Origin of the sequence: Paenibacillus larvae subsp. larvae, from assembly GCF_002003265.1 — a bacterium.
Taxonomy (GTDB): domain Bacteria; phylum Bacillota; class Bacilli; order Paenibacillales; family NBRC-103111; genus Paenibacillus_H; species Paenibacillus_H larvae.
In genome coordinates this window covers 572,005-625,412 of sequence record NZ_CP019687.1, presented here as the reverse complement: position 1 = coordinate 625,412, position 53,408 = coordinate 572,005, and the positions used below count along the sequence as shown (strand labels likewise).

General features: G+C 41.2%; 78 protein-coding genes and 2 pseudogenes (2 of these 80 only partly in view). 8 read left to right on the top strand and 72 right to left on the bottom strand.

Annotated elements, in window-relative coordinates:
- The 14 genes from fliE to BXP28_RS03450 all read right to left on the bottom strand — a co-directional run.
- Window positions 1-154, bottom strand: the start of a protein-coding gene (gene fliE, locus BXP28_RS03515) for a flagellar hook-basal body complex protein FliE (protein ID WP_024094287.1). The gene continues 161 nt to the left of window position 1, outside the view; only the first 154 of its 315 coding nucleotides appear in the window; the start codon lies at window positions 152-154; its stop codon lies off the left edge, out of view.
- A 21-nt stretch (window positions 155-175) separates the two neighbouring features.
- A complete protein-coding gene (gene flgC, locus BXP28_RS03510) occupies window positions 176-625 on the bottom strand; it encodes a flagellar basal body rod protein FlgC (protein WP_024094288.1) in 450 nt (149 codons plus the stop codon).
- A 3-nt stretch (window positions 626-628) separates the two neighbouring features.
- Window positions 629-1,039 carry a flagellar basal body rod protein FlgB gene (flgB, locus tag BXP28_RS03505; protein WP_036653997.1) on the bottom strand — a complete coding sequence of 137 codons (411 nt, stop codon included), beginning with the start codon at window positions 1,037-1,039 and terminating at the stop codon, window positions 629-631.
- 243 nt (window positions 1,040-1,282) lie between these two features.
- Window positions 1,283-2,068 (bottom strand): GTP-sensing pleiotropic transcriptional regulator CodY, encoded by a 786-nt coding sequence (codY, locus tag BXP28_RS03500; protein ID WP_024094289.1) that lies wholly within the window; start codon window positions 2,066-2,068, stop codon window positions 1,283-1,285.
- A gap of 34 nt (window positions 2,069-2,102) precedes the next feature.
- Complete coding sequence (hslU, locus tag BXP28_RS03495; protein ID WP_036653995.1) at window positions 2,103-3,497, bottom strand: ATP-dependent protease ATPase subunit HslU; 1,395 nt, start codon at window positions 3,495-3,497, stop codon at window positions 2,103-2,105.
- A 169-nt stretch (window positions 3,498-3,666) separates the two neighbouring features.
- Window positions 3,667-4,209 (bottom strand): ATP-dependent protease subunit HslV, encoded by a 543-nt coding sequence (gene hslV, locus BXP28_RS03490; protein ID WP_036653992.1) that lies wholly within the window; start codon window positions 4,207-4,209, stop codon window positions 3,667-3,669.
- Window positions 4,210-4,387: 178 nt separating this feature from the next.
- Window positions 4,388-5,716, bottom strand: a complete 1,329-nt coding sequence (gene trmFO, locus BXP28_RS03485; protein ID WP_023484648.1) for an FADH(2)-oxidizing methylenetetrahydrofolate--tRNA-(uracil(54)-C(5))-methyltransferase TrmFO — start codon at window positions 5,714-5,716, stop codon at window positions 4,388-4,390.
- Between the two features lie 12 nt (window positions 5,717-5,728).
- The gene (gene topA / locus BXP28_RS03480; protein ID WP_023484649.1) at window positions 5,729-7,819 is read right to left on the bottom strand and encodes a type I DNA topoisomerase; all 2,091 of its coding nucleotides are present in this window, start codon (window positions 7,817-7,819) and stop codon (window positions 5,729-5,731) included.
- Between the two features lie 147 nt (window positions 7,820-7,966).
- The gene (locus BXP28_RS23815; protein WP_235430644.1) at window positions 7,967-8,140 is read right to left on the bottom strand and encodes a DprA-like winged helix domain-containing protein; all 174 of its coding nucleotides are present in this window, start codon (window positions 8,138-8,140) and stop codon (window positions 7,967-7,969) included.
- 63 nt (window positions 8,141-8,203) lie between these two features.
- The gene (dprA, locus tag BXP28_RS03475) at window positions 8,204-8,998 is read right to left on the bottom strand and encodes a DNA-processing protein DprA (protein WP_257125664.1); all 795 of its coding nucleotides are present in this window, start codon (window positions 8,996-8,998) and stop codon (window positions 8,204-8,206) included.
- A gap of 180 nt (window positions 8,999-9,178) precedes the next feature.
- Complete coding sequence (gene sucD / locus BXP28_RS03470; protein WP_023484651.1) at window positions 9,179-10,114, bottom strand: succinate--CoA ligase subunit alpha; 936 nt, start codon at window positions 10,112-10,114, stop codon at window positions 9,179-9,181.
- 56 nt (window positions 10,115-10,170) lie between these two features.
- Entirely contained in the window at window positions 10,171-11,331 is a 1,161-nt protein-coding gene (gene sucC / locus BXP28_RS03465; protein WP_023484652.1) for an ADP-forming succinate--CoA ligase subunit beta, read from the bottom strand.
- A 386-nt stretch (window positions 11,332-11,717) separates the two neighbouring features.
- Window positions 11,718-11,978, bottom strand: coding sequence for a hypothetical protein (locus BXP28_RS03455; protein WP_024094298.1), 261 nt, complete (start codon window positions 11,976-11,978; stop codon window positions 11,718-11,720).
- 31 nt (window positions 11,979-12,009) lie between these two features.
- Window positions 12,010-12,405 (bottom strand): hypothetical protein, encoded by a 396-nt coding sequence (locus BXP28_RS03450; protein WP_024094299.1) that lies wholly within the window; start codon window positions 12,403-12,405, stop codon window positions 12,010-12,012.
- Between the two features lie 133 nt (window positions 12,406-12,538).
- Here BXP28_RS03450 and BXP28_RS03445 point away from each other — a divergent pair.
- Window positions 12,539-13,585, top strand: a pseudogene (locus tag BXP28_RS03445) (YifB family Mg chelatase-like AAA ATPase); the annotation flags it as partial.
- 124 nt (window positions 13,586-13,709) lie between these two features.
- A complete protein-coding gene (locus tag BXP28_RS03440; RefSeq protein ID WP_036653988.1) occupies window positions 13,710-14,045 on the top strand; it encodes a helix-turn-helix domain-containing protein in 336 nt (111 codons plus the stop codon).
- A gap of 39 nt (window positions 14,046-14,084) precedes the next feature.
- On the opposite strand, the gene BXP28_RS03435 is transcribed toward BXP28_RS03440, so the two are convergent.
- From BXP28_RS03435 to BXP28_RS03420, 5 genes are all read right to left on the bottom strand, one after another.
- Entirely contained in the window at window positions 14,085-14,372 is a 288-nt protein-coding gene (locus tag BXP28_RS03435) for a hypothetical protein (RefSeq protein ID WP_152532805.1), read from the bottom strand.
- A 235-nt stretch (window positions 14,373-14,607) separates the two neighbouring features.
- Entirely contained in the window at window positions 14,608-14,964 is a 357-nt protein-coding gene (locus BXP28_RS03430; protein WP_036653981.1) for a LytTR family transcriptional regulator DNA-binding domain-containing protein, read from the bottom strand.
- A 6-nt stretch (window positions 14,965-14,970) separates the two neighbouring features.
- A complete protein-coding gene (locus tag BXP28_RS23810) occupies window positions 14,971-15,099 on the bottom strand; it encodes a hypothetical protein (RefSeq protein ID WP_257125663.1) in 129 nt (42 codons plus the stop codon).
- Window positions 15,096-15,611, bottom strand: a complete 516-nt coding sequence (locus tag BXP28_RS03425; protein ID WP_036653979.1) for an accessory gene regulator B family protein — start codon at window positions 15,609-15,611, stop codon at window positions 15,096-15,098. Before BXP28_RS03425 ends, BXP28_RS23810 begins: the two co-directional genes overlap by 4 nt.
- Window positions 15,604-16,272 carry a hypothetical protein gene (locus tag BXP28_RS03420; protein WP_036653977.1) on the bottom strand — a complete coding sequence of 223 codons (669 nt, stop codon included), beginning with the start codon at window positions 16,270-16,272 and terminating at the stop codon, window positions 15,604-15,606. Before BXP28_RS03420 ends, BXP28_RS03425 begins: the two co-directional genes overlap by 8 nt.
- Before the next feature lie 223 nt (window positions 16,273-16,495).
- On the opposite strand from BXP28_RS03420, the gene BXP28_RS03415 reads away from it, so the two are divergent.
- Window positions 16,496-17,047: a DUF4352 domain-containing protein gene (locus BXP28_RS03415; protein ID WP_036653975.1), complete on the top strand. Its 552-nt coding sequence runs from the start codon at window positions 16,496-16,498 to the stop codon at window positions 17,045-17,047.
- A gap of 210 nt (window positions 17,048-17,257) precedes the next feature.
- Here the strand turns inward: BXP28_RS03415 and BXP28_RS23805 are convergent, their stop codons facing one another.
- Window positions 17,258-17,317: a putative holin-like toxin gene (locus BXP28_RS23805; protein WP_230460812.1), complete on the bottom strand. Its 60-nt coding sequence runs from the start codon at window positions 17,315-17,317 to the stop codon at window positions 17,258-17,260.
- Window positions 17,318-17,516: 199 nt separating this feature from the next.
- Window positions 17,517-17,744 carry a helix-turn-helix domain-containing protein gene (locus BXP28_RS03405; protein WP_036653973.1) on the bottom strand — a complete coding sequence of 76 codons (228 nt, stop codon included), beginning with the start codon at window positions 17,742-17,744 and terminating at the stop codon, window positions 17,517-17,519.
- 468 nt (window positions 17,745-18,212) lie between these two features.
- On the opposite strand from BXP28_RS03405, the gene BXP28_RS03400 reads away from it, so the two are divergent.
- Window positions 18,213-18,398, top strand: coding sequence for a hypothetical protein (locus BXP28_RS03400; protein ID WP_036653970.1), 186 nt, complete (start codon window positions 18,213-18,215; stop codon window positions 18,396-18,398).
- 85 nt (window positions 18,399-18,483) lie between these two features.
- Entirely contained in the window at window positions 18,484-18,747 is a 264-nt protein-coding gene (locus BXP28_RS03395; RefSeq protein ID WP_036653966.1) for a hypothetical protein, read from the top strand.
- A gap of 311 nt (window positions 18,748-19,058) precedes the next feature.
- Here BXP28_RS03395 and BXP28_RS03390 read toward each other — a convergent pair whose 3' ends face one another.
- The 27 genes and pseudogenes from BXP28_RS03390 to BXP28_RS03260 form a co-directional block, all read right to left on the bottom strand.
- Window positions 19,059-21,986, bottom strand: coding sequence for a scabin-related ADP-ribosyltransferase (locus tag BXP28_RS03390; protein ID WP_023484754.1), 2,928 nt, complete (start codon window positions 21,984-21,986; stop codon window positions 19,059-19,061).
- Window positions 21,987-22,838: 852 nt separating this feature from the next.
- Entirely contained in the window at window positions 22,839-23,282 is a 444-nt protein-coding gene (locus BXP28_RS03385) for a hypothetical protein (protein WP_036658895.1), read from the bottom strand.
- Window positions 23,266-23,619 carry a hypothetical protein gene (locus BXP28_RS03380; protein WP_036658891.1) on the bottom strand — a complete coding sequence of 118 codons (354 nt, stop codon included), beginning with the start codon at window positions 23,617-23,619 and terminating at the stop codon, window positions 23,266-23,268. Before BXP28_RS03380 ends, BXP28_RS03385 begins: the two co-directional genes overlap by 17 nt.
- Window positions 23,620-23,638: 19 nt before the next feature.
- Window positions 23,639-24,607: a hypothetical protein gene (locus BXP28_RS03375; protein ID WP_077584890.1), complete on the bottom strand. Its 969-nt coding sequence runs from the start codon at window positions 24,605-24,607 to the stop codon at window positions 23,639-23,641.
- 186 nt (window positions 24,608-24,793) lie between these two features.
- Window positions 24,794-25,048, bottom strand: coding sequence for a hypothetical protein (locus BXP28_RS03370; RefSeq protein WP_051428122.1), 255 nt, complete (start codon window positions 25,046-25,048; stop codon window positions 24,794-24,796).
- Between the two features lie 461 nt (window positions 25,049-25,509).
- Window positions 25,510-26,007: pseudogene (locus BXP28_RS03360) on the bottom strand (peptidoglycan recognition protein family protein); the annotation flags it as partial.
- A complete protein-coding gene (locus BXP28_RS03355; RefSeq protein ID WP_024094415.1) occupies window positions 26,007-26,246 on the bottom strand; it encodes a BhlA/UviB family holin-like peptide in 240 nt (79 codons plus the stop codon). The gene BXP28_RS03355 and the pseudogene BXP28_RS03360, both read right to left, overlap by 1 nt.
- Window positions 26,227-26,388: a hypothetical protein gene (locus tag BXP28_RS23160; RefSeq protein ID WP_167552488.1), complete on the bottom strand. Its 162-nt coding sequence runs from the start codon at window positions 26,386-26,388 to the stop codon at window positions 26,227-26,229. Before BXP28_RS23160 ends, BXP28_RS03355 begins: the two co-directional genes overlap by 20 nt.
- Complete coding sequence (locus tag BXP28_RS03350; protein ID WP_036656307.1) at window positions 26,385-26,726, bottom strand: YomQ N-terminal domain-containing protein; 342 nt, start codon at window positions 26,724-26,726, stop codon at window positions 26,385-26,387. Before BXP28_RS03350 ends, BXP28_RS23160 begins: the two co-directional genes overlap by 4 nt.
- 9 nt (window positions 26,727-26,735) lie before the next feature.
- Window positions 26,736-27,809 carry a hypothetical protein gene (locus tag BXP28_RS03345; RefSeq protein WP_051428011.1) on the bottom strand — a complete coding sequence of 358 codons (1,074 nt, stop codon included), beginning with the start codon at window positions 27,807-27,809 and terminating at the stop codon, window positions 26,736-26,738.
- A gap of 5 nt (window positions 27,810-27,814) precedes the next feature.
- Entirely contained in the window at window positions 27,815-28,933 is a 1,119-nt protein-coding gene (locus BXP28_RS03340) for a siphovirus ReqiPepy6 Gp37-like family protein (RefSeq protein ID WP_023484575.1), read from the bottom strand.
- 2 nt (window positions 28,934-28,935) lie between these two features.
- Window positions 28,936-29,802: a phage tail family protein gene (locus BXP28_RS03335; protein WP_023484576.1), complete on the bottom strand. Its 867-nt coding sequence runs from the start codon at window positions 29,800-29,802 to the stop codon at window positions 28,936-28,938.
- Entirely contained in the window at window positions 29,803-33,129 is a 3,327-nt protein-coding gene (locus tag BXP28_RS03330; protein WP_077584889.1) for a phage tail tape measure protein, read from the bottom strand. It abuts the gene before it with no gap.
- Complete coding sequence (locus BXP28_RS03325; protein WP_077584888.1) at window positions 33,075-33,506, bottom strand: hypothetical protein; 432 nt, start codon at window positions 33,504-33,506, stop codon at window positions 33,075-33,077. Before BXP28_RS03325 ends, BXP28_RS03330 begins: the two co-directional genes overlap by 55 nt.
- A 233-nt stretch (window positions 33,507-33,739) precedes the next feature.
- Window positions 33,740-34,111: a hypothetical protein gene (locus BXP28_RS03320; protein ID WP_023484578.1), complete on the bottom strand. Its 372-nt coding sequence runs from the start codon at window positions 34,109-34,111 to the stop codon at window positions 33,740-33,742.
- A gap of 71 nt (window positions 34,112-34,182) precedes the next feature.
- Window positions 34,183-34,779 carry a major tail protein gene (locus BXP28_RS03315; protein WP_046655268.1) on the bottom strand — a complete coding sequence of 199 codons (597 nt, stop codon included), beginning with the start codon at window positions 34,777-34,779 and terminating at the stop codon, window positions 34,183-34,185.
- Window positions 34,780-34,814: 35 nt separating this feature from the next.
- Window positions 34,815-35,144, bottom strand: coding sequence for a hypothetical protein (locus tag BXP28_RS03310; protein ID WP_036656304.1), 330 nt, complete (start codon window positions 35,142-35,144; stop codon window positions 34,815-34,817).
- A complete protein-coding gene (locus tag BXP28_RS03305; protein WP_036656302.1) occupies window positions 35,141-35,533 on the bottom strand; it encodes an HK97-gp10 family putative phage morphogenesis protein in 393 nt (130 codons plus the stop codon). Before BXP28_RS03305 ends, BXP28_RS03310 begins: the two co-directional genes overlap by 4 nt.
- Window positions 35,530-35,850, bottom strand: a complete 321-nt coding sequence (locus tag BXP28_RS03300) for a phage head closure protein (protein ID WP_023484581.1) — start codon at window positions 35,848-35,850, stop codon at window positions 35,530-35,532. Before BXP28_RS03300 ends, BXP28_RS03305 begins: the two co-directional genes overlap by 4 nt.
- Window positions 35,847-36,110: a head-tail connector protein gene (locus BXP28_RS03295; protein WP_036656301.1), complete on the bottom strand. Its 264-nt coding sequence runs from the start codon at window positions 36,108-36,110 to the stop codon at window positions 35,847-35,849. The genes BXP28_RS03300 and BXP28_RS03295 overlap by 4 nt, the downstream gene beginning before the upstream one ends.
- A gap of 125 nt (window positions 36,111-36,235) precedes the next feature.
- Window positions 36,236-37,378 (bottom strand): phage major capsid protein, encoded by a 1,143-nt coding sequence (locus BXP28_RS03290; protein WP_023484582.1) that lies wholly within the window; start codon window positions 37,376-37,378, stop codon window positions 36,236-36,238.
- On the bottom strand, window positions 37,375-38,130 hold the full coding sequence (locus BXP28_RS03285) for a head maturation protease, ClpP-related (RefSeq protein ID WP_036656299.1): 756 nt from the start codon (window positions 38,128-38,130) through the stop codon (window positions 37,375-37,377). The genes BXP28_RS03290 and BXP28_RS03285 overlap by 4 nt, the downstream gene beginning before the upstream one ends.
- Entirely contained in the window at window positions 38,081-39,298 is a 1,218-nt protein-coding gene (locus BXP28_RS03280) for a phage portal protein (RefSeq protein WP_394804618.1), read from the bottom strand. Before BXP28_RS03280 ends, BXP28_RS03285 begins: the two co-directional genes overlap by 50 nt.
- Before the next feature lie 32 nt (window positions 39,299-39,330).
- Window positions 39,331-41,058 (bottom strand): terminase large subunit, encoded by a 1,728-nt coding sequence (locus tag BXP28_RS03275; RefSeq protein WP_036656295.1) that lies wholly within the window; start codon window positions 41,056-41,058, stop codon window positions 39,331-39,333.
- Window positions 41,036-41,350 (bottom strand): P27 family phage terminase small subunit, encoded by a 315-nt coding sequence (locus BXP28_RS03270; RefSeq protein WP_023484127.1) that lies wholly within the window; start codon window positions 41,348-41,350, stop codon window positions 41,036-41,038. Before BXP28_RS03270 ends, BXP28_RS03275 begins: the two co-directional genes overlap by 23 nt.
- A 103-nt stretch (window positions 41,351-41,453) precedes the next feature.
- Window positions 41,454-41,624 carry an HNH endonuclease gene (locus BXP28_RS23800; RefSeq protein WP_235430734.1) on the bottom strand — a complete coding sequence of 57 codons (171 nt, stop codon included), beginning with the start codon at window positions 41,622-41,624 and terminating at the stop codon, window positions 41,454-41,456.
- A gap of 160 nt (window positions 41,625-41,784) precedes the next feature.
- Window positions 41,785-42,099, bottom strand: coding sequence for a hypothetical protein (locus tag BXP28_RS03260; protein ID WP_023484126.1), 315 nt, complete (start codon window positions 42,097-42,099; stop codon window positions 41,785-41,787).
- A 179-nt stretch (window positions 42,100-42,278) separates the two neighbouring features.
- Here BXP28_RS03260 and BXP28_RS03255 point away from each other — a divergent pair, with 179 nt between their 5' ends.
- Together BXP28_RS03255 and BXP28_RS03250 are read left to right on the top strand one after the other, a co-directional pair.
- Window positions 42,279-42,482 carry a type II toxin-antitoxin system HicA family toxin gene (locus BXP28_RS03255; protein WP_036658634.1) on the top strand — a complete coding sequence of 68 codons (204 nt, stop codon included), beginning with the start codon at window positions 42,279-42,281 and terminating at the stop codon, window positions 42,480-42,482.
- Between the two features lie 30 nt (window positions 42,483-42,512).
- Window positions 42,513-42,929 carry a type II toxin-antitoxin system HicB family antitoxin gene (locus tag BXP28_RS03250; protein ID WP_023484796.1) on the top strand — a complete coding sequence of 139 codons (417 nt, stop codon included), beginning with the start codon at window positions 42,513-42,515 and terminating at the stop codon, window positions 42,927-42,929.
- A gap of 54 nt (window positions 42,930-42,983) precedes the next feature.
- On the opposite strand, the gene BXP28_RS03245 is transcribed toward BXP28_RS03250, so the two are convergent.
- From BXP28_RS03245 to BXP28_RS03160, 21 genes are all read right to left on the bottom strand, one after another.
- A complete protein-coding gene (locus BXP28_RS03245) occupies window positions 42,984-43,328 on the bottom strand; it encodes a YxeA family protein (RefSeq protein WP_036658635.1) in 345 nt (114 codons plus the stop codon).
- Window positions 43,329-43,533: 205 nt separating this feature from the next.
- Window positions 43,534-43,974, bottom strand: coding sequence for an ArpU family phage packaging/lysis transcriptional regulator (locus tag BXP28_RS03240; protein WP_036658716.1), 441 nt, complete (start codon window positions 43,972-43,974; stop codon window positions 43,534-43,536).
- Between the two features lie 125 nt (window positions 43,975-44,099).
- Window positions 44,100-44,243 carry a hypothetical protein gene (locus BXP28_RS22435; protein WP_155116353.1) on the bottom strand — a complete coding sequence of 48 codons (144 nt, stop codon included), beginning with the start codon at window positions 44,241-44,243 and terminating at the stop codon, window positions 44,100-44,102.
- Window positions 44,240-44,485: a hypothetical protein gene (locus BXP28_RS03235; RefSeq protein ID WP_036658638.1), complete on the bottom strand. Its 246-nt coding sequence runs from the start codon at window positions 44,483-44,485 to the stop codon at window positions 44,240-44,242. The genes BXP28_RS22435 and BXP28_RS03235 overlap by 4 nt, the downstream gene beginning before the upstream one ends.
- Window positions 44,478-44,711, bottom strand: a complete 234-nt coding sequence (locus BXP28_RS03230; protein ID WP_036658640.1) for a hypothetical protein — start codon at window positions 44,709-44,711, stop codon at window positions 44,478-44,480. Before BXP28_RS03230 ends, BXP28_RS03235 begins: the two co-directional genes overlap by 8 nt.
- Before the next feature lie 51 nt (window positions 44,712-44,762).
- Window positions 44,763-44,945 carry a DUF7167 family protein gene (locus BXP28_RS03225; RefSeq protein WP_036658642.1) on the bottom strand — a complete coding sequence of 61 codons (183 nt, stop codon included), beginning with the start codon at window positions 44,943-44,945 and terminating at the stop codon, window positions 44,763-44,765.
- Window positions 44,929-45,711: a DNA cytosine methyltransferase gene (locus BXP28_RS03220; RefSeq protein WP_023483250.1), complete on the bottom strand. Its 783-nt coding sequence runs from the start codon at window positions 45,709-45,711 to the stop codon at window positions 44,929-44,931. The genes BXP28_RS03225 and BXP28_RS03220 overlap by 17 nt, the downstream gene beginning before the upstream one ends.
- Window positions 45,712-45,727: 16 nt before the next feature.
- Window positions 45,728-46,093, bottom strand: coding sequence for a hypothetical protein (locus tag BXP28_RS03215; protein WP_036658643.1), 366 nt, complete (start codon window positions 46,091-46,093; stop codon window positions 45,728-45,730).
- Between the two features lie 12 nt (window positions 46,094-46,105).
- On the bottom strand, window positions 46,106-46,282 hold the full coding sequence (locus tag BXP28_RS25730; RefSeq protein WP_496543683.1) for a DUF8096 family protein: 177 nt from the start codon (window positions 46,280-46,282) through the stop codon (window positions 46,106-46,108).
- On the bottom strand, window positions 46,275-46,649 hold the full coding sequence (locus BXP28_RS03210) for a RusA family crossover junction endodeoxyribonuclease (RefSeq protein ID WP_036658646.1): 375 nt from the start codon (window positions 46,647-46,649) through the stop codon (window positions 46,275-46,277). Before BXP28_RS03210 ends, BXP28_RS25730 begins: the two co-directional genes overlap by 8 nt.
- Window positions 46,642-46,860 (bottom strand): hypothetical protein, encoded by a 219-nt coding sequence (locus BXP28_RS03205; RefSeq protein WP_036658649.1) that lies wholly within the window; start codon window positions 46,858-46,860, stop codon window positions 46,642-46,644. The genes BXP28_RS03210 and BXP28_RS03205 overlap by 8 nt, the downstream gene beginning before the upstream one ends.
- A 118-nt stretch (window positions 46,861-46,978) precedes the next feature.
- Complete coding sequence (locus BXP28_RS03200) at window positions 46,979-47,800, bottom strand: ATP-binding protein (RefSeq protein ID WP_077584884.1); 822 nt, start codon at window positions 47,798-47,800, stop codon at window positions 46,979-46,981.
- Window positions 47,691-48,473: a DnaD domain-containing protein gene (locus BXP28_RS03195; protein ID WP_023483153.1), complete on the bottom strand. Its 783-nt coding sequence runs from the start codon at window positions 48,471-48,473 to the stop codon at window positions 47,691-47,693. The genes BXP28_RS03200 and BXP28_RS03195 overlap by 110 nt, the downstream gene beginning before the upstream one ends.
- Window positions 48,474-48,552: 79 nt before the next feature.
- Window positions 48,553-48,885, bottom strand: coding sequence for a hypothetical protein (locus tag BXP28_RS03190; RefSeq protein ID WP_036658651.1), 333 nt, complete (start codon window positions 48,883-48,885; stop codon window positions 48,553-48,555).
- A complete protein-coding gene (locus tag BXP28_RS03185; RefSeq protein WP_036658652.1) occupies window positions 48,882-49,271 on the bottom strand; it encodes a hypothetical protein in 390 nt (129 codons plus the stop codon). The genes BXP28_RS03190 and BXP28_RS03185 overlap by 4 nt, the downstream gene beginning before the upstream one ends.
- An 8-nt stretch (window positions 49,272-49,279) precedes the next feature.
- Window positions 49,280-49,684 (bottom strand): single-stranded DNA-binding protein, encoded by a 405-nt coding sequence (ssb, locus tag BXP28_RS03180; RefSeq protein ID WP_036658655.1) that lies wholly within the window; start codon window positions 49,682-49,684, stop codon window positions 49,280-49,282.
- Complete coding sequence (locus tag BXP28_RS03175; protein WP_023485215.1) at window positions 49,674-50,312, bottom strand: ERF family protein; 639 nt, start codon at window positions 50,310-50,312, stop codon at window positions 49,674-49,676. Before BXP28_RS03175 ends, ssb begins: the two co-directional genes overlap by 11 nt.
- Window positions 50,313-50,314: 2 nt before the next feature.
- Window positions 50,315-50,863 (bottom strand): host-nuclease inhibitor Gam family protein, encoded by a 549-nt coding sequence (locus BXP28_RS03170; RefSeq protein ID WP_023485214.1) that lies wholly within the window; start codon window positions 50,861-50,863, stop codon window positions 50,315-50,317.
- On the bottom strand, window positions 50,860-51,123 hold the full coding sequence (locus BXP28_RS03165; protein ID WP_036658656.1) for a hypothetical protein: 264 nt from the start codon (window positions 51,121-51,123) through the stop codon (window positions 50,860-50,862). The genes BXP28_RS03170 and BXP28_RS03165 overlap by 4 nt, the downstream gene beginning before the upstream one ends.
- A 99-nt stretch (window positions 51,124-51,222) precedes the next feature.
- Window positions 51,223-51,363, bottom strand: coding sequence for a hypothetical protein (locus BXP28_RS22430; protein WP_155116354.1), 141 nt, complete (start codon window positions 51,361-51,363; stop codon window positions 51,223-51,225).
- The gene (locus BXP28_RS03160) at window positions 51,341-51,685 is read right to left on the bottom strand and encodes a hypothetical protein (RefSeq protein ID WP_036658659.1); all 345 of its coding nucleotides are present in this window, start codon (window positions 51,683-51,685) and stop codon (window positions 51,341-51,343) included. Before BXP28_RS03160 ends, BXP28_RS22430 begins: the two co-directional genes overlap by 23 nt.
- Before the next feature lie 86 nt (window positions 51,686-51,771).
- Here BXP28_RS03160 and BXP28_RS03155 point away from each other — a divergent pair, with 86 nt between their 5' ends.
- Window positions 51,772-52,284: a hypothetical protein gene (locus tag BXP28_RS03155; protein WP_036658661.1), complete on the top strand. Its 513-nt coding sequence runs from the start codon at window positions 51,772-51,774 to the stop codon at window positions 52,282-52,284.
- On the opposite strand, the gene BXP28_RS03150 is transcribed toward BXP28_RS03155, so the two are convergent.
- The 3 genes in view from BXP28_RS03150 to BXP28_RS03140 are tightly spaced (each overlapping or abutting the next) and all read right to left on the bottom strand, a layout consistent with a single transcriptional unit that may run on beyond the window.
- Window positions 52,274-52,531 carry a hypothetical protein gene (locus BXP28_RS03150; RefSeq protein WP_036658663.1) on the bottom strand — a complete coding sequence of 86 codons (258 nt, stop codon included), beginning with the start codon at window positions 52,529-52,531 and terminating at the stop codon, window positions 52,274-52,276. The two genes, BXP28_RS03155 and BXP28_RS03150, sit on opposite strands and share 11 nt — an antisense overlap.
- Entirely contained in the window at window positions 52,524-53,099 is a 576-nt protein-coding gene (locus BXP28_RS03145) for a hypothetical protein (RefSeq protein WP_036658665.1), read from the bottom strand. The genes BXP28_RS03150 and BXP28_RS03145 overlap by 8 nt, the downstream gene beginning before the upstream one ends.
- Window positions 53,096-53,408, bottom strand: the 3' end of a protein-coding gene (locus tag BXP28_RS03140; protein WP_023483806.1) for a phage antirepressor KilAC domain-containing protein. Its footprint extends 440 nt past the window's final position; only the last 313 of its 753 coding nucleotides appear in the window; its start codon lies beyond the right edge, outside the window — the gene reads right to left on this strand; it ends in the stop codon at window positions 53,096-53,098. Before BXP28_RS03140 ends, BXP28_RS03145 begins: the two co-directional genes overlap by 4 nt.

Genomic DNA, 53,408 nt, shown 5'->3' with positions numbered 1-53,408 from the left:
TTAACTGCTGCTTGTTCAAATCGTCGATTGCATCCAGCAGAAAAGAGCCGAACTTTTCGGTTGCCTGAGCGGCCCCGGCTGGGTTCGTTTTGTCCTGGACATCCTGGACCTGTTTCACCCACGGCGTATATATTGTGTCAACACCTTGAATCATCCCGCATCCTCCCTTTTATGATTATCTCCCGATCTCCAGCGCTTTTGTTATCATCCCTTTCGTGGCGTTAAGTGCTGTTACGTTCGCTTCGTAGGAGCGGGTGGCCGAAATCATATCTACCATTTCTTTTTGGATGTCCACATTTGGCATGTATACATAGCCATCCGCATCAGAGTCCGGGTGAACCGGATTATATACCCTTTTAAAGGGAGTCTGGTCTCCTACAATGTTCGACACTCTCACACCTTGTCCCGTTCCGTTTTTCATCGCATTTTGTAAATTTTGCGCAAAATTTGTCTGATTTTTAGGTTCAACAACCACCATTTTGCGCTGGTAAGGAACCCATTTGCCATCTACAAACTTGCCGCGTGTACTATCCGCATTAGCGATGTTGGAGGAAATCACATCCATCCGGAGCCTTTGAGCTGTCAGTGCACTACTGCTGATATCAAACCCGTTTGTTAGCCGCATTTTCTACCGCCTTCCTTCCATCACAGTTCTCAGTTTTTTGAAGTCTGCGTTCATTTGCTGTACTAACGTGTTGTATTTGAGCTGGTTCTTGGCCATAAGAGCCATTTCATAATCCATATCCACGTTGTTTCCGTTGTTGTTCATCGCGGTATGCTCATCTGTCGAAATTTGCGCCCCTTCAGGCAAAGACGGCTGTCCGATTTTGAAATGGCGCGGGTCTGTCCGGTATCCTTCCAACGGTTTTACCGATCCGGTTATTTCGTTCTGTAGCAGCTCCTCAAAAAGAACGTCCGAGCGTTTAAATTGTGGAGTATCCACGTTCGCCACATTGTTGGCAATCACTCTTTGTCTTAATGCTGACGCATCCAATGAACGTTCCATGAGGGATAGTGAAGGTTTGTTCAGAAAATCCATCATTCACCCCCCCTTCATTTTTAGAAATCATTTTCCATATTCAACGGCTAAAATTTATTTTCCTTCTTACTTCGACACAATTTTGGTTTTTAAGTCGCAATTTGAAGAAAAATTTAATAAAGTATAAATAAAATTTTGCTTCATTCTGCCCGTTTAAACAATAAGAAAAAAGACCTATCTTTTAAAAAGATACAGGTCTTTTAGATCATACTCATATGAACAGGGAACTAACAGGATTTCCCTTTATAGTTTGGATTTGGTGTGATCGATAGCGGCCAGAAGGTTGGTGTTCAAGATTCTGATGTACGTTCCTTTCATCCCCAAGGAGCGTGTTTCTATTACACCGGCACTTTCCAGTTTACGCAGGGCGTTGACGATAACCGATCTTGTAATTCCTACTCGATCCGCGATTTTACTGGCTACTAGCAGACCTTCTTTTCCTTCCAGTTCCTCAAAAATGTGCTCAACGGCCTCAAGCTCGCTAAAGGATAAGGACCCGATCGCCACCTGAACCACTGCTTTGTTCCGGGCTTCTTCCTCAATTTCCTCCGCACGTTCGCGTAAAATTTCCATGGCTACAACCGTAGACCCATACTCGGCAAGAACGAGATCATCATCTACAAACGGGCCTTGCATACGAGCCAGGACTAAAGTCCCTAATCGGTCACCAGCCCCGACAATGGGAACTATTGTAAAAAACGTATACTCGGACAAAATCTCCATCTGTTCAGTATAAGATTGATATGGGCTGGAGTGATCCACATTCGAGGTGGTTTCTTCCACTTTTAACAAAACTTCATTAAATTCAGGGGAAAATCTTTTTTCCGCCACTACGGTCTGATTGATTTGAGATGTTGGTAACTCATTTGTCGTCGCATAACCAAGAATTTTACCCTTGCGGCTCACGACGTAAATGTTAGATTGAATAATATCGCGAAGTACATCTGCCATAGACATAAAACTCACGGCATTCCCCGCTTCTTTTTGAAGCAGACGATTCAGTCTTCTCGTTTTACCCAATAATGTCATTCCCTTGCCTCCTACTAACCACCCTGTGATGGCCTTACAAAATATATTGACTTAGGTCGCGGTTTTCCACTATATTTGAAAGCTTCTCGCGCACATATTCGGGCGTGATCAGCATGGTTTCCAGTGTCAGTTCAGGAGCTTCAAAAGACAAATCCTCAAGAAGCTTCTCCAAAATCGTATGCAATCTTCTTGCTCCTATATTCTCGGTACTTTGATTTACTTCCACCGCAATGCGGGCAATCTCCTCGATAGCCTTCTGGGAGAATTCAACTGTAATCCCTTCTGTTTCCAATAAAGCGACATATTGTTTCGTTAGTGCATTTTTGGGCTCTTTGAGTATAAGCACAAAATCGTCCAGTGTCAAATTGTTGAGCTCCACTCTGATAGGAAAACGTCCTTGCAATTCCGGGATCAGATCCGACGGTTTGGCAATATGGAAAGCTCCTGCAGCCACAAACAGAATATAATCGGTTTTTACAGGGCCGTATTTGGTCATAATTGTTGATCCTTCAACGATAGGCAATATATCTCTTTGTACACCCTCACGAGACACGTCGGGACCGTTTCCGCGGCCTGTACTGGCAATTTTGTCAATCTCATCAATAAAGATGATGCCGGACTGCTCAGCACGTTCTATGGACTCCTGGACGACCTCATCCATGTCCATTAACTTTTGCGCTTCTTCATGAGTCAAAATCTTGCGGGCTTCTTTAACGGTGAGCTTCCGTCTTTTTGTCCTCTTAGGCATAAGATTACCAAACATCTCCTGCATATTCATGCCCATTTGTTCATTGCCCTGGCCAGCAAGCATATCAAGCATGGAAGGGGCGTTGTCTTCTACCTCAACTTCTACCATGGTATCTTCCAATTCCCCACGCAGAAGTTTCTCTTTCATTTCTAAACGGCGTTCAGCAAGACCCGAATCCTTCTTTTCTTCATCCTCTTCCTGATGCTGTTGGGATGAAAAAAACATTTCCAGCGGGTTCCTCTGACCCTTTGAGCTTTTGGGGCTGGGAACCAGGATCGAAACCAATCTGTCATTGGCCAGCTGTTCTGCCCGGTCCTTCAGTTTTTCTGTTTTTTCCGCTTTGACCATTCGAATTGATGTTTCCACCAAATCCCGGACCATTGATTCCACATCTCTTCCCACATAACCGACTTCCGTAAATTTGGTCGCTTCAATTTTTACAAATGGAGCCTTAACTAATTTAGCCAGCCTGCGAGCAATTTCCGTTTTCCCTACTCCGGTTGGCCCGATCATCAGAATGTTTTTGGGAACAATCTCATCCTTCATGGATTCATCCAGCAAACTGCGGCGGTACCGGTTGCGCAGTGCAACGGCTACGGATTTTTTCGCTTCTTTTTGCCCAACGATATACCGGTCCAATTCTTTAACGATTTCTCTTGGAGTAAGAGCACTGTTAGTCAACGTAAAACCCTCCTTGTATCTGAAAAAGGCTATTATATATATAGCATAATAGAAAATGCAGCATTGCAGTTCTATGCCGCCGGCTTGACTTCTTCCCTGGTGCCTTTCACCCATCATCACAGACGCATTAGGACAACCCGCCAAAATGATAAAGCCAAAAGCAAGGCTGCTACAGTTCCTCGACTATAATATTATGGTTGGTATAAACACAAATGTCAGCCGCCATCTCCAGTGAAGCTTTTGCGATATCCTTGGCACTCATTTGCGGGGCATATTTCGCGAGGGCTCTCCCTGCTGATAATGCAAAGCTTCCGCCTGAACCGATTGCTATAATCCCGTCGTCCGGTTCAATAATCTCTCCGTTTCCTGATATAAGAAGAAGGCCCGACGTATCCATGACAATCAGCATCGCTTCAAGTTTTCGCAGCACACGGTCAGAACGCCAGTCTTTGGCAAGTTCAACAGCTGCGCGCTGAAGATTTCCATGATGCTCTTCCAGTTTACCCTCAAACTTTTCAAATAAGGTAATCGCATCTGCCACAGAACCGGCAAATCCCGCTATCACTTTACCTCGATATAATCTTCTGACCTTTTTAGCTGTTTGCTTCATGATCATATTCTCGCCAAAAGTTACCTGTCCGTCACCGGCAATTGCCCCCTCACCGTCACGGCGCATAGCGAAAATAGTCGTCGCGTGAAAACTCATATTCATCAGGTTCACCTCTCATCTCTATTCCTTTATGAATCCATTTTTTAGAACGGGTGAGAAATAAGAAACAGCAGCAAAACAAAATCGTGTTGTTGCTGCTTCTTGCTCCAGATACTTCTCATTGACCGTTTGTATCTGCTTATTTAACTCTAAACAACATAATGGTAACATAGCGGCTGATTTACTTACAAGAAGAACAGGCAAGATTCTTCGAAAAATTCTGAATTGTCTCAAGTGCCCGCTTAGCCAGTTTTTCATTCTTTTCTTTCTTATTTTTAATTCTTTCCGGAAGCGGAGGGAATAAACCAAAATTAGCATTCATAGGCTGAAAATGCTTAGAATCGGCAGTTGTTATATAATGGGCCATTCCGCCCAAGGCAGTTTCCCTCGGGAACGTCAGACAGGATTCTCCTTTTGCAAGTCGTGCTGCGTTGATGCCTGCAATCAAACCGGAAGCGGCCGATTCAACGTAACCCTCCACCCCGGTCATTTGACCGGCAAAAAATAAGGAAGGTCTATGTTTGAACTGGTATGTCGGTTCCAACAATTTAGGCGAATTGATAAACGTATTCCGGTGCATAACCCCATACCGGACAAACTCTGCATTCTCCAGGCCGGGAATCATAGAAAAGACCCGTTTTTGCTCTCCCCACTTCAAGTGGGTTTGAAAACCAACAAGATTATACAAAGTTCCTGCAGCATTATCTTGGCGAAGCTGTACAACCGCATATGGCAGTTTCCCGGTGTGAGGATTAATAAGTCCAACCGGTTTCATGGGGCCGTAAAGAGCCGTTTGCTTTCCCCGTTTCATCATCACTTCAATAGGCATGCAGCCTTCAAAATAGATTTCTTTCTCAAAATCTTTAATCGGCGCCACCTCTGCCTCCGTCAAAGCCTCGTGGAAAGCATCGAATTCTTCCTCCGTCATGGGGCAGTTGAGATAAGCCGCCTCCCCTTTGTCATAACGGGATGCCAGATATACCTTGCTCATATCGATAGAGTCTTTCTCTACAATCGGTGCCGCTGCGTCATAGAAGTACAGGTATTCTTCTCCCATTAACGAACGAAGCCGCTCGGATAATCCGGGTGAAGTAAGGGGGCCCGAAGCTACTACAGTTATCCCATCCGGAATCTCCTGCAATTCTTCATTCCTTACTTCAATCAGCGGATGATTGTGAAGTGTAGATGTGATTTCACCTGAAAAGCCATCGCGGTCAACAGCCAGTGCCCCTCCTGCCGGAACTGCGTGTTTATCCGCACTTGACATGATCAGTGACCCCATCTCCCGCATTTCCTGTTTCAAGACCCCCACTGCGTTGGTAAGGGAATTTGCACGTAAAGAATTACTGCATACAAGCTCCGCAAATTTATCTGTAATATGGGCCGGCGTTTTCCGAACCGGCCGCATCTCATAAAGGGTCACCGGCACTCCGCTGCTTGCTATTTGCCAAGCGGCTTCACTGCCGGCCAATCCTGCTCCAATAACGGTTACTCTAGGTTGTTCAGACACTAACATGCACCTCTACTCATTTGCTTCTTCCTCGGCTTCCTCTTTATGTCCGCATTCTGTACACTGCAGAGTAATACCGTTTTTCGATTTCTTTTCCACCATCAGGGAATTGCACACCGGACATGGTTTGACGGAAGGTTTATCCCAGGAAACAAAATCACATTCAGGATAACGGTCACACCCATAGAATATACGTCCTTTTTTACTCCTCCGCTCTACGATCTTCCCCTGCTTGCAGTTCGGGCAAGTTACTCCGGTATCTTTTACTATCGGTTTCGTATTTCGGCATTCCGGAAATCCTGAGCAAGCCAGAAACTTGCCGAATCTGCCCATTTTATATACCAGCGGACGCCCGCATTTTTCACATATTTCATCTGAAACTTCATCTTGAATCTCAATTTCCTTCATTTCTTCTTCGGCTACTTCCAGCCTTTTCTCGAATGTGCCATAAAAGGATTCAAGCACTTTTACCCAGTCTTCCTCACCCTCTTCAACATGGTCGAGGTCTTCTTCCATGTGGGCGGTAAATTCGACATCCAAAATTTCAGGAAAAAACTCTTCCATCTGCTGTATGATCAATTCACCCAGCTCTGTAGGAACAAACTTTTTTTCTTCGATAGCCACGTATCCCCGCTTCTGTATTGTCTCCAGAGTCGGTGCATATGTGCTTGGCCTTCCTATGCCGAGTTCCTCCAGTGTACGTACCAGTCTGGCCTCTGTGTAACGTGGCGGCGGCTGGGTAAAATGCTGTTTCGGTTCAATCTCTCTCTTATTGACTTTGTCTCCCTCTTCCAGTGCCGGAAGCAGTTTGTCTTCTTCCGTAGTTTCATCGTCGTTTCCTTCTATATACACTTTCATAAAGCCCGGGAATTTGACTTTTGAACCAACAGCGCGGAAAATCACCTTTCCCGCATGCAGATCCACCGTCATAGTATCTAACACAGCCGAAGCCATCTGGCTCGCAACGAAACGTTCCCAAATCAGTTTATACAGGCGGTATTGATCCCTGCTTAAATACGGTTTAATTTGATCCGGTTCCCGTAGTACCGAAGAAGGGCGTATACCTTCATGGGCATCTTGGGTATTCGAGTTCTTCTTCGTATAAACCCGGGGCGTCTCCGGTACATAATCTTCCCCGTATTTCCCTATAATGAATTCCTTGGCCTCTTCCTGTGCCAAGGGTGAAATCCTGGTGGAATCGGTACGCATATAGGTAATTAATCCAACAGTGCCTTCCTTGCCCAAATCAATCCCCTCATAAAGCTGCTGCGCTACCGACATCGTTTTGGCCGCCCGGAAGTTAAGCTTACGTGCTGCTTCCTGCTGTAATGAACTGGTAATAAAAGGAGGCGACGGGTTCCGAAAACGGTCTTTTTTCTTGACATCTCTGACAATAAAAGCGTTCTCTCCAATTTGGTCTAAAATAGCCTTAACATCCTTTTCAGAGTGAAGCTCTTTCTTTTCCCCATTTACACTGTGAAACTTGGCCTCGAATATATTCTTATCCGTTCCGAGCTTAGCGGTGATAGACCAGTATTCTTCCGGGATAAAAGCTTTAATCTCGTTCTCCCTGTCAATCACCAGCTTAACCGCAACAGATTGTACTCGTCCTGCAGATAATCCCTTTTTTACTTTTTTCCATAGCAAAGGACTGATTTTATACCCGACTAGGCGGTCGAGAATCCGTCTTGCCTGTTGGGCATTCACCAGATCCTGATTAATCTTGCGGGGTGTTTTGAATGCATCCTTTACCGACTGTTTTGTAATTTCATTAAAAACGACCCGACAGCTTTCCTTCTCACCAAGGTCCAAATAATGCGCCAGATGCCAGGCAATGGCTTCCCCTTCGCGATCCGGGTCCGCTGCCAGATACACTTTTTTTACTTTTTTGCTGGCGTCCTTCAATTCTTTAAGAACAGAACCTTTTCCACGGATGGTGATATATTTGGGTTCAAAATTATGTTCTACGTCTACTCCGATCTGGCTCTTCGGCAAATCGCGAATATGGCCCATTGAGGCTTTAACGATGTATTTACTTCCTAAATATTTGCCAATCGTTTTGGCTTTTGCCGGTGACTCCACAATCACTAAATTATCCGCCATAGATCGTATTTCCTCCCCTCACGGCCATCTTTGCACTTACATATATTAGAATTTTGCATAATTCGATTGAAACGTAAAATTGTAATTAAAACAATCATCAAAAGCCTTTTCAGGGATTTATGCAAATTGCCGGTAAGAAATTGCCCCTTACATTCGTACATATACTGAACCTGGTAATTGGGCAATCTTATTTTTCATTAGCAAGGATAACAGAACTGAATACAAATGTCCAAATTTAAATTCACTTTGTTCGCTTAACCAGTCAATCGACTTTGGTTCATCTGATAGTAATCCGTAGATAAGTTCTTCGTCAGCATTCAATTTTCTTTCTGCTTGGGAAGGCTTGCCCTTCTCCGAAAAAGCTGTAAAGAGATCACGCCTGTGCTAATATTCTTCCAGGATATCTTCGGTGCATGTGAACATCTTGCAGCCCTCCTTGATTAAATTAAGTGTTCCCTTACTTTTGGCTGAATATATGGGTCCTGGAACGGCAAAGACGTCCCTGCCCTGTTCCAAAGCCCGGTCAACTGTGATCAGAGATCCGCTTTGTTCAGCAGCCTCTACTACTACAATGCCTAAACTGATTCCAGAGATAATTCTATTGCGCAAAGGAAAACATCCCGGATGAATAGGAGTCCCGACGGGTACCTCTGATAGAATCAGGCCGCTTTCTGCAATCTGCCTGTATAACTGGCCGTTTTCCGGAGGATAAATCTTATCTGCGGGCCCGCCCAAAACAGCAACGGTTTTCCCTTTTACCTGAAGTGCTCCCCTATGAGCACTGCTGTCAATTCCCCGGGCCATTCCGCTAACAATTCCTATTCCCCGTTGCACGAGTGATGCGGCCAATTGCTCCGTAACCTTTTTGCCATACGGAGTTGGCTTTCTTGTTCCGACAATTCCTATCATAGGAAGCCCTAAAATAGAAAGATCCCCGATTGCATACAGTACCCAAGGGGGCTGATATATCTGTTTCAACATGTTGGGATAATCAGGATCCGCTACGGTCAGGATCTGGATATCCTGTTTTTCATAGAACGCCAAGCGCTTATCTATTATTCCCTTATTTTGTATTGCTAAAAAGGAGGAAGCCTGTTTTTCTGTTAATCCTAATTGAATTAACTCCTTTTGTGTGCAGGTTTGTAAAACGGTTAAATCATCCAGTTTTTGATGCAGCATAGCTATTGTTTCATCCCGATTCCCGGCGTTTCATTCAAAGCAATTAACATCAAACGCTTATCGATTTTGTTTCGCATCCCTTCTTATATATATGTCCTATATAAAAAAAACCTTTCATTGTCCCGAAGGATAATGAAAGGTTGCTTACCTTATCAAGAGAAAACGGCAGGGCCAACATATTTACTTTTTAACGGTTACAGACGCATCAAGCAGGCCTTTTTCCTCAAGTACACGAACCAAAGTGGATCCCATTTCCGATGGAGTCGGGGCTACGCGGATGCCGCAGGCTTCCATAGTTGCAATTTTCTCTGCAGCTGTTCCTTTTCCTCCCGAAATGATGGCTCCTGCGTGGCCCATCCGTTTTCCCGGAGGAGCGGTTTGCCCGCCAATAAAACCGACAACCGGTTTTTTCATATTAGCCTTAATCCACTCTGCGGCTTCCTCTTCAGCTGTTCCACCAATTTCACCAATCATAATAACAGCATAAGTATCAGGGTCCTCATTAAATAAAGTTAGAATATCTATAAATTCAGAACCTTTTACCGGGTCACCGCCTATACCGACAGCTGTGGATTGCCCGATTCCACGGGTTGTAAGCTGATGCACAGCCTCATAAGTCAATGTTCCCGAACGGGATACAACTCCTACATGTCCCGGCGCATGAATATATCCCGGCATAATACCGATTTTACATTCTCCCGGAGTAATTACTCCCGGACAGTTAGGTCCGATCAGGCGTGTCTTTTTGCCTTCCATAAACCGTTTTACTTTAATCATATCCAGAACCGGAATTCCTTCGGTAATACAGATAACAAGATCCAGATCCGCGTCAACCGCTTCCATAATAGAGTCTGCGGCAAAAGCAGGAGGAACATATATTACGGATACAGTTGCACCCGTAGCTTCTTTTGCTTCCTGGACCGTATTATATACAGGCAATGTTTTTACATTACCATCTTCTAAAGTGAAGTTAACCTTGGTCCCGCCTTTGCCGGGGGTGACTCCGCAGACCATTTGAGTCCCGTAATCAAGTCCGCCTTTAGTATGGAACATCCCGGTTTTCCCTGTCATATTCTGGGTCATCACTTTTGTATCATTATGAATTAAAATACTCATGATTTATTTCACATCCCCTATAGATTTTACATGATCAGCCTTAACTAACCCGTTCATTACTGTACAAGGGAAACAATTTTTTGTGCCCCGTCCGCCATGGAATCAGCTGCCACAATGTTCAGCCCGGATTCATTTAGAATCTGTTGGCCAAGCTCCACATTGGTCCCTTCCAGACGCACTACCAGAGGACGGTCTAATCCCAGTTCTTTAACTGCCGCTACAACACCCTTGGCAATTACATCACAGCGCATAATTCCGCCAAATATATTAATGAATACACCTTTAACCTTCTCATCAGACAAAATGATTTTGAATGCTTCTGTTACCTTCTCTTTAGTTGCTCCGCCGCCTACATCAAGGAAGTTGGCCGGATCTCCACCATAATGTTTGATGATATCCATAGTAGACATAGCAAGCCCGGCACCGTTCACCATACAACCGATGTTCCCGTCAAGGGCTATATAGCTAAGGTCGAATTTGGAAGCTTGAATTTCCTTCTCATCTTCCTCATCCAGATCACGAAGTTCAAGTATATCTTTATGTTGGTAAAGCGCATTAGAATCAAAATTCAGCTTAGCATCCAATGCCATCACGTTACCGTCGCCTGTTACTACAAGCGGGTTGATTTCAGCAATGGAGCAGTCTTTGTCCACAAAAGCATCATAAAGTGCCATCATAAATTTAACCGCTTTATTGACAAGCTCGTCCGGAATATGAACGGCATATGCAAGTTTGCGTGCTTGGAAAGGCTGTAAACCTATAGCCGGGTCCACAACCTCCTTAAAGATTTTTTCAGGGGTTTTAGCCGCTACTTCTTCAATTTCGGTTCCGCCTTCTTCGGAAGCCATCATCACGATCCGACCGGTACCACGGTCAACCACAACTCCGACATAATATTCTTTTTTAATGTCGCAGCCCTGCTCGATCAGCAGTCTCTTTACTTCTTTACCTTCCGGACCCGTTTGGTGAGTAACCAGGACCTTGCCCAGGAGCTCACCCGCATATGTACGAACCTCATCCAGGTTTTTCGCTATTTTTACGCCCCCGGCCTTACCGCGTCCTCCAGCATGAATTTGTGCTTTAATTACAACGACCGGAGTGCCTAAAGCTTTCGCCGCTTCTACCGCTTCTTCCGGGGAAAACGCAACTTTACCCTGCGGAACGCTGACTCCATATTGCCTAAGGACTTCTTTGCCTTGATACTCATGGATATTCATTTGCAAAATCCTCCTATAAGTAGTGTGTCTGAACAAGTGTACGAAACGGCTAATGGTTTTTTTTCGCACAACCGAATCAATTTCAGATTTCCATCCGAACGGGTACAAGATATAGATAAATCTGAACCATTTAACTATATCTCTTTATTAAAACGCTCACCAGTTGTTTGATGAAATTGATTCAACCCATAAAATATTCGATGAAGAGGAAGAAAATCCCTTCCGCCCAAGCGCAAAATTTTTCAATCTTTTCCCATTGTAACACGTTCATTCGACACTTTCCTCTTTTTTTGCAAAATTCCCCGTTTTTTCTAATTGCTTCGGAAATAAAAAAGGCATGAAAAAAGCGCCGTTTCCGAAAAGGAAACATGCGCTTTTGTCCTGTCCTAAATGTAGGTTGGATTTGTTATTGTGACAGTACGCGGCTGTCTCTCTGCCTGTTTCACAAACCTTTGTTCATTTCCCGTAAATTGGCAAACCTGACACTGAATCATTGGCTCTTCTTCGGGTATTTGTTCAGGGTCATGGAATTCTCTGATTTCCCCGGAAACTGCATCTTTTAAAAATTTTTGCAAATAACTGGTTATCACGTTAAATTTCACACGATTAGACCGGCAGTTCGGACAAAAATACGGTTGATTCAGCATAGTGTCTTCCATCCTTTCGTTATCTTATGACCTATACACCTGCAATTGCTGTACGGATACTGATGTACACAAAAATACCAAAAAGGCTAAAAATGATACCCAAAATGCCAAACAGTTTTTTGCGGTCTTTTTCAAACATATTGTAAAGTCCCATACCCAATGCCGCAATCTGTCCGATAAAGATAAACAAAAGAGCGCGCAATAGGGTGGTCTCTCCCTTAATTACAGCCAGTACCTCATTCATATCCTGATCTGTAAGCACATAACCGGCTTGATTCAATCGTTCCTTAAGTCCAGGAACGGCCTCAACTCCAGCAGACACCAGTCCCATAAAGACGGCAAATACCGCAATACCCAGCACGAAAGTGAGGATAAAAGAAGAAATCCCCCATGTTGAGTGTTTTTTTCTTTCTGCTGCTTCTGTCATTATAACCTCCTAAGCTCTTCAGCTCCCCCTATCCCTTCCGTACACTATTTACATTGCTCGATTTTATGCCTAAATATACGAATACAAGAAAAGAAGAGCTGTTTTAATTGATACTTTCTTTATGATATAATGAATACTAAGAAAAATAAACAGCGCCTGCTTATTTGGCATTGAAGGTAAAATGATTGAAGTTGAAGTGGATCTTTCCAACGGCCTGCCTATGATGCAGTTGGTCGGATTACCCGATTCATCCATAAGGGAATCTGCAGACCGGGTAAGAGCCGCTTTAAAAAACTGTTCTTTTACCTTTCCTTTAGAACGAATTACTATCAATTTAGCGCCTGCTGATTTAAGAAAAGAAGGTTCTGCCTTTGACCTGGCCATAGCAGCGGGAATTTTACTGACAAGCGGTCAAATCAAGCTAGAGAAGGCCGGACAAAGCTTATTCCTTGGCGAACTTGCACTTGACGGCACATTAAGGCCGGTACCGGGTGTCCTATCCATGACTTATGCCGCAAAGGAAAAAGGCTTCACGCGGATCATTCTCCCCGAGCAAAATGCCGAAGAAGCTTCTTTAATTGATGGAATGGAAATTTTGCCTTTAAAAACACTTAAACAACTTGGGGATTTATCCCGAATATCCGTGGTGAAAGGCCTTTCCCTGCCCACTCCGAACCATAGGCAGGTAATGCATGAGGATTATATAGATGTCCGTGGACAGCATCATGTAAAACGTGCTCTTATGATAGCGGCTGCCGGGATGCACAACATTCTATTGATAGGTCCTCCAGGTACGGGGAAAAGTATGCTTGCCCGCAGACTGCCCTCCATCCTGCCGGGTATGTCGAATGAGGAAGCGATTGAGGTGACAAAAATCTACAGTGCTTCGGGAAAATTGTCGGACCGGAAGCTGTTTATCCGGTCAAGGCCTTTCCGTTCTCCTCACCATACCATATCCCCGGCCGGTTTAATTGGAGGAGGAATTATTCCAAAACCGGGAGAAGTCAGTCTTTCACACAGGGGAGTTTTATATCTTGATGAATTGCCCGAGTTCTCGAGGCAGGTTTTAGAGGTTCTGAGACAACCTCTAGAAGACCAGAAAGTAACTATTGGACGCGTGCGGGGCTCTTGTACTTTTCCCTCCCAGTTTATTTTGGCCGCTTCCATGAATCCCTGTCCGTGAAAATAACAACCTTGATACAATCATAGAAAGGGAATTTAGCTTTGAAGGCAACTACAATAGATATTTACTTCTTGATAAAACAACCGGACAGAGACTAAGACGTTGCAGACATTTAAAAAAGATGACTATCGAGGAATTGTCAAACTCAATTGGTATTTCTTCAACTACAATTCTTATGTTAGAAAAACACAATAATAAAGCTTCCCTTAGAACATTAAAGCTTTTGTCATCTGTACTTGAAGTGCCCATTTCCTATCTTGGCATGTTTGAGAAAATGCCAGACTCTACATTCGGGGACAAGGTGCGCAAAGCAAGATACTATCATGGACTAACTAAAGAGGAATTAGCAGCACAAATTAAAGTGGATAAAAAGACAATTCAAAATTGGGAAAGTAATAAATGTGTGCCACGGGACATGAAGAAGTTAAATCAAATCATTAAGATTCTGCATATGTAACAAAACCAACCCAGTATAAAGACGGGTTGGTTTTATATATTATAAAATCATTAAAATGTCATCCACTGCTGCTCTGTAAGCAAATTCAATCAATTCAGATTTAGAGTGAAATAGGTCCTCAAGATATAAATAATTTTTTACTTCATTTTCAGGAATATATTTCATAAGCTCCTTAAAGCTTTTCTCGAATTTCAGAACTGAAACGCTATTCTGTTCATATTCTTCATTCAACTGATAAATACGCGTTTGAATTGACGGTTCTAAAAATTTCTTCACACTATTTGGACAACTCTCCTTTTTGACCTCTTTTTCCCACCTCTTGCTCATATAATTTGCCACCGCCTTTGTTGTATTTATTTAGGAACATGAATTTTATTAAGTGCATTATTCTTTACCACCTCATTTACTCTCGTGAAATTAATAACTTACAAAATAACTATAACTCATCCTAAATTTGTATTTTGTCGAAACATGACGAAAGAAGCCTATAAATTGAGACTAGCCTCGATTTTTCTTGACAAATTAAGTTTTTTATGTATTTTAAAACCCTGATTAGAAAGCATCAGGGTTTTATCAAATGGGCAACTTTATTTCGTTTATTCCTAGATATATTAGCCGTAACCCCATTGTCAAAATAGGCAGTCAAGGAAAATGATGTTTCCTCAACAAATCTTATTCTACTTATGTTGACAAGATTTCCAGAATCTAATTGTACTAAATTTTCCCCAAAAGCTTTTTTGCAGACTTCCAAAGTTAGAAAAACTGTAAATACTCCTTTGGAAGTATGGAACCGCGGTACCCGGTAATTCTTTTTTGGAGTAAATAAATCTACAAAGAACACATCTTCTATGCTGAAAAACCCAGTATCTGCGGTAATGTTATCGCCGACAACTCTTACTCCTAGTATTTTTGTATGCACACTACATCACTGCTTCGGTCGTTTTAATTCTTTTGGCAATGGTTGAGAACCTAAGAATACTTTTTCTTTTTGTGCATTTTTTTTAGCCCGCTTTTCTAAATGGTGGGCTAAGAATGCTGATAATTTTTTCTTCATCTTGATTCACCCCCTTTCAATGGAAGTATCAGAAGGCCTTGAGTAATAAATATGAGAGAAAGGATAGTAGAGTTAATGAAAAAATTTGATGAAACTATTAACACAGAAATGATTTTGGATTTTCGTTTCCAGGCTAAGTCTTTAGACATCCCTCCATATGAGTTAGGCGAAAAGAATAAAAATAGCAATGTTGATAGAGTATTTAATAACAAAGAAATTTCAGCATCTAATTGAATGAATGGCACAGTACAGAACAACGTGACAGAAACAATTGTGCAGGTTGTTAAATTCAAGTGTAAGCCACCGGAGAATCTTCTGATTAAAGCAAAACTAAACATTGCCAATAGGGATTTAAAAAACTCTCCACTTAGCCAACCTATTAAGCACGTAAACGCTATTATTCCGTAATGATTTAAAACACGACCAATTTCATAGGCCATAACATCTATGTTTCCACCTGGATATCCATCTTTTATTTTTCTCGCCAATCGCTTTGATATGACCTCAATCATAACTTACATCCTTACGGTATGAAAAATAATAAGATGATACAAAGCTTATTAGAGCAGATGTTATTAAAATAATGGTATAAAAATGATAGACCATCATTAAAGCTACGGACAAAACGACTAAAGCTATTAATGCTGTGAAGAACAATGGTCTATTTGTTCCTTTTATGTATTCTTCTTTGATACTAAATTCATGAGGCGGTTCGATAATGAATGAAAATCCTTGATTGAATAATTTTAATAAGCACGCTATCAGCAGAGCTGCGATAATTGATATTGCTTGGATAGTCTGGATTCCAATCTCTTGATTTTGTAAAGCAACGGCATCTGTAGCATTACCCGTAGCAATAAAAATGTACAGTATCAAAAGCTGAAGAATTATATAACCGGTCATGCCCGTGCTTACTATGAGAGATGAATAAAAAAATCTTATCTTCAAACCGTATCTTAGAAAAAGAATAAATGCTATAACTTGAATGGGGAAATCCAATAATGGTACCCCCCAAACCACTCTTATCAAATAAGATATCAAAGCTATAACTAACGCCGTCATAAATATTTTTTTCATATATAGTTTAAAAGGAATCCTGTATAGTTTTAGCATAAAAGCCATAACCGCCAGTACATCAACGATTCCTAGACCAATATATATTGTAGCAGCCAAACCCACACCATCCTAACATGTAACCGTTTTATTTATAATTATACCCGTAAGTCTCTGTATCGTAAATCGCTTTTTATTTTTAGGCTAGGTTCTATATTGACTCAGTTTCGCGGGAAAGCTAAATATGCTCCCATCTTTTTAAATTTGTATTGCTTGTTCCATATTTAGGATGTAAACTGTTTCATGTGGGTTAAATACATAACTTTAGTAGTTGAAAAGAGGCATGAAGATTTTTAAAAAATGGTGGTTTTGGTTGATTGTTGTTGTAGTGATAGTTGCAATAGCGGGGGCTAATGGAAAGAAAGATAATCAAGCTTCAGTTTCGTCATCGCAAGAACAAAGCGCAGAGAAGAAAGAACAAACAGCTAAAATTGGAGAATCAACTACTGTCGGCAAATTTGAAGTGACTGTAAATGGCATAAAAGAGAATAAGACTATTGGCGAAAATGAATTCTTGCAAAAGAAAACTGAAAACCAATTCTTAATTGTAGATGTATCGGTTAAGAATTTAGACAAAGATTCCCGTACAATTGATACCTCCATGTTCAAAATCATTGATGACAAGGGATCTGAATATAGTCCTTTGAGCGACGGAGATCTATACGTTAATTCATCGGAAAATAAAATGTTCCTATCTAAGATTAACCCTAATATCGCCAAAAAGGGTAATGTCGTTTTTGAAATGCCTGAGGGTATAGCTGGATTGAAATTACAAGTAGGGAGCGGTATTGGGTTTAAAGCCGGTGAATCTGCAACTATAGATCTTGGTAAATAGACGTGAATAGCCCTTCGGGGCTTTTTATTTTGCACAAAACACATAAACTTGTTAAATAAAATAAACATGTGTTAAAATAATGGTATCAAGCATATACTAAAAATGACCGCAGACGCTGGAACGTCCACGGTCGGCAATAGCCGCGCTACTAGGCGGTCGGCTTAAAGGAATTACGAATAGATCGCACTTAACCTTTGGACGGTGGGCGATCTATTTCATTTTCTGGATAAACGTTAGAAGCGCTAAAATAAACATTCCAAATAAGAACATTAATTGAAGAGCCTGAAACGTCTCCATAGCATCACCTCCTTTCCGAGGTGATGCCGACCGCCCACGTAAGCCACTATTGCTTGTACCATTGTACCACATATTACCTTTTATTAAAATTGTCCGCAGCCCTCAGGGGCTTTTTATTTTGCACAAAAATAACCTGCCTCTCTAGGAAGGCGGGTTTTCTGGGGTCACTTCATTATGCCTCTGTGGCCTTTTCATCGTCCTCCACATATTCAAATAGTTCTGAAACAGATTTAAGCCCCAGAGCTTTATATATCTTATTTAGGTTATCTGGTGACCAGTGTTTAGATTTATTCTCTGACATGTCATTTATGGTATTCCAACGAATGCCCGTCATCTTGCTAAGTTGCCGCGTATTTAATCGTTTCTCATCCATTATTTGGTTAATTTTTAGCAATAGCATACTTCTCACCTCACATTCAGTATATCTTTTCCAATCTAGAGATTCAACGGATATAGTAAAATAATTCAACGTTTTTCGTTGACTATTCAACGATATTCGTTTATAATAAGATATATAAGGAGGTGATAAACAAGTGCGAAAAAAGAGAAAGAAGAGCAGGGAAATTGATAGAGAATTAATCTTACTGCTGACGGCCATCATCGTACTGATTAATTCAATCATAACCCTCATCACTACATTGACCCGTCGTTAGCGGGTCTCCCCCTCAGGGGGATGAGATGAAATACAAGGGTCTGCTCTTCTTTCTCAATATTATATCAAAGGGGATGTATACATGAAACCATCAAAAACTATTATCGCCGCGCTTTTTATCAGCATCCTTGCGTTGGCGATTAGCCTTACAACATTAGTTATTACTTTCAGATAAATGGAATAAATAAGCCGGTTGTAAATGGAGGGAATAAGGGAATGGGAGATTACCTGGGATCGGTACGTAACTACTACGACCATCTGACCGAATTTAATGGTCCGCCCGAGAGAATGTTTGTGATGATTCTAAAAATTCTTTTGTGGTCGAGAAAATCAGATAAAGTGATCATCCAACGTATAAAAAACCTGGTCAAAGCATATGACCAAGTTAAGGAATTGAAATAAACGGAACCTTGATTTTTATAGAAAGGGTTATCCTATAAAGTATCGAATTATATTAGCAAAAGAAAGACTTAAGGAGGACATGGGGATGTTAGAGGTAGAATATTCGAAAATTTTAAAAGATATAATAATGGAAGTACGTGAACAGGAACCTACTGGGAAAATTGAGGCGGAAATATGGTTTGATGGGAGGTATGAACTTGCACTACATCTTGATGCAGCTAATAAAGTTGTAGATAAAGATACCAGCCTAAGTAAATTTCCCGAAAATGTAGATATTCCGTTATCGGTTTTAGAGGATATAGTGAATCTACTACCATTTGAAGTTAAATGGGTTAAGCAGGAGCTATAAGATAGAAAACCCACAAACTTATGCGGCATAATTCAAAAGAGCCTTGAGGTGCTTCCTCAAAGGCTCTTTCTGTGGTGGAGGTTTTGCATATACCACCCATATTATACCATTTTTAGCGAGGTGTCTACCCGGTTGCAAAATCACGGGTTTTTGGGTGAGATGGTTGAAAAGAGTTTTTGTCAAGACCTATGTAACGTTTTTATTGACAATCTTGCCTACAACCAATTGAAAAAGTATTACCGGGCTAACATAGAAGAGATCAATGGAAAAAAATAACCTGCCACATAGACAGGTTATTTTAATTTCCCATTTTACTTTGTGTCCGTAAATTTTTTAAATTGTTCTAGCTTAAAACCATCCAAAGAATCTTCAACACTATTACCATATGATGTTAAATTAAATATAAGACCTGTAGAAGATAGAATGTTAAAATCTATAACAACTTCATCATTATTTCGACCAGTGCATAGATCGGTTACATCTTTACCTTCATTATCATTTACATCAAGACACATACCACCTGAAACATTTCTTAATTTGACACGATATTTTCCTTCTTCGACCTTTATTTCCTTAGATTTAAGGGAAGAATCTTTTTTAAGAATTAACGATCCATTACTTATCGTAGAAATCCCATCATTGTCAAAAATACTACTATCCCAATTTTCAAAATTATCATCCACTAGTACTTTTGAAAAACAATGAGGTAAGAAATTCCACAATTGATTTTCAGAATCGTCATCGTGATAATCAACGTGAAGAAAACCACCAGAGTTTCGTAATAATTGTTCAGGATGATTTAAATTCCTAATTAGAAAACCTTCCCCTTTAATACCATATTCTATAATCCAATATGCATTTAAATCATCAGCACTCCTTTTTAGTTCATCTTTCTCTATAACAGGAGAGCCAGATCCTGTAGTGCTTAAGCGTTGATTAGAATCACGATGGGAACGAATTTCGTATGCCTTTTTATCAGAATTCCAAACAAACTCCCAACAATTATTATTATCATAATTTACTAAATGAGCTGCATCCTTGTCATGATCTATTACTTCCTCATAATCGACTTTACTTGAAACATTGTACATCCCATCCTTTATAATGGGTCGATCTGTTCGTTGTAAAATCAATTTAGTACCCTGATAAGCTACACTTGCTTGTCCTATTTTTCCAAAATCTAGAACAGCACTTGGATCTTTATAATTTCTTAATTTGTATAAACCATCTGACGTTTTTTCAATATACCAATATTGATCACTAAATCCCTGATCTTCACATCCTATGATTTCGTTAGAATTATTACTATCCCAGCTAAAAGCTACATGGGGATTACTCACACTCGTTATTTTATATGCTTGTTTATCGGGACTAAATGTAAATTTCCACCTTTGATTCTCTCCATGATTATATTCATTTGATTTGACTTCATTACTAGAAGTTAACTCTGGCAAATAAATATCATTTTGGCCATCTTTAATCTCGTACTCACCATCATCAATTGTTTGATTCATAACAGGGGTTATTGCCCATCTTTGATCCTTTTCTTTAGTATCAGGCCTTCCCTCCAATAGGTTATGATTTTCGGCACTGCCTGCTTCTAATCCTATAACCAGAGATGGATCATCTGCATTTCTAAGTTTAAAATACCCGTCAGAAGTCCTTTCTACATACCAAAATTGATTATAAGTTGAAAATTCATCAACAGTAATTTCTTTTCTGTTCATAGTCAAGAATAGTTCTGGATTTTTAGCATTTTTTATTACATAAGCTTCTTTACTACTATCATAAACAAAGTTCCACTTTTCATCATCTGTTCTTATATTTTCAATTAGTTTAACATCATTGTCATCTGAAGAAACCCCTGCTACAATGTTGAGATCTAAACTAGTTTTTATTTGGTATTCTCCGTCTTTTATTGTTTGATTCATAACAGGGGTTATTGCCCATTTTTGAGCTCCTGATCCATTGTCCAAATATCCTTGTATCCGTGTTCCATTACTAGTGTTGCTTTGATCCAAATCTAGAACTATTTTGGAATTAGCATAACTCACAACCTTGTAACACCCATCATTTGTAGATTCTATCCTCCAATACTGGCCATCCTCTCCATTATCTTTCCAACCCCTAATAACTGCTGCTTCGGCTGCTAAAGACAATACTAGATCTTGTTTTTGACGACTTTTTATTTTATAAGCTTGTTTAGAATTATCATAAATAAAGATCCATTTTTGATTATCATAACGTTGATTTAATGATGATACAAGGTGTGGCGATCCAACTTCACTTGAATCCAGGTTGAGAGTTGCTGCCATGTCTTGAGTTAAACTAGTCTTAATTTGGTACTCCCCATCTGCAATTCTGTTGTTAATAATGGGGAGTTCCTCCTCATCCGGTACATCACCATTAGGTCCAAACATATCTTCGTCTGAATTGGTGCTGCTATAAACATTAGGATCTTTATGATTACCATCTGGATGGTCTGGGTGCCACATTACTTGTTCTGTACTAGATGAAGCTGATATTCCTTCTAAGTTTCCTGGGTCTTGAAAGTTTGGGTTTATCCAAATTCTTTGAATTCGACCATTCTGCAGTTCTCGAACAGATCGAATAAATTCGGGACGAATTCCTCCTGGAAAAGCTACTTCTAGCTGATTTGGCCACGGAGATTGTTCTCCAAAAGACCTGTTCACATCTACACCTCCCGGCGCAAAAATCTCATACTGGTATACAATTCCATTATCCCTTGTTCTTGGGCTCCAAGGCTGATACCTTTTACCGTTTTTATATTTCGTTTTTGTGGTCGAAACAAATATAGATTTTGTATTTGATTTTACATACCTAAACAAGTTTGTTTCTTCCAGACTAGGATCTGCATTTATAACTTGTGGAACAAACCCATTTATAAGAATTTCATTAGGGGGACGCCTATCCCATCTTAATAATCTCTGCCGTTCAGGTATCTTCGTTTTGCCATCTTCATCTGTTATCTCGTTATTTCTCCAACTAAAACCAATGTCAAATAGTTCAGCTGGCAAGCTTCTATGTAAATACATGGCTAAGATTTCAAAAGATAATTCACTTATCCATCGGATAGTAGCAGCTTGAGCGCCATTTGGGTTATTTGGAGGTTGCGCATGAGTTGTTCCTTGAATAGGAAGAATACTTCCTCCTAGTAATACAGTAATCATCAGAACTAGTAACGTTTTTTTTACCATGATATTCATTTTTTGCAGCATTTTTATCACCTTTCAGTTACATAGAAATCCTTCAGTTTTGACTCTACTTTAACAACTGAGAATAAATATCAATTGTTAGCTTCATCTATTCCTTTCAAAAAATTTATGTAATAACGTAAACATTCAAAATAAATTAGTCTTAATTTTTATAATTTCAGATATCTATCTCCTTTTAATTTTTAGTAAAACTACCCCTAATTACATTTTCTGTCAAATATAAAGAAATGTTTACGTTAGAACCACTCCTTTATGGAAAATAGTGTAATTGTTTTTATAAACACAAATTAAATAATATCATAAATAAAAAATATTTTGAAAAAAATAATTTATCGGGGTGAAAATATATTTAGTTCCTATGGGTTTTATGGCACTTTCCTCAATTCGGACTCAAATTCAGTAAAATATATATTAGTAAATTAATGGAGGTGAATTATTCCACTAACAAATGGAAATATATATGCTTTTTATAATAAACTGTTCGTTAGAAAATCGATGTTTCAAAAATCAAAAAAAGAGTAAACCTAAAACAGGCCCATTATCTCGTTAAAATCTCCCGACTTTTTGAATAAGACTTCTATTCTTCGATGCTTCTTTCATCTCTATCCCGTCACCTATAAGCACCTCATTATGCTTTTGCAACCATTCTCCAATTAAGAACTAATTTTTGCAACCAGACCGTTTGTGTTAAGGAAAACAAAAACTGGTCGTATGGCCGCTGATTAATGGGTTTAAAGAAACAAAAAAAAGAGTCTTGAGGTGCTTACTCAAAGGCTCTTTCTGTAATGGTGCTTCCACACATCCATATTGTACCAGTTGTTGGGCGAGGTGTCTACAAAGTCACAATATTTATTATCAAATTAAACCAATTGCCTTTGCTATACCAACACCAGCTGACGATATTTGGGCACTTTGGGATAAGAGTGTAAATATGTCTTTTGCCGTTTCCCACTTTTTCTTTTTTATGTTTTCCTTTAATTTATCGGCTATTTCTTGATCCTTAGGTTCTCCATTAGCTCTTAAAAATTCATGTAGTTGGTCAAACAATTTATTTAGTTCTTCTTCCGAAGTTCCTTGAATAGTTTGATTAATACTGCTATTATCCCCAAAATTTACGTTTTCAGCTTTTACTCCACCATTGACGTAAAATCTTCTCTTATCTATATTCACAACAACAGCTCCTTGAGAGTAGTTTATATCATATCCCTCTTTTTGTAAGTCACCTAATTTCTTCACTTCTTCTATTGGGACTATAGGAAATTTACTGCTATTAATTGCTGGTTCATTTTTTTTTAGCATCTTGGAGATAATCATCTGTGAAATTAAATACTAGAAAACAATGATCTAAATCTGGAATGATTTCCTGACCACAAGCATGGCATTCAGGTAAATCATCTTCATCTAATTCTTCTTCAAGCTTAGAGTGATGAGCTTTATGATTATTAGGGCATAAATAAATCCGAGAAACTTCTAGTTCAAAACCACGCTTTGACATTAAAGAGCGTAAAACATAATCATAGGTGGCTTCATAGTTGATAGCTGCTAAGACATTCTCTACGGTAAAGTCAATGAGTGGAGGTGTTAGTTTAGCCCAGTTTTCAAGAATTTCATTTATCTTAAATATTGGCTTGGACATTAAATACACCTCCATCTTATTAAACTGAAACCATCGAGTTGTCAAGCTTATCAATATAAGATACTTGGATAATTGTTTCAACTACATGATCAATAGCACTTTGAGTTACTAAAGATGAACCAAGAAATTTCAAACCGCCTGATTTCATGTTTATTTCAAACGAAAAAGGAAGACTTAATTTAGTCCTTGGATCTATATAGTCTGGCAAATAACATACAACATCAAGATGATCATCGGTAGGAACTACTCCACCGAGAGCAGTCATTATCTTTTGCATATTTGTATCTGTTGCTAAATCTATAGTTGAATTTAAACTAGTAAATTTAATAGATCCTACACTACTTGGCGTGCTAATATGTGTAGCTGAATAAGTTGCTTTTAATTTTGTTTTTACATTCTCAGCATCAGTTGGACTTAATTTTGTTAGTCTCATACTTTCGACTTTTGAAGACTCATAACCTAGAAGTGGAAGAATGAATTTTTGATATTTATTGACATAAGTGATAGGGCATCTATATTCTATAACTTGATTTGAAAAATGAATGATTATAGATGAAAAGTAAGCATAATCATTTTGACCCTTGTTATTCCAGCCTGTACTATAGGTATTCGTTCTTCGTTCTACAGTACGAAGAAAAACAGACTGCCCATCTAATGTTATACCACAAATCTGTATATTGTCATCATATCTTATTACCCATTTTTTCTCATTTAGAGCATCATTTATAATCAAGTTTTTTTCAATTAGATTCTCTATGAATCTGTTCTCGTCCTTTACAGGAAATTCATTGATTGGTTTATCGATAATTAAACCACCAATTTTCCCTGAAAAAGAAAATTGATCGTTTAGATACTCTAATTCAGATGAGAAGTCAGCTTTAATCAATAAATCAATAATTTCTTCGACTTGCTTTCCTCTTAGATTCTTAATTTCTTTCTGCTTTGCAAACCGTCTTATTATCTTTTCCGGTATATCTTGATATTTCATTATACATGGCCTCCAAGATTATTGTTGCAGGCCTTAGTCTTTATAATATACAATGTAACTAAGGGATATGACTGGGCCTGGAATGGTTCGGTCTTTTTTTCTATATTATAACAATATCTTCTGACTTTCCACCCTTTTTTACCAATCACCTATTTATTATAGTGCATTTGAACTAGGCGTTCCCACCTAATCCTTTTTTCCATCCCTTCCCATGGTGCTTTTCCCCGTGCTATATAACCCGCATGAAGTAAGACCGCAAATAATCCCATACATAATGCCTGTTTTAATGTCCCATACTGCCATATATGCAATACCTGCTGCGATACCTAGGATAACGGACAGAACCGGAGCCAGACGAACCGGAAGTCCCATACCTTTCGCCATTTCAACAAGACCGACTATGACCGCAACAATGACAACATCTGTAATTTCTATATTCATAGCGCCCTCCCCCTATTCCAAAAGTTTATAAGTCCTTTCAAATACATCTGGCTTGCATGGGTAATACTCTCCCTTAACGCCCCGTATGATGTAATCGCCGGGACAAACAACAAGCCAACTTTCTAATGTTTTACAATGCCCATGTAAAGATGTCTGATTTCCACATACTCTACAAATATTTTTACCGTCAAGTTCGTCAAGTCCACGTATTTGGGCATCAGGCACATCTCCCGCCTTCCACCACCGACCTGCCGATACTACAACTGGCTTTTTACGATACTTTTTCACAGGCACCCACTCGCCAAAATGTGGTTATTCAACCATGCCAGCTCATCAACGGTAAGACAACGATTTTCAATCTTGACCATCCAGCTCCAATCTGTAAATTTCCCTGCATTCCAGGCTAACCCCATGTTGTCATAGAGCTGTTTCCATTGCCAATCTTCCAGTTGTAAGGTTCTATTCATGTCGTCTTCCTCTCCTTCGTATGCTTGTTTAATTCGCTCTATAAAGCTTGGTATTCTTCCCTCATCTAACATTCTGTGCGGGCAGTATTTACCACTCCAGTGCTGGTGCGGAACCACATTTCCAATAGGAATACAAAACTGTTTCATAAGCTGGGCAATGATAATAGCCGCATGGTCTTCTGCTTTGTAATAGCGGTTGCCGCCGGACTTAGAGTAACAAATCTCTACGCCGATGGACTGACGGTTTCCTGTTCCGTTCCCGTCTCCGCAATGCCAGGCATTTCGATCAAAAGGAATGCCCTGAACAGCTTCCATATCGTCCACAGCAACGTGGAACGAAACCTCGTTATTGTTCCCGATCATATAGCGAATCTCATTTTCTGCTGGGGCATCATTATAGGTATTGTGAAACGTAATATATTTCGGTGCCATTTTATTCGGACATTTGATGCCATATTTGCTAGGTCCTACTAGCATCTGTCTGATTTCCATCATTGGGCTTCTCCTTCCCCAGGTTTTCCTTTTAGAATCCCTTTAATCTCGGCAATATCACTTGAAAGAAGGCTAAAAGACTTGGCTTGCTCCCGAATGACTTCCTGGTTCTCACTAATGGTCTTCTGATATTCCTTCTCCCGCACTTCATTTTTCTTCATTGTAGTAAAAAGCAGCCAGATAAACAGCGCACCAAATATCCCGGTATTTAGCGCTGTATTAAAAATTTGGTCTTCCATCCTCTCTCACCTCCACTTGACATATCGTTTTACGCTCTTTTTCCGTGATATACCCTTTTTCCACAGCTCGCTCCAACTGCCTTGGGGTTACGGTTTGGTTACACCAGCAATAATAAAAGTGGGGATACAGTTCACTTTTCATTCCTCATTCGCCTCCTCTTGGTCAACAAGCACATAATTTAGTGCTTTTTGCAAAGCTTTGATCTGTTTCTCTATGACCTTCATCGGATCAGGTGGGTCAGGACGATTTTTGATCTGATCAATTTCCTCAGCAGAAAGTCCCTCTTTCCAGACTTTTCCCTTAAAATCCCAAATAGGCGTATAAATCGGCATGGGTAAAGGATCAAATACGACAGTATCATCTATGGGCACCTCTTGATCCAAAAGATTAAAATAGTTCCCGTCTTTCTCTATGAGTGCCAGTGCCTCTACATATTTACCTGCTTTGTCTACTCGACTGGCTTGTATGATCTTATCCATCTCAAACACCTACCTTTGTCCGTAAAATGTGGAGGGGAAAATGGTAAACGAGACAAAACCGGGTAGCCCATAACTTTCTACCAATACCTCTCCACTGGGATACACACCCAGAAATTGAATAGATCTGGAGTAGTCTGCAAAGTTGATCATCAGACAACCAACGCGGATTACACCACTTGGGCGAAACCCAGCCGGGAGGTTGAACAGGGGTGTGCCAAACTCAGTTTTAGTCCCTGAGCAAGTGCCATAAAGGTGGACATAGCCAAATTGGTCCTTGTAATAACAAACCCCTTTAACTTCGCCTGCTTGTACGTACCAACCATTCAAAAACGTAGGTGTGTACTGCCCCGCGGGTTCGCCTTTCAGGGCGTATGCTCGAAGATCATTTATACTTGGAGCTCCAACATGTTTGGCCATAAGTATCACATCCCCGGTCTTACCGTTGACGGATGTTACGCCAAATTTACCGCCCCCCTTGTCCTTCATTTCTTCCAGCCAGTCTTTCCATTCTTTTTCAAAATCCGCGGTTCGAGAGTCAAACCAATGTTTAAATTGATTAAAAATAGTGGTAGTATCGGCCTGTATAAGGGAGTTAACAATGCCGCATACAGTTTTGTTTAGCCTCTCATCTGTTATTTGGTAAGCTTCGATATAAGATTTACCTTTTACTATTTTCACTTGCGCCAGGCTGATTTCAAACACGTTGTCGTTACGTGTTAATGCAGGAGGGCTGGGACTAGTCGAGGGTGTCCCTTCTTTAACAAAAGCCTTTAAATACCGATGTTCTAGTCGTTTATCCAAACGCACAACTACCCGATCAATACGATCCAGCGTAGCATGTGGATAAGGGTGCTGTAGGTTTAGCTTCGTATCCTTTACGGCATATAGATATCCTTGCAACCAGGCATAACCTGGCTGAATATAGGTTTCCATGTTTTTACCTGTGCTTTCTACCTTAAGATTTGTGCCGCCGTTAAACACGCCGTCACTTAGGACTTGTCGAAAATACTCGGCAAATTCATCTGCCGAGTAGAGTCGCTCGTCCGTATCCGTCGAATCAAAAAATCTGTAGGTTTCTGCCAACCTCATCAACTCCTTAGTTTTCGTCCTATTACATCCGCTAGTGTCGGAATACTGTTACCAAAAGTAACATCTATGCGAACTTGGGAGGGTTCATATACTTCCGCTACTTCTGTAATTCTTGTGTTCATCGTCAACCCCCACTGACGGTTTAGCACAGTCACGACATCCCCTAAATCGTAATCCTTACGGTAGGTGAGATTGGATTGGGTTAGAATCTTGGCTTCGAGAGACTCTACCCGTTTTACTTCCGCCAATTTTTCACGTCCTCTATCCGTCAGCATTGTCTTTATCTGCTCTTCTGAGAGAGGTTCTGAGCCCTCTTCTTGAGTCCCAACGTCCCTGGCATCGACAAACATTTCATATCTATTTAGACCTGTTGATGTACCTACCGTAACGATTTTCCGATCTTCTCCCTCGCCTTGTCCACCGACCACAGCTATGTTTTTATACCCTATCGCACTATTGGTATAGCTTTGGCTCTCAATGTTGTCATACGCCGTGCTAAAGATAGCAGGAGGGCGGACATCCTGGTCAGCCGTTAGGTTTCGTCCGGTTAACATATCAAATACATATCGCTGGCTTTCAATATCTAACGATACCTCCCAGCCCATTTGGGACATCAGGCTAAGTTTCTCTACTTCTTCGCCTAGCGGCTTGTATCGCGTTTGAAACTGGATTTTCTCCCCGCGTCCCTGATCAGGCGCACAAATTAGTCCTGGTACGGTACGTTCTTGGTCAACCGGATTTACGCAATTATGTTTAATGATTTGTTTAATTACAGTTTCAATAGGTGCATTAAAATAGTCATGGGATTTTCCTTCGGGAGGATACGTAATGCGTCGACCAATTAGACTAGCCAGCAGGTTCCCCTTAATGATGAGTTCCTCCGCCCCGTCTTCATTTAGCGTAATTTCCCTATGCTTGATAATAGCAGCTTCCTCCGGGCGACTAGCTTTAAATAGGATCACGTCTTCCTGGAGTTGATCCGCATTTTGCATGAAAGGATTAATGCGCAGTTCGACTTCACCGGGTTTATGCCAACGGCGAATCCATTTCAGGGATGTATACGAGTCCACCTCTCCCAAAAGATTAAAATCCGTGTCTATGAGTCTGATAGGCTCCATCCTTACACCCCCACGTATCGGTTTTTATACGTAACCGTAACTCTTGTCTTTGAGCTATCGTTGTTGCTGTTGTATTCCAGTGTATTTGGACCCGGCACCAGTTGAAAAAAGGAGCTGGCGAGATCGATGTAGTGAAACGCATTCTCCACCCTACCGCTTGCGCGAACAATTTCGACTCTTTTCTTTCCGAATGTAGTATCAATATGCAAGATGTCATTTTCACTTAAATCCCTTTTAACCCGGATGAATTCCCCCGTGGTTCGGTTATACACCGTAGGATTTTGAGCTGGCCCTTTAAATTCAATTTTCACTGGTGTTTCCACATCCCCTTCGTTTACGACTCCACGTTGAAATGAGCGTTTGGAAAACGACACAGGCAGCCGAAGAGAAAACTTATAGCCGCCCATGACATAGCTCATTTGGCGGCTTGTCGTATACGTATCTACCCAATAGGGGGACGGGCAAAAAAGAGAAACAAGGCACGGCTGTACACGTGTTGTACGTGTCTCTTTTTCCTTAGGAAACGATGGAGCTATTTCAATCACACAATCTACTTTTCGTTTGATACCATCAGATACATGGCACTCCAATTCACCCATGCCTAATTTCGGATTGAATATAGAGCTAATTTTCCGTCTTAACTGCGCCATGTGGTTTTTATTTTCCGCAACGATCAGGAATTCTAACTGCATTCCCCGTTCTTGGATCTGACCATCCACATACGTAACCCCATCTTGATAAGGGGATCTTTGGGTTACGACTTTGGAATGCACCCCATCAGAAAAAACGCGGCTAACCAATTTAAAAGGAGCGAACCTACTAAATGTAATAGATTCGCCCCTGCTATTTGTAAATATGACCTGTTCCACTTACCTCATCCCCAACTCTAAAGCTATCTCCGTTAGCATTCTTCTTTGTTTACGTTCAGCTTGCGAATAGTCCTGAGCTTGTATGACAACATTGGGCTGAAAGCTCGTTGTATTATTATAATTTTTAATATTACTAATATTATTGTTCGGCATAATTGACCGTGCATTGCTATTGACTATACTTGCAATGCTATGTGGATCTACCAATTTAGCCTGCACATGCATAACACCTTTATTTAAAGCAAGATCGCGGCGTTTCGTCATCCATTGTTTGGAGGTGTCGTATAATTTCTTTCCTAGCTCATCGTTTGCTTTATAGGCAACATTGGCACTATCCCTAATACCTTTCGACACGCCCTCGGGTATACTTGTAGCTAATTTAGCCATTACCCTAGAGGGAGAGTTGATACCAAGGAAAGACTTAAACCCCTTAACTATGCCCTCTCCTATTCCTGTGACTGCATCCCACACACCTTTAGCCATGTTTCCAATCCCTTTTATGAGCCCCATGATAATATCCTCACCTATTTGTAATAGATCAATATTTTTAAGGAAATCTACAGCATCGTCCCATATTTTAACAATGAAATCTTTCAAAGATCCCATGATTTCGCATACGCCGTCCCACATGTCCGATGCCAGTCTGACAATGGTATCTTTTAAGCCATTCCAGATTCCCTTGACGGCTCCAACGGCTCCGGAAATAATGCCCTTGATAATTCCTAGCAAATTACCCGTTATGCCCTTGATGGCCTCCCAGGCTCCCGACCAGTCGCCTTTAAGGATGGAGGTAAAAAATTTGATAATGTTTGTAATAATCCCAATCACATTTTTAATGATCCCCATCACGGCAGGGAACACAGCCTGTACAATCTGCAAAATGGTTTGAATGACGGGCACCACCACATTTTTGATAAGCGAAGCCACACCGGATAAGATTTCAATCACGATGGGAATAACCATTTGGATAATTTCCATGATCGCAGGAAAGACGGCTTGCACGACCTCTAGGATAATCGGAATGACAACCTGTGTAATGTTCAGGATAACGGGAACGATCGCCGCTATGACCGGAATAATTACCGCCATCGCTGCCTGAATGACCTCTAACACGATTGGGAACACGGTTTGTATCACCTGCACCAAAACAGGAAGAACCGCCTGGGCAATTTGGGCAATCACGGTAATCACGGACTGGAAAAGCTCTATGGCAATGGGCAGGACACTTTGGATGACCTCAATAATAATTGGGAAAATGGCGGTAAATGTGGCTAAAAAAATAGGTAAAACCGTTGCCGCTAGTTCCGCAATGACTTTCCCGATTTCAGCAAACGCCGGAACTGCCGTCTCCACAAACGTTTTGAACAAACCCGTTGCCAGTTCAAGTATGGCTGGCAATTCCGACGCAAACAGGGTGCCGATGGTTGAAAACAACTCTGCAAACGCTTGACCCAGTTCAGCAAACACGGGACCTAAACTGCTAAAGGATTCCCCAATCACCTGACCTGTCTTCTGAAACTCTGGTGCTAGTTCCGTAAACATTTGGGCAAATTGGTCGAATACCGGACTGAGCGCCTCTAGTATAGATCCACCCACTTGAACTAAAGCACCAAAAAAGGGCATGACAGCTTGAATGGCCACTCCAATAGCCGACAGTGCTGTTGTTAACACCTTACCTATGGTTGTAAAAATGCCTGTTAATTGGTTGCCCGCCCCTCCAGCAGCATTTGACATCCCATTAAAAACATTTGCCACGCCGCTAGAAAGAGAAGAAACAACGTCTACTATAACCGGAATTACATTTCCCAAAGCATTCCCTATTCCGGTTAGAATCCCGGTAAAGACTGGAGCCAATTTACTAAGAGCGTTTCCGATAGCCTCCGTTGCGGGTTTAACTGCATTCGAAATGGCCGACCACGCACGGGTAAAGCCGTTTTTCAAGGTTTCGTTGGTCGCCACAAATTTAATAATAAACGGCAAGAGCGTAATGAGCGCTCTACTGATTAAACCTAGAGGACCAAACATAGCAGAAAGTCCTAAACCTGCCGCTTTTGTGCCCTTTTCTGTGCTAACCAAAGCCTTAGTTAAGGCTCCAAAACCGCTCAATGCCGTACCGACGAAAAACATCACAGCTCCTAGTGCGGCCAATATACCCAGGATCGCCGAACTCACAACGAGGGCAACGGCGATAAAGGATTTCATCGATGGGGATAAGCCTTGAAATCTCTTAGCTAAAGCAGAAAAAGCCTCCGCCAATTTGCTGACAAACGGCAGCAGGGCAGCCCCAATCTCGGTCTGTAGATTCTGAAACGTGTTTTTCATCATAATTAATTTCGATTTTGTCGTTTCATACCGGGTTGACGCTTCCTTCTGCATGGCGACGTTCTCCTGAAATGCCTCAGATGCCCCATTCAAAGCTTCTTTCAGTAAATCCCCACTTCCGGCAGTACGTTTCATTAGGTCAATCTGTAAAGCTTCCTTAATTCCCAGATCGTCTAAAACGGCATTTAAATCTCCGCCCTCTGTTTTGATGCGACCCAAACCATTAGAGACATCTGCAAAAGCTCCCGCGGCATCTTCTTTAAACTTTTTCTTAAATTCCGCTGCTGACATGCCAGCTATTTTTGCCCACAGCTTCAGTTCATCCCCATTTTTAGCGGCGGCGTTACTTATCTTGGTCATGATCGTGCTGAATGCTGTGCCTCCAGCCTCGGCGCGAATACCAAAGCTTGAGAAGTGCGCAGACAAGGCCATGATCTTTTCGGCAGGAATATCCAACACACGCCCAGCACCTGCAATCCGCATGGAAAAATCCAAAATTTCGGTTTCCGTAGTCGCAAAGTTGTTACCCAGCCAGACTACAGAACTAGCCAGATTTTCCAGTTTGGGGATAGGTAGCTCCATGATATTTGCAATACGTGCGAAGTCCATGGATGCCTGTTCTTGTGCGATGTTTGTCGTGTCTGCGATCATGGCAATCGTTTTGGTAAAGCTGGAAATATCTTTAGCCTTTACACCAAGCTGTCCGCCAGCTTCAGCAATTTCCGCCAGTTGTGTTGCACTTCTGGGCATCTGCTCAGACATGTCAAACAGGCTTTTTTCGATTTTTTTAAACTCGTCATCTGACGCATCTACCGTTTTTCTCACGCCTGCAAAAGCACTCTCAAATTCCACGGCATTAGTTACAACGGATTTTAGCGCCAGGGCTGATCCTGCAAATGTGGCTCCAAACACGATGGAGAGATTTGATCCAACGCTTTGTAGCTGGCCGCCTAGCTGCTCCATCCGTTTCCCAACAGACTGCATTTTTCCCGCATCTGCGCCCATTTGCCGTTACTATCTGCTATTTTTTTATTCGTTGCATCTAGCGCACCTTGAAGTTTATTTAGCCTGGCCTCCGCATTGTGGAGCTGGGTGAGATAGTTTTGAGTCTCTTTGGCGTTATCGCCTTGGGCTTTTCTAGCTCTTTCGTAAGACTGCGCCAACATGGAAACCTTTTGCTTTTGTAGACCAAGCAAATTGGATAGCTGTTCCGCTTTAAGTCTTAGCTGATTTTGCGCATTTCCAAAATTTTTCGATGAGCTGCTTGCGTTTTTAAAGGAAGCATCAACCAGCTTCATCTCTCTATTAATCTGCTCAATAGTCTTCTGGAAATTAACCGCATCCAGATTCACCTTAATATTCAAATTCCCGACTGTTCCCAACGTTTCACCCCCTCGCCGCTAAAATAAGTAATGATAGGCTACTTGTTTTTCTTGTGCCCGCGCTTCTTCTTGTTTCCGCTCTTCTTCTGTCATGTTTAGTTTTCTGTGCACACTCATGAGCATATTGAGTTGTTTCAGGGTACTTTTCCAAAAAAAGTCATCACTCTTTTGCAGAGTGACGGTAACGAAATAATATAAAACGTCCCAATCGACCTTTTCATCGGTTTGGGACGTTACTGGTTTTTTCCGCTATTTTGTTGTTCCCCAGGGATACTTAGGTTAAAGGCTTCTATAATTTTGTCCGCTAACTCAGACATATTATCGAAACCAATTTTGGCTCCTACTTGCTGTTCGGTTAGCGCTTCATCTTCATGAGCAAGCCCAGCAAAAAGTAATGCACGTAATGTAACAAAAGAGATGTTGGGCTTGTTTTCATCTTCACCTTGGCCGCCAATCATTTTGTTAAAAGCCGCTAACGCATCTCCAAATCTTTCTTCGAGCACACACATTGCATTCATGTCAAAAAGTAAAGTACGTGGGTTTTCTTCACCCTCAAAGACAATTTGTACCCCTTTTGGCCGTTTAATTTCCGATAATGTAGGCATAACTTCCTCCTTCGATGTTTAAAAAATAAAAAAGGGGGGAGGCAAGAATGCCTATCCCCTAACAAAATATTCTATTTAGTTCCTCCACCTGCTGGCGGTACTACCTTCTTCTTTTCATAAACCTGATCAAACCATGTTTCTATTACGGTTTTTGGTATATTTTCATCTCCGCTATTGACGGTTCTTTTCCAGTCTCCGTCATAATCACGCGGTAAGAATTTCGCGGTAAGTTTTGGAGGTTGGTACTCGATGGATTCGCCTTTTGTTTTTCTGCTCTCTTCTGGCAGAGCGAACTTCCCTTTCAAGAGCCACACATACGTATGTGCATTACCGGACTCAGATCCTTGATAGCCAAATGCAACATATGGCGCTTGATCATCTCTGTTCCAAACCAGCACTCCGTTTTCATCCACTTTAGCCCCCAGAAGCATGGCGGCGTTTTTAGATCCAATTTGATCTACCGTAATCTCTACTTCAATGTCGGCCAATGTGGATTCAGATTCAGATGCTTGGTCATCCGCGTAAAACGTGGTGGATGAAACATTCGGTTTTACGCTGATCTCAACCGCTTTAGCCAGGTGGACGGGTTTGTCGTACGTCGCACCATTTTTATCATCGGTTTTTAAGATGGCTACATATAAATTCCTTACCCCAATCGGTACTCCCATAGTTGTTCCCCCTTGTTTACAAATAAAAAGCACGCCTAGGCAGGCATGCTCATCACAAAACGCAAGACTTTTTGATACATCTGTATGTCGGGAGCATAAAGACCAAACGCACTTGTCCGTATGGCACCCAGCTCCTGCATCTTCTGCTTAACTTGTTTCTCTATTTCCGTGTAATCCCCTTTTGACCAGATATCAACCTGGATAAAGTACTTGGTCAGTTGCTCTTCGTCATCTGCACAAAACAGCGGGCGTTCGTCGTTGATAAAAAAGACCACATACATATTCTCTTTCTCAAAATGCGTCTCAAACGCCACTGGAACGGGTAGTTCCCTTAGTTTGCTAAGTATCAAACTTTGTATGGTCATAGGTTCAACTCACGTTTCACCGCCTCCTGCATAGCTTTCAGTGCCTTTTTCTCGTTGCTATTATAGATCCGCTCTACATTTCCTCTTGCGGATACTTTACCTTTGTATTTCTTTGTTTTTGTATATCGCTCAGATGTCCCGGCTTCCAGAAAAAGCATGTAAAAATGCTCTTCACCGTAGCCCACTATCATGCCGTCGTCTATCTTTTCAATCTCTACATGGTCTCTAGCGTGTTTGGTATGAGGACCAATAGGAGTACCTTCCTTGATGGCTTGCTGCATGATTTTTGCACCTTCCATCTCGGCCTGCTCTTTTATTTTGTCTCCTTTTTCTCCCATATGGCGGAGTTGGGCTAATAATTCCTCCATACCAGACACTTGAAAGCTCATTGTACCCTCTCCTTGGCGTGTATCGTCAGGGTTTTATTCATTTCGTCGTCATTAATGATGGCTTCAATATCAAAATATCGGTTATTATATTTGATCCTCATGTCAGGGTGAAGCCCTTTTCGATACCGGATGATAAACCGTGTTGTATTTTGGTTCTGTGTAGTAGAGGCTTCATAAAATTCTTTCCCTTTCAGCGTCTTGATGCACGCCCAAACCGTCTGCACATCCACCCAGCCATCTGTTTTAAACCCGTTTTCATTCGTCGTTTCACCGTGCTTTTGAAATGTGATCCGGCGGTTTAATTTTCCCGGATTCATGTTGCAGGCACTTCCCTCAATTGCAAAATCATCGTTTGCAGCGATTGTTTGAGTTTATCCAGCGTCCTATCATCCATTTCATAATAGATGGAGACCCACACCATCACGGCAAGCTTGTATAAATAATTGTTTGATTCTTTTACTCCAGCATTTGCAAGATATTCTTTGGCTGACTCCAGGAGCGTACTTAGCGTTTGATCCCCGGCATCATCATCAATTCGAAGGTATTCCTTCACTTCTTCCAAAGAGATGTTACCCATTCACATCATCCGCCTTACGCCGCTTAGGCTTTGGTGTTCCAGCAGGTTCAGCTTCCGCTAATTCCTTCTTCGGTTGTTCTGGCTGTTCGGGTTTGTCTGGTCTCTCCGGTTCCCCCGGAGACGGATTAGGGAGTTTTAACTTTAGCAATCCGGAATGCAGATTTCAATTTGATTTGGTGATCAAACCACGCTGTGACCACAAACTGTTCAATTCCTGTTTTTACGTCCTTATCCCGGTCGTAAAGGGCATTTAAGTTATAGTTAAAATGAGAGTAATTGAAATCGCCAATGATCGGACTGGAAGCAGAGTCACAAAACACAACCGGCTTACCCAATACTTGTTCCGGTTGTGCCGTATACAACGTTGCGCTACCATTCGCTAAGACTTTGATAATGTTCTTGTAATCCTGGTAACGCATGACGATTTTAGCATTTTCCCTGTAATCCTCATGAAGATCCGCAATCGCATCGGTAATGGCATCAAACATATTTTCTGCCACGATTTCTTTAATTCCAGATTTATAAAAAGACATATGCTCTTCCCCTGTTTTGGGATTCGTTGTGAAAGCTACTTTCTTTTCTTTTGCGGCAACACCGGATTGTAGTGCTGTCTCGACGTACGAAACCAAGTTAGCATCTGAACCATTGATGACCGTCTCAGAAACGCCCGCAAGCACCTTAAATTTATTTCGTCCGAAGGTAACGGTATCTCCATCTGCCTTCATTTCTTTTGCTGTTTCGGTGTCCGCAATAAAGTCATCGTCATCCAGTGTGAAATGGAGTTTGGGGATTTCCAAGTTCGTAATCTGTGTGACGGATGAAAGTTCACGCAACGGGTTTTTTACAGTTGGCTCTACCAAAATGTCCGTTGATACCGTTTTAGGCAAGAACTTGTTACCGCCAGTCGTATCGTTATCACCTAATGCTTGTCTAACATCAATTGATACAGATTGTTCGCGCATAACCGAACGGATCAATTCGGCTTTTGCTTTAATAGCACGTTGCTTTGGATCATCAACTGAATTGATATTGTCTTTAGCTTCAAAATTAGCCTTCAATTTTGCCTTTTGTTCAGCCTCAAGTGCATCATGTTGTTCTTTAATAACGTCAAACCTCATTTTTAAATCAGATTTAGACCCTTGCAAAGCCTGAATATCTTCCATGGATGCATTAGGATCAATGGCTTTTTCAGCCAATTGCTCCTCTACTTTTTTAAGCTGTTGGCCAACAGTAACTAGATTTTGTTTAAGCTCGTACAATGTTTTCATTCAAATATTCCTCCTAAGATTGTATTGATATAAGTCACATTTTCCTTTGCTCCATCGGCAATTTGTTGTCTTTTTGCCATATCACCCACTGAAATAGGTGTTTTTTGCTGTGAAATAAGCTGTTTTGGAACATTTTTGTATCTATTTATGAATTCATCACTTATAGATGCAGCCATCGTATTAGCTTCCTGAACTACATCGCATAAGCCGTATTCAAAAGCTTCATCGGCAGATAGCCACGTTTCCGCATCCAGCATGTCCTGCAGCTTTTCATCGGATAATTTATCCCCTGCTTTTTGCAAATACACCTGTTTGCTGGAATTGCCGATACGGTCCAGATCGTCGGCTATTTTTCTCATTTCCGAGGCGTTACCCCAGGCAAAAATCCAAGGATTATGAATCATCAGCATGCTATTTTTAGGCATATAAATCGTGTCACCTGCCATGGCAATGACACTGGCAATCGATGCGGCTAAAGCATCCACATGAACATGTACGTTCGCCTTGTGCCGTTTCAGCATATTGTGTATAGCAATTCCTTCGAAAACAGACCCTCCAGGTGAATTGATATAGAGGTTGATCGTCGATAGGTCACCCAGGCGATCTAAATCCTCTTTAAAAGAGGTTGCACTTGTGTCGACTTCATCCCATTGATAGGTAACGATATCCCCATAAATAAATATGTCCGCTGAACTGGAACCGTCAGCTGACATCTTCATCTTCCAAAACGTGTTCTTTTTCGGTTTCCCCACGCTCTTTCACCCCCTTTCGCTCTGCTGGATCCATGTTTAATGGATACATGTCACCGGAGATCCAAAGCTCAGCTGCCTTTCCGCCTTCTGGTGGCAAATCCTCATACATCCTGACTTCATCTGGCTTCATCCCAGCACTTCGGAGCATCATTTGATAAAACTGCGTCCTTGCCGCTGTATCTCCGCGTAATAGTGCGCCAAGGTTAAATTTGAAGTAATATCCGGCTTGTCTTTCTTCGGACGTGAGCAGTTTTCGATTCATTTCCTGCTCATACTGCCTAACGGTAGGCGTTAACGTCATTTGGACAAACTGGATCATCATCTGCTCTGCATTACTTCCTTGACTATCTTCATTTAAAAAACTTGTTGGTAAATTAAACACGTTTGCGACCCTCGAACGTGTTATTTTTTCAGAAGCCAGTGTATCTGAAGCGACATACTTACGCTCCATATTTTTCACTGTTACCCCTGGTTCCTGAAACAAAATTCCGCCATTTTCTTTGTAGAATCGCTTGAAATCATCCACAATTCGCTGTCTTTTTTCAGTGTCTACGTTTGCTCCATATTCCAGGATGAAACTGTCTTTCTTCTGCATTTCGGACAGGCTAAATTCTTGGACAGCCTTATCATACTCCAACGTATTTTTCAGCACCTCAATGGGACTAATCCCTTTCCAGCGAGCCGTACCCGTGATGTGCTTCACATGAAACATGTTCATGTTATGGATATAATACGTTCCGTCTATTCCCCGTACTTCATACCACAAATGACCGTCGTCTTGATTGAGAATAGGCGTAACATAAACCGGATCAACCGGAATTAAAGCTTCAGGCTGTAGCCTAATGTCCCTCATAATCACAGCATAGCCGTTCCCTGTTTCGTTGCGGGATACTTCCATTTTATTCAGCCATTCAAACCCTGACATATTGGGATTTGGGCGATGAATCAGCATATCCGCTATCTCATTCATCTGAATGTCATAGTCTTTGTATAGTTTCAGTGGCAGACAGGATAGCGCATTTGCAAGGCGGCTCACCACGCTAAATATGGTTTCATTTGTGGCCAGTTTCGTGTTATCTATCCCCCAAAACCTTCTCCCAAACCACGTGGAGAAATCACCGGAGCCGCCTTTCCAGCCTGATATAGCCCCTCTCATGGCAGATTTCATTTTTCCAAACCATCTCACATTTCCACCCCCTCTCAATGAAAGAGATCACCCACAGAAAGAAATTCAATGTTTCCATTCCCTTGCGGCGCTACAAGCTTTTCCATGACGAAAACATGAGCATTTAATAACGCTGCAAAACCGTCAATTTTCCGGTATCTGTTTTGTTTCGTTGGCCGCCAATTTCGATTACTATCTTGAGTCAATTTCACGTTGTTGATATACCATCTGAGTAATTTATTTTCATTCGTAATCACTTTTCCGTCGTAAAACATTTCTTTCAAGTCGGAAAGTGGTTTGGTTAGTGTCTCGGCTCCCTGTCTGACAATCTCGGTTTGAAATCCGTAGGATTCTAAAGCCTTAACCAGACGAAATGCCTTCGCCCTATCGTAAGCGATCTTTTCAATACTGAATGTTTTGGAATGGTTAACGAACCAGTCATAAATCATCTCAAACTCCACATATTCGGCTTCACAAACCGTTAACGATCCATCTTCTACAAACTGCATGTATGGTATTTTCTCATTGTTAGCCAGCACTTTCTTTCGAGGTATCCAGGAATGAGACAACACGAATATTTCTCCCGTATCCAGCGGAAATTCAAGGCAAGCTGAGGTGAAGTCCTCTGACTCTGATAGGTCAAAAGATCCTATAGCCGTCTTCCCGTTTAAGGAATCGATATCTAAATGCTTGTTATTTTTCCTAAGCGTGTTGAAGTCAATAAAAGACATTTCATCTGCTTTTACAAAAATATTGAACCGTTTGACAATCATATCTGATCGTTCAGCAGGAATGTTTTTTCTTTTCTCCCACGCATTTTTCAGCTTTTCAAGGTCATAGGTGACCCCTAAGTTAGGATTGGCTTTCCCCCACATTTCGGGGTTATCAATTTCTTCTTCGCTGTCTAATTCAGCCATATAATAAAAAGTACGTTCGTCTGAAACTACGCCCTCAAGGACATCTGCACCAAGCTCATAATAATCCACTAAGGGACCGTCTAGCTGATAGCCGGCAGTCGTAATATAAAGCAATAATGGCTGTTCCCGTGTATCTGTTGAGTTCTTGATGATGTTAATTAAATCGTAATTTTTATACTCATGAATCTCATCAAATACGGCTAAGTGCGTGTTTAATCCGTCCAGTTTTTCTGAATCAGAAGCCTGAGGTTCAATGATTGAGTTGGTTTGCTCGTATTCAATAACATCCCTCAATGCTTTTAATTTTTTCTTAAGCTGAGGGGATGCCTTAATCATTTTCTTACATTCATCAAAGATGGTTTTGCGAACCTGTTTCATGCTATTGGCTAATACATACACATCAGCCCCGCGTTCGCCATCTTTTGTGCAACCATAAATAGAAATTCCAGATGCAAGACCCGATTTTCCGTTTTTTCTGGCAATAAAAATAAGACCCTCTGTAAAGCGTCTTAATCCCGTTTCTTTATGCACCCAGCCATACAGATTGCCAAGGATAAAATGTTGCCAGGGTTGCATGATCATCTGTTTAAACTTTCCCTTAGATGGTTTACAGAACCTTTCTATAAAGACAATGGGACGATGGCCTTTTTCCTCATCGAACACATAGGGAAAGTCCTTACTTCCTTGTCTTTTTAGATCATCTAAATGCCTTTTTCCAGCTAACATCACCTTATGGCTTGCCAAAATGTGACCTTGTACCACCTGCTCAGCATACCAATTCGTCAATAACTCGGAAGAAGGTTGCGATAAGACCCCCGGAAGACTAGAATTCGTCGAAGTCATCATCTTCATCACCTGCAACTTTCTTGCGCTGAGCAGGCGTTAATCCAAGTGATTTCAACAGGTTATTCAGTGTTTGAACAGTCTTTGTCAGTTCGATTGAAAGGGGGTTTTTCACTAAATTTGTGGCCCCTGCTTTATTGGTATATTCATACATAAGCTCTGAATTTTTGATTTCTTTTTGGAGTCGCCGATAAAACTGGTGCGTTTCAATATATAGCTGAATCAATTGTTCATCCGATTCTTCATAAGCTTCTCCTAAATATTCTCTCAATAATTTTGAAGTAGGTACTGCCATTTCAAGTTACCCCCCTTTCATGAAAATTTATATTTGGTGTGAACGATGGGGTCCGTCGGTTTAGGGAAGCTCTTAGCTCCTAGAAAAAGGGTGGGGGGGTATGCTAAACATACTCCCTATTCGCTTTTTCTATATGAACCTTGATCTTCTTACTAACCTGTTTTCCCCCATTACCATGCTCTTCGTTGTGACAACTTAAGCAAAGACTCTCTAAGTTATCCATGTCCAAACCCTTACTCCAGTCATCTGTAAGATGCACGATATGGTGTACCATGTCAGCTTGTGTTATCCTTTGCTCCTTTAAACATTGTTGACAGAGGTAATGATCTCGAATGAGTACTGATTCCCTACACTTCTTCCACGCTGATGAGTTGTAAAAGTTTCTGGCTTCTTTGTTCCTTTTATATTTGTCATACCCCCTGGCTTGTTCTTTCTTATCTGTTTGCATGACTCTCAATCCTAGTTTTAAGATCATCACTGGCCTTGACTATATCTGCAAATAACTTCTTGTATTTTCTTTTATACTCTTCTTTTAATTCTATCTTCCGTGTTTGCTTATGTTTCTTTTCGATGTCTAAAAGTCGTTTTTGCTCCTTCCGGATCGCCGCATCAGTATAATAAGATACATATTCCTTAGAACAGTGTGGGCAGGTAAAGTAATTTTTCTCTATCCCATCCCGTAGCCTTTTTGCTTTGAGTCTACTAATAGTAAATTCCTTGTTGCATCCTTCTTTACAGGTTACTTTCATTCAGGAAACCTCCTCATCTTCTATGAAAAATCATCTGCATTACAAAGATTCTTTATCCAAAACAGAGCATCAAACTTCATGATTTCCCCCCCTTTTTTTCTACACGTGTAAAAACATATGTATTTCCTATTTACACGTGTTATTACATGTGTTATAATTAAATCAGAAAGGAGGTACATATGATAAACCTCACCAAAGCATACTCATCAAGAGAGGTTATCAAAATCTTAAGAGAGGATGGCTGGATACATAAAAACACCGAAGGCGATCATTGGCACTTCATACACCCTACTAAAAAAGGAAAGGTGACTGTACCCCATCCGAAAAAAGGCTTGAAACGCCGAACAACAAAAAGTATCTTTGAGCAGGCAGGGCTTATATAAGTCCTGTCTCTCCCAAGGAGGTTTATATATATGAAGTACATTTACCCTGCTGTTTTTAGTCCTGGCGAACCAGACGAAGGAGGCTTTACTGTCACATTCCCTGACTTGCCAGGCTGCATATCTGAAGGCGATGATCTGGAAGAAGCCCTGCGCATGGCAAAGGACGCTTTAGGCGGCCACCTCTATCTGATGGAAGAGGACGGCGACGAAATACCGCGGCCGTCACAACCAGACTCTATACAGCTTGAAACTGGAGAATTCGTTTCTCTAATTCAGGCTAATACCAACTTTGTCCGGGAGCGGATTAGAAACAAGGCTGTGAACAAAACGCTTACCATCCCAAAATGGCTTAATGATGCAGCAACTGAGGAAGGAATAAACTTTTCTCAGACGCTCCAGGATGCACTAAAACAAAAACTTGATATCAAAGTAAATGACTTCTCCTGATGGGGAAGTCTTTTTACATAAAAAAGCCATGCCTTTTGGCATAGCTCATTTGCTTTAGGGAGTAACCTGAAGTTTCTCTTTCACTTTGGTCGGTAAATCGTTTTTTTGGACTTCTTCGTAGCTGGTAACAACTTTTTCGCCGTCCTTGCTTTTCAGATAAAGGCGCAGATAAGCATCCTCTTTGAATTTCTCTCCGGTAGGTTTCCCAAAAGTTACTGTAATTTGTTTCCCTTCATCATTATAACTAGGGAGCGTGTACTGGTATCTACCATCTACTAGTTTGCCTTCGCCTTTAATTTGGGTGTAAGCCTGATCTTTAAAGCTTTTGTTAAAATCGCACCCGGTCAATAACAAGGCAAAAATGAACAAAATACCGAAATACAAAGTATATTTTCTCATGCTTCGTTAACTCCTTTATACTCTTGATGTTTATAATTGTATTTTAGCAATATTTTGTTCCTTTTTTGATCGATTTACATTACAAAAGACTGATCAAACTTACATTTCTGTCATCCTTTGTGGCCTATGATATTATCTTATCTCACTTTTTACCAAATGGTCTGCAAGATGTCTGCAAAATCTCTGCAAAAAGTCTGCAACGTTTTTAATTTGCGTCTTCGTATGTCTCCAAACGAAGAGCAAATGCCAATCGATATAACGCTTTTGCTTTTGCATAATAGTAGCTGCGTTCACTCATGTGTAAATCTGTATATACATAAATGTCTGTTACGTCCTCATCCTGCAGGTATCGTTTCTCTACGATCTGCCGTTGAATATCGGAGAGCCTGCTTACCGCCTTAATAACCTGTTCGTATTCGCGCTGAAGTTGTTCTTCCCTGTCCACATTCCATATTGCTATGTCTTCACTCTGTTTAGATATGGCGTTCGTGTTTCCGTGGAAGCGAGGTGTGTAAGATGTTGTTGTTTTCACTTCTCTGCGAATGAATCCGAACTGTTTGTATAGCCTTGCAGATTCCAGGCGTTCCTCCACCCGCCGCCATGTTTCTTTTTCATTTAACTTGAACATGGATGTTTGTTCCATCAGCATCCCCCTCACAATCCGGGCAGTTCATTTAATCAACTCACAAATGGCTCGTTTGAGTATCCTTTCTCTTTCCTCAGCGGCATCAGTTCGAGCCTTTTGATTTTGATGTGCTTTTGCCATCTCGTCTATAAGATGCAGCGCAACTTGCCCAGCATTGTAACGTACATTAGGACTTTCGAACTCTCATTTTCATTTTGCATCATGTGGATTTGCTCTTTTAACACTTTCAACACATCACGAAGCTCTGGATCTTCAACTAATCTAATCACCCTCTGTACCTCCTATCTTCTGTACCTCCCTGCCCCTGTAATGAACCTTTTTCTAAAACCGTAATAAGCCAGGAATAGTGAAAAGATTTGATTTCAGGTACAAAAGTACTTGTTTTATGATGTATTTGTTTTTCGATCAAATACATTTCTCCCAACTCTTCGAGTGCATTTAATTTTTGAAATAATTCTGCCTTGGTATCGGCTGTATATGTTTTTATTCTGGTCATGGCAGTATTACTCATCCTCTGTACCCCTTTCCCATACTACTTCCATTTTTAACCCGGCATCAAAATCATCTATGCGTATAACCTCTGTTTCAGTTGTATCTAATACTACTGTCATAGTGTCTTCACTTACTTTTTTTACTAAAGCATATGTGTCCCATTCATACCCATCTTTGTCATAACCGGAGATATAAACGGCATTTCCGATTAAAGACCGGTCAAACTCTTTTTTCGCTATAAACATCCGTTCTCATTCCTCCTTTGGTTTGGTAGGGAGAAGGCTGGTGCCCTCTCCTTATTCGTCTACTTTTTTCCATGATAGAGAGATGAAATCTTGAGCAGACTCATTGACAATGTCAAAGATTCTGTCCGCTGCTTCTTCTTCACTGAGTCCTTCCAATTCCTCGTCCTCAATTTCAATTACATCTTCTCTACATGCAGCTGGATACCCGATGCTGAGTTTATATTTTATTTTCATAGTTAGCCCTCCTTATTTGATCATTTATTGCTTTTATTGCTGATAGGATCGGATAGACTTGATATGGGCTTACAGCGTTTCCGAGACCGTAACATCTGTCCAACCTATCGGGAATCCCATTAGTGCTTCTAGATACCGGGGGTCCAAATATGTGCCAATTAGATCTGGGAATCGGTCTCCAATCACACCAACTAGCATTTTTCCATGTTTCCCATTTTTCTCTGACGGAGCTAATGGCCTTATTTTTTTGTGGTCCTGACTCTTTGTTGGAGTAGGCAACAACGAATACCCTATATCGTTCGTGATCGCCGTCGACGGCGAGAGCTGGTATATGAAATGCCATTGCGGTGTAGTTGAGAGTTTCCAAGTCAGTAAACACCTGGTCGAGCCCCATTGTGATGTGCCCACTAACGTTTTCACCAAGAAACCAAGAGGGTGATAATTCATCCAGGATTCGAGTAACTTCTGGCCAGAGCCATCTGTCATCCGCCTGGCCTTTTCGCTTCCCGGCGTAACTTTCACCTTGGCAAGGATATCCTGCTGAAATAAGGTCAATTGTTCTACCTGTTCCAATGATTCCATCCCTTTCTAGCACCTCCCGTGTGAGTGTACATACATCGTCATATATGGGTGTGTTCGGCCAATGTCTTCTCAGGACTTTTTGCGGAAAGTGTTCTTTCTCGCAGAAAGCAACTGTTTCAATCCCGGCCCACTTTGCCGCAAGGTCAATTCCACCGATCCCCGAAAATAGACTGAGTTTTTTCATTCACTCTATCCCCTCCCTACCATCTTGACACCGTAAAGCTTGCAATAACTTCTCCGACTGGGTTTTTTTGTTCCCTGATGTGGCTTTTCGAAAGGAGGGTTGGCTTGTAATTTCTATACAGTCTCTCCCATCTCTCTGCATTTTCAGATGTCTCATAAGCCCAAATCTTATAATCTTCTACGTGACTATCTGGTTCTGTATCACATCCACAGTCACACCAATCTCGCTCAATGATTTTTTCTAATACATCTTTATCTTCTGTTACATACACTTCATCGCTGTATGTGTTCATCATCAAATAGAGTTGATCATATTCTCCCACATTAGGCAGCTCGCTTTTGATATACCTAACGGCGTTATAAACGGAATCGAATTTTTTCACTTTATTAACCTCCTAAACTTTTAATCTTGCCTTACAACCGGTACATACCCTTATAAGCTGCCTATCCTCGTATTTGAGTTTGAACCGGTATCCAGCACACTCCGAACACCTTCCAGGGGCTTGTTTCAGGTCCTCCAGCGTCCGTTTTGACGGATTTTTGTCCTTGGGTGACCGTTTACCCCTACTCATATCTTTCCAGCTCTATTTCCACCCTTGGACGCCGTCTATCAATCACATAATCCATCACATGTGGCAATGCCGTTTTGTCGTTTTCATAAATCCTGGCATCTTCCAAGGCATCTAAGAGTATTTTTAGACCATTGTGTGTATCTCGTTTAATGGCATTAGGGTAATAAAACCAGATTTTAACTATCACCTTATCCTTTGAAGTCTGCCACTTATTTTGCAGCCGCCACTCAGTTGCCTGAATAACTGCCTCGTCAAACCATTTTCTGGCTTTTGCTGAGTATACTTTTATTGCCCTACCTTTTACGTAGACATTTCGATACATATGGTTAACAGAAGGTATTGTTCCTGCTATAACGAGCCTATTCATATCCCTTCCCCCTTGCCCCTCCTGGGCGGTCTTTTATCTCACCGTGCCTAAATAAATCCATTATGAGTATTGCAACTTCGTCGGGGTCCCTGGAAACAGATTTGGACATGTCGTCAATACTAATTCCTTGTTCCCACATCGTTTTAATGCGTTTTATGTCTGTAAGCGACCACAGAAAATCTAAATCCTCGCAAACGATTATTTTATTCATGGCTTACTAGTCCTCTTCCAGCTCTTGTTTGTCTGCCTGATATTGCTCGATTCCCCGTCTTAAAAACTCGTCAAAGTCTTTATCAAACAGTTCATAATCATCTATCTGCTCGTTCATGTTAGCCCTCCCTCATCCGGTAATTTAAATCTTTGTTGCCGATGATGGTCACCGTCATCCCGCGAGCCATGTCGCGGAGTCTGCTGCCAATCGCTTCGTCTATGTCCACCATCTGAGCAAAGTTGCGTTCGGAACTGATGAGCATGGGCAGTTTCTGGAGGTTACGGTAATTGATAATGGCGAAGAGCTGTTCTTTCTGCCATTCGGTTGGCTCGCTACGACCCTTGAACAGATCGTCTATGAAAAGCACTTCTGCCTGTTGCAGCCTCCTCACACGCTCGTCTAACTGGTCCAAGTCTTTTCTAAGCTCGTTAAATCCCTCGACGTAGGGAAAGTAGACCACTCCGATTCCTCTGGCCAGGAGGTTATTTGCCACTGCCATAAGCAGGTGTGTCTTCCCAGCACCAGGACGACCCAGCAACGCAATGCTGTTACTCCTCTGATTCCGGATCTTGTCAAAGTCCCTGACGTATTCACACGCTACCGCGTAGGCTTCCCGGACAATCTCGTGTACTTGGCCCAACTCGAAGTTATCAAACGTCTTCTTGGCAAACTCGTCTGTTATGGCTGATGCTTGAAACAGTCGCTGCAGTCTTCTCTTTTCGACACAATCGCAGGTGACCCACACATCCATAAGCCATTCTTCCCCGTTCACGATCTGAGGGGATTTTTTAAAATAGCCAAACTCGTCTTTGCACTTGTGACAGGCGTAATTAGCTTCTACCGGCTTTTGCCAGATAGGCGAACTCGCTTTCAGTTCCTCCGCTCGCTGCTTTATTTTTTCCAGGTCTAGACCCTTTAGAGCGTCCCCCAGACTCTTCATGCTGTTCCTCCTTCCACGGCTCATCTATACCACCTGAACGCCAGTTTTTTAATATGCCGTCTACGTAACCAAGATTTCGTTTGCCTTTTACCACTGCCTTTTTCATAGCTTCACATACCCAACGATCCCCATATTCGCTGCACATATCCTTCAGTCGGTCTGCAAGTACTGGACTCAACATACCAAACCCTTCATGCTCAAACATGCGAAACGGATCCTCTTGACGACTACGACTACCGGAAATCTGTTCTAGTTCTGTTCTGTTCTCTTCAGTTCTCTTCTCTTCTGTTCTGTTCTGTTCAGAGGGAATCCCCCGGAAATTCCCGGAATCGTCAGGAATATAGTCAGGAAATTTTGATTTTGTACGCTTGTGAAGTCCTTGCTGATGCTTTTCAAAGTTTAATATTTGAATGATCTTTTCACCTTCGGCTTCGTACCACAAAATCAAGCCTGCCGCGGCTAAACGGCCCAGTGCTTCCTCTACATTACGTACCGTTTTATCCAACATCGGAACCACCAATGCCTTTACCTTAGCCGGTGATCCTACCATTCTTCCAAAATCATCCGTGTGTGGTATCATCCAAGTGAAAAGCAGCATGTCGAAAATGTCTGGTAGCATGTTTACTTTTTCCGAAATTGATATGACTTTCGAGATCATGCGCTTTTCAGCCATTCCCTGCACTTCCTTTCCTTACTTTTCGTTTGATATAAGTTCCGGGAACTTCCCGGAATGTTAAGGAAAACCTCGCCAATCATGGCAAATCCTTTATCACAGCCTCTATACAGGCTTTTATGATTCTCTTCGACCGTTCACCTTCGGGTGTCCCGTCTAAAAAAGCGTGACAATCCCGGCACAGGTGTAGGAGATCTGTCACTTTCGTTTTATGAGTTAGCTTTCCTCTGCTTGTAATATGAGCACGGTCTGTGGCTCTTGCTGCGCCGCAACATTCACAAACACCTTGGCTGCGTTCTTTTAGTTTTGCATCGACAGACGGGCTAATCTCGCCCATCTGCTTTTGCGTAAATTTTACTCGTTTACTTTTTACTTGTTCCGATTTTGGGTAAGGTCTGAAAGGTAGATTCATGCCCCACCACCTCCTATGTTTAAATCAATCCGGACTCGTAAGCGAAGCTCATGTAAATGCTCTGTGAGCGAAGTAAATTCATTTCTCCAAAATTGCATCTTCTCATACGCTTCTGCTTCTTGTTCCCGAAGCTCCATAATTGCAAGTTCTGCTGTTGTGACTTTATCCTTTGTATTTGCCGCCTTGACTGCAGCAAAGGTATTTTTACGGCTGGCATAGATGCGTTTATACTGACCGTCCATGTAGGCGGATACCCGGCCCATAAGAGTATGAGCCTGGGTTAGTAACTGTATCTTTCGGATCAATCCGCCAGGTGAATCATCGTCAAATTGTTCCGCCTGCTTCCTATATGTTTTGATGTCGTTTATATATTGCGTAACGTCCATGGCAGCACCTAGAAGGGGAGTTCATCATCTGAAATGTCTAGTGGTGTGCTAGAGTCGTAGAAAGGGTCTTCAGGGCGTTTATTTTCATTTTTACTTGATTCAAGAAAGCGCACATTATCAGCCACAACCTCGGTTACATAGATTCTGCGGCCCTCATTGTTCTCATAATTACGCACCTGGATTCTTCCTTCTACTGCCGTCAAACGGCCTTTGCGAAGGTGATTGGCACAGGCTTCCGCGGTTTGTCTCCACGTCACGATATTAATGAAATCCGTCTCTCGCTCACGCGTTTGCTGGTTCATATACGGACGGTCTACCGCCAGGGTAAACTTGGTGACAGCTACACCGGATGGAGTATATCTTAATTCCGGATCTCTCGTCAGTCTGCCGATTAAAACAACCCTATTCAGCATCCTTTTGTGCTCCCTTCGCTTTTTCTTGTATTTGCTGTGTTAGTATTTTCTCTGAATCTTTTTTATGTTTGGCAACAAATGCTTCTACCCCATCTAAGCTCCCGTATACGGTCGTATATTTAGCTTTTATAACCGGAGTAATGGCCCCTGTCTGTTTCTTCCCGCCGCTCGTAGTATCAGGTTTTCGATCTCCATTATTTCTTTCATCTACGCCAGTATCTCCCTCTGGATCATCCCCAGTTGGTATCATAAAAGCTTTCATTAGAGCATATTTTTGTGCACCAGTTATAGCTTTATAAGTACCCTTATCTCCAGAATCCTGACCTTCACCGAAAGTGCTAAACGTAATTGTTTCACCGCTTTCACCATCCATGAAAGTAAATTCCACCTGAACAGTTGCGATATATTCAATGTATCCTTTTCGGTTTTTATGTTCTCGGATACTTTGCGATTTTACATTAGGGATCATGATTACTTTTCTGCCGGCTAATTCTTCACGTACTTTTTCATTTACATCTGCTTCAGTTGCATATTTGTAATTGTTGAAAGAGTTATAACCAGTTTTTTGGATGTATTTCACAGAATCCATTACCTCTGCAAGCTTCTTAACAAGAGTCATTTCAGCCATGATTAAACCTCCAGTTTGATGACAAGCTCATCAGGCTGTTGCTCCACAGTAATACCTTCTACCGCTTGACCATCTGGATCATAAATAAGTCCATTATTAAGCTTAAATTGCTTTTTGATTGCTACCTTATCAGGCTCTTCCTTGACCCTAACAAACTCAGTTAAATCATTTGATTTGAGGTGATTGATCAATGCCGCGTCATTGTAATGCCATTTAGGCTGCTTCTTCCGGAAGCTAATTGCACCGTAAGGAGTCTTTTCCTTGAACTTCGGATCCTCGTCTCTTTTACGGATTGCGTATTCACTTATCAACCCGCGGAAAAAATCTTCATTGTTTTGAAGGCTTTCTAATTCCTTATTTCTGAAATGCTGCAGGCGTTCAATCTCAACATCTATCAACTCATTAACTTCTAATTTCTTGGCCTGAAGTGCCGCCATTTTGCGCAGCACCCAAGATAAGGACTGGACATCCTTCACCTCAAACCTTTGTCTTGATTCTTCCGTTAACTCTTCTACCTCTTGAATTTCATGAAGTTGTAATGCATTAATCATGCCGTTTCCTCCTCAATAGCTTTTATAATTTCATGGTTCAATAATTGCTGTTGCTCTGATTTATTTACATCCTGCAGATATTCCCTATGCTCCAGAACAAGTTTAAGCATTCCGAGGTGAACGGTTGCCACATGAACCACACCGCAAAACATATTCAGGATTTCTATGTGATTGTGGCCTGTCTCCCGATAAGCTAGTTTTTCATCTGGTTCCCAATCCTTGACGACAATGTATTCTTTTCCGTCGTAGAGAAGAGTCATGGGTACCTCCTTGATCATTTTTGATGTATTGTGCTATCATGACCGTAATGTTAGTTTTTCAAGTAGGGCAATTGTTGTGCCATCAACAATTGTCCTTTTTTATTGAGCATCTGGAATCCCGTACTTCCGTCTTATTTCTTGTAGCTCTTCATGCAACATTTCTACTTCTGCAGGATCTTCTGAAAACAGATATTTTTCATAGACACTCATGTAAAGATCATAAATTCCTTGACCGGTCATATATTACACCTCCTTGATCCAGTCGAGCTTTCCATTTCCCTGTTTGAACCTCATTTACAAATTGTTCAAAACCTATTCGATGTTTCAGCCAAACATTGAAAATGACATAATAGTTCCCTAAACGTTCAAGAGATTCATCTGATATTCGAACAACTGCCACCTTAGCATCATCTAAAATTCGTTGGGCAGTCGTCCGAATTGTTTCCTGCGCTCTGCAATCGGCTACCATGCGGAGTACTTCCCGGCCCTTTAATAAACCAGTAGCATACACAACACCAGTTTTCTTTCCTGTCTCTTTGAAGAGTGTTTCTGATAGAGTCATATCCATTCCCCTTTCAAATATTTTCCTTTCTGATAGAATGGAAGTTGTCGAGACTTATCATTCTATGTAGAAAGGAAAGTATAAACATGTATACAATCCAACAATTACAAGCTCTAGATTTTTTGGTTAAGTCTATTACCAAAACAAATGGATACGCCTTGTATCAAAGAAATTTGAAACTCGTGATTGAACTCAATAATTCGTATTGGTACGGCGATTTTGTTGAAATGGAGAATAGACAGGTGCGACAACTGTACATTGATCATCTTGGTGATATTGAATGTGACTCTTACCATGCCCGCGATGGAAACAAACCAACAACTATACTCAAACAAATTTCAGAAACTTTCGATAAAACCCTCGAAGGGTTACCAAAAAGTAATTTTGGCCGTAATCCATTTACCAAACTTGATAACTTACCTTTGTTCTTTGAAACAATAGTTAAAGTACTAAGTGAAGCAAAAATAACTGAGGTACCGACTCCATTCCGCCCTTATTTACTCAATGCTCACACAATAGATGGTAAGTTTCATTTGCCATTTATTGATCTCGAGAACGAGAGGATAAAATTAGTTTCAATAATCGATATTACTGATTAATTCTTTTGTAATACCTTCTAATCTCATCAAATATTTCTTTTTCTTTTTCAACTTCTGATTTTGATTCACAATCAAGAATTTGGGAGATTCGTTTTTTCAAGTGGAAAGACGGATCTCTTTCTATTTCTCTTTGTGGCAAGATCTGAAATGCCCAATTTACCCAATCAAGAAATTCATATTTATTCATTTCCTCTATTTCTTGTGAGTTTGGTAAAACGGGTTCAAGTTCTCTTCCGTGTTTATTCATGTGTATATTCTCCTTTCCATGTCTGAGTTGATTTATTGATTTGATTCCCCAAGTCATCTACTTTTTTACTCAAATGGTTGATTAACGTAGACAGAGAATGAACGTCTCGTTGCAGGTCAATCAGCCTTTTTGTTTGTGAGAGCAATTCTTTCCCCGCCCAGCTATTGGGTTCTACGATTACCGTTTCTATTGATTCATGTTCTTTGAATACTTGTTCCATTGTTTTCACGGCATTTTCATTACCTTCAAATATTTCTTGAAGTTCTTTTTTCTCTAACTGCGCGCGTTCTCTTGGTTGATTGGATTCCCACATTTTTTCTATTTGATTGATTAACTCTGAAGGGCTAATGTCCCCTTTAATCAAAAATGTAGGTTTGATGGTTTTCGTTGCAGCAGTAGCCTTCTTTTCGTGAAAATAATTTTTAATTTCTAAAATCCGAATTGTTGCTTCAGTGGGACCAATAATACTCTTTTTTAAATCAATGCATACGTCCAGGATTGCGCGAAACAAGTCCATTTCATCTTCTAATGGGTTATTAGCAGTGATATATCCTTCGATTTTTTTCATGCTGTTTCTCCTTGTTTGAATTTATTTACAAAGTAAACTTGCCCCTTACCCGTAACTTTTGTAGTTTTGGTTATCCTCGTACTTCCGTCTGGATTAGCAATAGTCCTAGTTTTGATTTCAAACAATCCAAGTTCCATTGATTTTTGCGTCGGAAGATTTCGGTAATCTCCTTTCCTTCCCAGGTATCCCTCTGCGCGGAGCCAATTGAAGAGTCTGTTCTGCCCTACATTGATGCCGTTTTGCTTAAGTAGTTTTGCAAGTTCACCTATAAGGATGGAACTTTTTGAAGTCTCAAGCGCTTCAGCAAAG

Bases quoted from the DNA above. Each gene is read 5' to 3' on its own strand.
- flgC (WP_024094288.1), bottom strand. From the start codon at position 625: ATGCGGCTAACAAACGGGTTTGATATCAGCAGTAGTGCACTGACAGCT.
- flgB (WP_036653997.1), bottom strand. From the start codon at position 1,039: ATGGATTTTCTGAACAAACCTTCACTATCCCTCATGGAACGTTCATTG.
- codY (WP_024094289.1), bottom strand. From the start codon at position 2,068: ATGACATTATTGGGTAAAACGAGAAGACTGAATCGTCTGCTTCAAAAA.
- hslV (WP_036653992.1), bottom strand. From the start codon at position 4,209: ATGAATATGAGTTTTCACGCGACGACTATTTTCGCTATGCGCCGTGAC.
- topA (WP_023484649.1), bottom strand. From the start codon at position 7,819: ATGGCGGATAATTTAGTGATTGTGGAGTCACCGGCAAAAGCCAAAACG.
- dprA (WP_257125664.1), bottom strand. From the start codon at position 8,998: ATGCTGCATCAAAAACTGGATGATTTAACCGTTTTACAAACCTGCACA.
- sucD (WP_023484651.1), bottom strand. From the start codon at position 10,114: ATGAGTATTTTAATTCATAATGATACAAAAGTGATGACCCAGAATATG.
- sucC (WP_023484652.1), bottom strand. From the start codon at position 11,331: ATGAATATCCATGAGTATCAAGGCAAAGAAGTCCTTAGGCAATATGGA.
- BXP28_RS03455 (WP_024094298.1), bottom strand. From the start codon at position 11,978: ATGCTGAATCAACCGTATTTTTGTCCGAACTGCCGGTCTAATCGTGTG.
- BXP28_RS03450 (WP_024094299.1), bottom strand. From the start codon at position 12,405: ATGACAGAAGCAGCAGAAAGAAAAAAACACTCAACATGGGGGATTTCT.
- BXP28_RS03440 (WP_036653988.1), top strand. From the start codon at position 13,710: ATGACTATCGAGGAATTGTCAAACTCAATTGGTATTTCTTCAACTACA.
- BXP28_RS03435 (WP_152532805.1), bottom strand. From the start codon at position 14,372: ATGAGCAAGAGGTGGGAAAAAGAGGTCAAAAAGGAGAGTTGTCCAAAT.
- BXP28_RS23810 (WP_257125663.1), bottom strand. From the start codon at position 15,099: ATGAAGAAAAAATTATCAGCATTCTTAGCCCACCATTTAGAAAAGCGG.
- BXP28_RS03425 (WP_036653979.1), bottom strand. From the start codon at position 15,611: ATGATTGAGGTCATATCAAAGCGATTGGCGAGAAAAATAAAAGATGGA.
- BXP28_RS03415 (WP_036653975.1), top strand. From the start codon at position 16,496: ATGAAGATTTTTAAAAAATGGTGGTTTTGGTTGATTGTTGTTGTAGTG.
- BXP28_RS03405 (WP_036653973.1), bottom strand. From the start codon at position 17,744: ATGCTATTGCTAAAAATTAACCAAATAATGGATGAGAAACGATTAAAT.
- BXP28_RS03400 (WP_036653970.1), top strand. From the start codon at position 18,213: ATGGGAGATTACCTGGGATCGGTACGTAACTACTACGACCATCTGACC.
- BXP28_RS03395 (WP_036653966.1), top strand. From the start codon at position 18,484: ATGTTAGAGGTAGAATATTCGAAAATTTTAAAAGATATAATAATGGAA.
- BXP28_RS03390 (WP_023484754.1), bottom strand. From the start codon at position 21,986: ATGCTGCAAAAAATGAATATCATGGTAAAAAAAACGTTACTAGTTCTG.
- BXP28_RS03385 (WP_036658895.1), bottom strand. From the start codon at position 23,282: ATGCTAAAAAAAAATGAACCAGCAATTAATAGCAGTAAATTTCCTATA.
- BXP28_RS03380 (WP_036658891.1), bottom strand. From the start codon at position 23,619: ATGTCCAAGCCAATATTTAAGATAAATGAAATTCTTGAAAACTGGGCT.
- BXP28_RS03375 (WP_077584890.1), bottom strand. From the start codon at position 24,607: ATGAAATATCAAGATATACCGGAAAAGATAATAAGACGGTTTGCAAAG.
- BXP28_RS03370 (WP_051428122.1), bottom strand. From the start codon at position 25,048: ATGAATATAGAAATTACAGATGTTGTCATTGTTGCGGTCATAGTCGGT.
- BXP28_RS03355 (WP_024094415.1), bottom strand. From the start codon at position 26,246: ATGGAAGACCAAATTTTTAATACAGCGCTAAATACCGGGATATTTGGT.
- BXP28_RS23160 (WP_167552488.1), bottom strand. From the start codon at position 26,388: ATGAAAAGTGAACTGTATCCCCACTTTTATTATTGCTGGTGTAACCAA.
- BXP28_RS03350 (WP_036656307.1), bottom strand. From the start codon at position 26,726: ATGGATAAGATCATACAAGCCAGTCGAGTAGACAAAGCAGGTAAATAT.
- BXP28_RS03340 (WP_023484575.1), bottom strand. From the start codon at position 28,933: ATGGAGCCTATCAGACTCATAGACACGGATTTTAATCTTTTGGGAGAG.
- BXP28_RS03330 (WP_077584889.1), bottom strand. From the start codon at position 33,129: ATGGGCGCAGATGCGGGAAAAATGCAGTCTGTTGGGAAACGGATGGAG.
- BXP28_RS03320 (WP_023484578.1), bottom strand. From the start codon at position 34,111: ATGCCTACATTATCGGAAATTAAACGGCCAAAAGGGGTACAAATTGTC.
- BXP28_RS03315 (WP_046655268.1), bottom strand. From the start codon at position 34,779: ATGGGAGTACCGATTGGGGTAAGGAATTTATATGTAGCCATCTTAAAA.
- BXP28_RS03310 (WP_036656304.1), bottom strand. From the start codon at position 35,144: ATGACCATACAAAGTTTGATACTTAGCAAACTAAGGGAACTACCCGTT.
- BXP28_RS03305 (WP_036656302.1), bottom strand. From the start codon at position 35,533: ATGAGCTTTCAAGTGTCTGGTATGGAGGAATTATTAGCCCAACTCCGC.
- BXP28_RS03300 (WP_023484581.1), bottom strand. From the start codon at position 35,850: ATGAATCCGGGAAAATTAAACCGCCGGATCACATTTCAAAAGCACGGT.
- BXP28_RS03295 (WP_036656301.1), bottom strand. From the start codon at position 36,110: ATGGGTAACATCTCTTTGGAAGAAGTGAAGGAATACCTTCGAATTGAT.
- BXP28_RS03290 (WP_023484582.1), bottom strand. From the start codon at position 37,378: ATGAAAACATTGTACGAGCTTAAACAAAATCTAGTTACTGTTGGCCAA.
- BXP28_RS03280 (WP_394804618.1), bottom strand. From the start codon at position 39,298: ATGAAATCTGCCATGAGAGGGGCTATATCAGGCTGGAAAGGCGGCTCC.
- BXP28_RS03275 (WP_036656295.1), bottom strand. From the start codon at position 41,058: ATGATGACTTCGACGAATTCTAGTCTTCCGGGGGTCTTATCGCAACCT.
- BXP28_RS03270 (WP_023484127.1), bottom strand. From the start codon at position 41,350: ATGGCAGTACCTACTTCAAAATTATTGAGAGAATATTTAGGAGAAGCT.
- BXP28_RS23800 (WP_235430734.1), bottom strand. From the start codon at position 41,624: ATGGTACACCATATCGTGCATCTTACAGATGACTGGAGTAAGGGTTTG.
- BXP28_RS03260 (WP_023484126.1), bottom strand. From the start codon at position 42,099: ATGAAAGTAACCTGTAAAGAAGGATGCAACAAGGAATTTACTATTAGT.
- BXP28_RS03255 (WP_036658634.1), top strand. From the start codon at position 42,279: ATGATAAACCTCACCAAAGCATACTCATCAAGAGAGGTTATCAAAATC.
- BXP28_RS03250 (WP_023484796.1), top strand. From the start codon at position 42,513: ATGAAGTACATTTACCCTGCTGTTTTTAGTCCTGGCGAACCAGACGAA.
- BXP28_RS03245 (WP_036658635.1), bottom strand. From the start codon at position 43,328: ATGAGAAAATATACTTTGTATTTCGGTATTTTGTTCATTTTTGCCTTG.
- BXP28_RS03235 (WP_036658638.1), bottom strand. From the start codon at position 44,485: ATGAGTAATACTGCCATGACCAGAATAAAAACATATACAGCCGATACC.
- BXP28_RS03230 (WP_036658640.1), bottom strand. From the start codon at position 44,711: ATGTTTATAGCGAAAAAAGAGTTTGACCGGTCTTTAATCGGAAATGCC.
- BXP28_RS03225 (WP_036658642.1), bottom strand. From the start codon at position 44,945: ATGAAAATAAAATATAAACTCAGCATCGGGTATCCAGCTGCATGTAGA.
- BXP28_RS03220 (WP_023483250.1), bottom strand. From the start codon at position 45,711: ATGAAAAAACTCAGTCTATTTTCGGGGATCGGTGGAATTGACCTTGCG.
- BXP28_RS25730 (WP_496543683.1), bottom strand. From the start codon at position 46,282: ATGAGTAGGGGTAAACGGTCACCCAAGGACAAAAATCCGTCAAAACGG.
- BXP28_RS03210 (WP_036658646.1), bottom strand. From the start codon at position 46,649: ATGAATAGGCTCGTTATAGCAGGAACAATACCTTCTGTTAACCATATG.
- BXP28_RS03205 (WP_036658649.1), bottom strand. From the start codon at position 46,860: ATGAATAAAATAATCGTTTGCGAGGATTTAGATTTTCTGTGGTCGCTT.
- BXP28_RS03200 (WP_077584884.1), bottom strand. From the start codon at position 47,800: ATGAAGAGTCTGGGGGACGCTCTAAAGGGTCTAGACCTGGAAAAAATA.
- BXP28_RS03195 (WP_023483153.1), bottom strand. From the start codon at position 48,473: ATGGCTGAAAAGCGCATGATCTCGAAAGTCATATCAATTTCGGAAAAA.
- BXP28_RS03190 (WP_036658651.1), bottom strand. From the start codon at position 48,885: ATGAATCTACCTTTCAGACCTTACCCAAAATCGGAACAAGTAAAAAGT.
- BXP28_RS03185 (WP_036658652.1), bottom strand. From the start codon at position 49,271: ATGGACGTTACGCAATATATAAACGACATCAAAACATATAGGAAGCAG.
- ssb (WP_036658655.1), bottom strand. From the start codon at position 49,684: ATGCTGAATAGGGTTGTTTTAATCGGCAGACTGACGAGAGATCCGGAA.
- BXP28_RS03175 (WP_023485215.1), bottom strand. From the start codon at position 50,312: ATGGCTGAAATGACTCTTGTTAAGAAGCTTGCAGAGGTAATGGATTCT.
- BXP28_RS03170 (WP_023485214.1), bottom strand. From the start codon at position 50,863: ATGATTAATGCATTACAACTTCATGAAATTCAAGAGGTAGAAGAGTTA.
- BXP28_RS03165 (WP_036658656.1), bottom strand. From the start codon at position 51,123: ATGACTCTTCTCTACGACGGAAAAGAATACATTGTCGTCAAGGATTGG.
- BXP28_RS22430 (WP_155116354.1), bottom strand. From the start codon at position 51,363: ATGACCGGTCAAGGAATTTATGATCTTTACATGAGTGTCTATGAAAAA.
- BXP28_RS03160 (WP_036658659.1), bottom strand. From the start codon at position 51,685: ATGACTCTATCAGAAACACTCTTCAAAGAGACAGGAAAGAAAACTGGT.
- BXP28_RS03155 (WP_036658661.1), top strand. From the start codon at position 51,772: ATGTATACAATCCAACAATTACAAGCTCTAGATTTTTTGGTTAAGTCT.
- BXP28_RS03150 (WP_036658663.1), bottom strand. From the start codon at position 52,531: ATGAATAAACACGGAAGAGAACTTGAACCCGTTTTACCAAACTCACAA.
- BXP28_RS03145 (WP_036658665.1), bottom strand. From the start codon at position 53,099: ATGAAAAAAATCGAAGGATATATCACTGCTAATAACCCATTAGAAGAT.